This window comes from Robbsia sp. KACC 23696, from assembly GCF_039852015.1.
Classification (GTDB): domain Bacteria; phylum Pseudomonadota; class Gammaproteobacteria; order Burkholderiales; family Burkholderiaceae; genus Robbsia.
In genome coordinates this window covers 1,959,799-2,017,341 of the sequence record NZ_CP156626.1, presented here as the reverse complement: position 1 = coordinate 2,017,341, position 57,543 = coordinate 1,959,799, and the positions used below count along the sequence as shown (strand labels likewise).

Here is a 57,543-nt window from a genome sequence, read left to right as displayed (position 1 = left end):
CGTTTAGCGCGAGCGGGAAGAAAGTGATCTACCCGCTCACGCGCCGCGCACTTACGGATTGCCGAACGTTTCCGGATCCGGGCCGAGTCGGCCTGTTTGCGGCATCGATGCGATCGCTTTCATATCGGCATCGTCGAGCGTGAAATCGAAGATATCGAAGTTCGATTTGATGCGCTCGGGGTTCTTCGAGCGCGGGATCACGACGTGGCCTGCCTGGATATGCCAGCGAAGGATCACCTGCACCGGTTCCTTGCCATGCTTCTGCGCCAATTGCTTGAAGAGCGGCGCCTTCAGCAATTCGCCACCCTGGCCCAGCGGGCTCCACGCTTCCGTACGGATCTTGCGCGACTGACAGAATTCCAGCAGCGTTTGCTGGTTGAAGTCCGGATGAATCTCGATCTGATTCACCGACGGTGCAACGCCGCTATCCGCGATGATGTCGTCCAGATGCGACTGGTTGAAATTGCAAACGCCGATCGAGCGGACGCGGCCTTCTTCCTTCAGCCGCACGAAAGCGCGCCACGTGTCTTTGTACTTCAGCTGCTTCGGTGCGGCCCAATGGATTAGATAGAGATCCAGCTTTTCCAGACCGAGTCGCTTCATGCTGGCGTCGAACGCCTTCAAGGTCGAATCGTAACCCTGATCCGCATTGGCCAGCTTGGTCGTGATGAAGATCTCGTCGCGCGGCACCGATGTACGCTTCAGCGCGCGGCCGACCGCTTCTTCGTTGTTGTACATCTTCGCCGTATCGATATGCCGATAGCCGGCGTCAAAGGCGGCCAGGCAGGCAGCCTCGGTCTGCGCATCGTCGAGTTGCCAGACGCCCAGGCCGACTTGCGGAATCTGGATACCATCGTTCAACGTGAGGATGGGGGATTGCGACATGGAAAACGCTCCTTTTCGACAAACGGCTAGCGCCGGTCTCGCGGACCGGCACTAGCGGGGTGTGGATACAGGGGTATTTCCTAGCACAAAGCATGCCGCGGCCAAGCGAGACGCGGGAAGGTCGGCGGACTCTGCCAGCGCCGTGTTTGTCGCCATTTCCGCCTCGATCTTCAGGCCTGCCGGATCGAAACCCGGGAGCGCCGTGATCGCCGCGGTTTTGCGCAGGGCGACCAGCAAGGCGTCCACCGCCGGTGCCCGTTGCGCGGGCCCATTACCGGCTTCGGTACGACGGAACAGGACGCCCAGTTGCCGACTCGCGACGGGCGCGATCAGCGGGCGCCAGGTGAGGGTGGTTTGATGGATCAGCGGCATGCAGAGCTGCGGCAGCAAGCCCAGCGCGAAGCCGCTTTCGACGAAGGCTGCCAATGTCGCGATTTCACGGCAGCGTATCGCCGGTTCCGCCTGGATGCCGGCGGTCCAAAGCGCCGAAGTCTGATAGCGGCAATGACTGGTGCCCGAAACGTGCGAGGCGAAGGCACGTTCGCCAAGCGTCTGCCATTCGCAGGCCGCCGCGTGCGCTAGCGGATCGTCGGTGCGCATCACCAGGCCGAATCGGTCGGTCAGCAGCGGCTCCCACTCGAACAACGCTTCGTCGGCCGGCTTCACCGTCAAGCCGATATCGACAGTCCCTTTCAGGACGCTCGACTCCACCTCTTCTGCGGCGGCCTCGTCGATGCCGAACTGCAAGTCGGGATGCGCTGTCGCCACGCTGGTGATCGCCCCTGGCAGCAAGGCGCTGGACAGCGACGGCAGCGTGGCGATGCCGATGCGGCCCTGTTCGCCATTTAAAAAGCGCTGGAAGTGCGTCCATTCCACCTGATTGCGTTCGATCAGACGTCGCGCCACATTGACCAGCTCGCGTCCCGCGGGCGTCAGCACCGTGCCGCGCGCGTCGCGGTCGAACAGGCGGGTGCCCAACTCGTCTTCGAGCATCCGGATGGTCCGGCTCAATGTGGGCTGGGACATGTTGGCGCGAATCGCGCCCAGGATGAATCCACCGCTTTGCGCGACGTGGAGAAAGGCTTTCAGATGCTTGATATTCGGCGACATGGCTGGGCCATTCGAGATCGTTCGGCAGCGGGTAGGCGCCGGGCAGGGATCGCTTGCGTTCGATACGGAGCCTCCCCCTCGATCCACTGCGGCGCGGCGTGCGCTGTACCACATTGGAACCGGTTTTGCCGGTTCGACATATTACCGCGTGCGCAAAAAGTCCGCTCTTTCGCGGGTTCGCGCGACCCGTCCGCGCGCGCTGTGTCTATCGGTCGCAGCAGTACATCGAGGGCGCGACCGGTCCTTCATTCATTTTGTGAATCGTCGGCGACAGAAATCGCATTGGACCCTGAAAGCTTGCCCTAGCCATAATTGGCCCGTTTCGTAAGAAGCATAAGAACAAGGGGTCCCAAAAATGCAATCAGGTTTACCCAGGACGACGCAGGCGCCAGCACCGGACGCCGCCGCCTCACGCGCCGTCGCGCACGCGGCCGATGTCTCGACCGCCCGTCATTCCCCGCCCATCGATACCGCCCGCCGCTTTTTTATTGGTGGGGCATTGGCATTGGGCACGGCGCCCTGGCTGCCGATGCTGCTCGGCGGACTGTGGCAGCACAAGGCCTGGGCCGCCGATGGCGTTCCCGCCGCGTCCACGGCGCCCGCTGCCGTCATCAGCGCGGAAGCACGGGCGGCGTTTTTGCGCGTCTCCCATGCCCTCAGCGGCGACATTCCGCTGGATGCCACGCAAGCCGAGGTGTTGCTGGCGGCGCTGCAACAGCAGGACGCCGGATTCGGCGACGCCTGCGTGGCGCTCGACACCTTCCTCAAGGGCCAGCCCGCGGATCCGCTGCAGTGGCAGGCCGCGCTGGATGCGGCAAAGGCGCCGTTCGCCGCGCTGCCGCGCCGGATCCTGGGTGCCTGGTTCATCGGCGTGGTCGGCAGCGGCACGAAGGCGCGGGCGCTGACCTATGTCAGCAGCCTGATGTATCGGGTGACGGCGGATCGTTTGCGCCCGCCGAGCTACGCGTATGGCAGCTACGGCACCTGGCGCGTCGATCCGTCGACGCTCACCTTGCCGCCGATGGTCTAACCGAGGATCCCGCCGCGCGTCGGTTCCGCCTTGCGTTGCAACGCATCGCGCACCGTCCGCCGCAGGGCCCGGTGGCCTCTATCCGCATCACCAACGTACCGAAATCGAACAATAAGCAGGGCCGGCCGTCCGCGCGCTCCCTGCCTGTCCACACAGACCATGTCAAGCTCATCAAACGATACTGCCGGCCCCCGCGGTCCGGTGCCAACGAATGCCGATGTCGTCGTCATCGGCTCGGGCATTATCGGCTCGCTGTCGGCGCATAAGTTCGCCCAGGCGGGCGCGTCGGTGCTGATCCTCGAATCGGGACCGCGTATCGACCGCGCGCATATCGTCGCGAACTTCCGCAATTCGCCGCGCAAGAACGACTTCATGTCGCCTTATCCCTTCTCCGAGTGGTCGCCGCATCCGTTGTATAAGCCGGAGAAGAACAACTACATCGTGCAAAAAGGGCCCTATCCGTACGAGCCCGAATATATTCGTATCGTCGGCGGCACGACCTGGCACTGGGCGGCGCAAGCGTGGCGCGTGTTGCCGAACGATATGAAGATCAAGTCGCTCTATGGTATCGGTCGCGACTGGCCGATCGATTATGCGGCGCTCGAACCGTTTTATTACGAAGCCGAAGTCAAGATGGGCGTCTCCGGTCCGGTGGATAACGGTTCGCCGCGCAGCAAGCCGTTTCCGATGCAGCCGGTAACCGAATCCTATCTGGAGCAGCGCTTTCGCGAACGGTTGGCACCGGCCGGCATTCCGGTGGTGACCAATACCACCGCGCGCAACAGCCGGAGCTATGACGGTCGTCCGGCCTGTTGCGGCAATAACAACTGCATGCCGATCTGTCCGATCGATGCGCAATATCACGGTGGCCTGGCCGCCGATGCGGCAGAGGCGGCCGGTGCGCGTCTGGTCGAGAACGCAGTCGTTTATCGGATCGAACACGATGCCCGCGGCAAGATCGTCGCCGTGCATTACTACGATCGCAACAAGGTCTCGCATCGCGTGACCGGCAAGACGTTTATCGTCGCCGCGAATGGCATCGAAAGTCCGCGCCTGCTGCTGATGTCGGCCAGCGACAAGTTCAAGGACGGCTTGGCCAACAGCTCGGGTACGGTCGGGCGCAACTTGATGGATCACCCGAGCAATTCGCTGACCTTCGAGGCGGAGGACGAGGTCTGGGCCGGGCGCGGGCCGATGAGCCCGTCATCGATCCAGATGATGCGCGACGGCGACTTCCGCGGCGAACACGCGGCGTTCCGCGTGGATATCAGCAATTCCTCGCAAGTGCTGTCGGTGACGCAGAACCTGATCGACCAAGGCGTCTATGGTCCCGAATTGGCAAAGCAGATCCGCCATCGTGCGGCACGCCAGACCAGCTTGAAGAACGTGCTGGAAATCCTGCCGGATCCTCGCAACCGTATCTTCCTCAGTGACCAGAAGGATGCGATGGGTCTGCCGCGGCCGGCCGTCGAGTATCGGATGAGCGACTACGTCGAGAAAGGCATGCAGGCGTCGATGGACTTCTATCTGAAGATCGCGGCGCTGATGGGCGGCACCAATCTGCGCAAGTCGCCGGACGGCGTCTACAGCAATAACCAACATATCACCGGCACTTTATCGATGGGCCATGACCCGAGCGACTCGGTGTGCGATGCGTTCGGGCGCACGCACGATCACGAGAATCTGTTCCTGGCGAGCACCGGCGTCATGCCGACGGCGGCGACGGTCAACTCGACACTGACGGGCGCCGCGCTGGCGCTGCGCACCGTCGATCACATCCTGAAGGGGGCATGATGATGCGCTTCCTGATGGCCCCTTTGCGTCGCCTGGTGCCGCGCGCGCCGCTGCTGCTGGCCGCCACCTGCCTGCTCCCCGCAAGCATGGCCTTTGCGCAAACGCCGGCGGCGCCGGAAAGCGAGTCCGCGCTGATCGCGCGCGGCAGCTATCTCGCGCAGGCCGGCGACTGCATCGCCTGCCACACCGCGAAGGGCGGTACGCCGTTCGCCGGCGGATTGCCGATCGCGACGCCGCTCGGCACGATCTATTCGACGAATATCACGCCGTCGCAGCAGGATGGCATCGGTCGCTACACCGAGGCGCAGTTTGCCGCGGCCTTGCGTGAAGGCAAGCGTGCCGACGGCGCGCAGTTGTATCCGGCCATGCCCTACACCTCGTATGCGAAAGTCAGCGACGAGGACGTCCACGCGCTCTACACCTACTTCATGAAGGGGGTGCCGGCCGCCGATCATGCCGCGCCGCCGACGGCCTTGCCGTTCCCGTTCAACATTCGACTGTCGATGGCCGCGTGGAATCTGCTCTTCCTCGACGGGCATCGCTTCCAGCCGGATAGCGCGAAGAGCGCCGAATGGAATCGTGGCGCCTATCTGGTGGAAGGCCTCGCGCATTGCAGCACCTGCCATACGCCGCGGAATGCATTGATGGCGGAAAACGACAAGCTGGCGCTGGCAGGCGGGACGGTGGGCACGTGGTACGCGCCGAACATCACTTCCGATGCGCACAGCGGCATCGGCGGCTGGAGCGAAGCCGAGATCGTCTCCTACCTGAAGACCGGTGTGGCGGCGGGCAAGGCGCAGGCTGCCGGCCCGATGGCCGAAGCGATCGAACACAGTTTCCAGCACATGAGCGATGCGGACCTGCGGGCGATGGCCGTGTATCTGCAATCGGTGCCCGCCGTGCACGACGCGGCCGACACGTCGGCGCCGTATGCCTGGGGTGCGCCGACGCAGCAGCCGGACGCCGTGCGCCTGCAGCCCTGGCCAGACGACGCCAACAAGGCCAGCGGCGCGCAGCTGTATGACGCGAATTGCGCGAGCTGCCACCAGGCCAATGGCCAGGGCAGTGCCGATGGCGGCCTGCCATCGTTGTTCCACAACACGGCGCTGGGGCATGCGAGGACCGACAATCTGGTGATGGCGATCCTGCAAGGCGTGTCGCATCCCAGCAAGGAGGCGGCCACGGCGAATGGGGCGAGTGCCGCGGCGGCCGACCGTTTGATCACGACCGCCGAAGCGGCCGAGCAGGACAGCAAGGGCCTGCTGCCGGTGGACATGCCGGCCTTCGCGGATAAGCTGTCGGACACGCAAGTGGCGACGCTGACGAACTATCTGATGGCGAACTACGGGCACCCGGCCGAGCCCGTCAGTGCCGCCGATGTTGCCGTGTTGCGTTCGGGCGGCGCGCCGTCGCCGCTGCTGTCGCTGGCGCATTGGGGGTTGGGTATCGGCATCGCCATCGTGTTGCTGGTGATCCTGCTATGCGTGCTGATCGGCGTGAATCGGGGGCGCAAGCGAGGCACGCCGAAGTACTGATTCGCGCGCGCGCGTCTTGTCGAAACGAGTCGGCGTCAGACCATGACAAGGCAGGTAAAAGCCGAGCCGTTTAGCCACGGTTCGGCTTTTTTATTGCTTCTCAGGGATCAGGTTTACCCGCAGGCCGGGCCTTATTGCATGACAGCGATGCCTGCAAAAATTTAAGATAGAGGCATCGGAAGCAATTGATTTCGATGCAATTTTTTGCATCTCTCGAATCGTGCTGACCGCAGTGACGCGCTATTTCCGCCTTGCCGGGGCAGTTGACACGTTAACGTACTAGTTCGTACATTTTGCGTCATGCAGGCAATGCGGCGGGATGTCGCATCGCCTGGTCCCCACGAAAGGGCCCGATTTCAATAGCCGGGATCTTGCGTGTTCAGCAAACAGCCGATGCCCGCGCCGCGATCAAAAAGACGGCGCGCGGAAAAATTCGGCGGATTCAGCGCCGGGAACGGCCTCAGGAGAGAGCAATGCGACACCTCACCGGTGACAACCCGCAACGGGGAAGCGGGGAACCAGGGACCGATGCACAGGCCGATACGCGTGCCGTTCGACGCACGCGCGTGCGCTTCGTCGTCCTCGCCTTGCTGGCGATTGCCACGATGATCAACTACATGGACCGCACGGTCCTCGGCATTGCCGCACCGACGATGACGAAAGAGCTGGGCATCGATGCGGCGATCATGGGCCTCGTGTTCTCGGCATTCTCCTGGACCTATGCATTCTTCCAGATTCCCGGCGGCCTGTTCCTCGACCGTTTCGGTAGCCGCTTGACGTATGCGCTGTCGCTCGCGTTCTGGTCGGCTTTCACGCTAGTGCAGGGCTTCGCCTTCGGCTTGAAGTCCTTGCTGCTGGCGCGCTTTCTGTTGGGTGCCAGCGAAGCCCCGTGCTTTCCGACCAATAGCCGCGTCGTCGCGACGTGGTTCCCGCAGCAGGAGCGCGCGCGTGCCACCGGGATCTACACGGTGGGTGAATACCTGGGTCTGGCCTGTTTCGCACCGGCCTTGTTCTGGTTGATGGGCACGTGGGGCTGGCGTGCGCTGTTCATCGTCGTCGGCGCGATCGGCATCCTGTTCGCGCTGGTGTGGTGGGTAATCTATCGCGAACCGGGCGACTCGAAGACCGTCAACCGTGCCGAGCTGGATTACATCGCCGAAGGCGGTGGCCTGGAATCGAAGAGCGAGCAGCCGATGGGCTTCTCCTGGGGCCGCGTGCGTGCCTTGTTGGGCAAGCGGCAGATCGCCGGTGCCTGCCTGGGCCAGTTCGCCGGTAACACGACGCTGGTGTTCTTCCTGACTTGGTTCCCGACCTATCTGGCCACCGAGCGCCATATGGGTTGGTTGAAAGTCGGCTTCTTCGCTGTGATGCCGTTCCTGGCGGCCGCTATCGGCGTGATGCTGGGCGGGTGGATCTCCGATGCATTGCTGAAGCGCACGGGCTCGGCAAGCATCGCACGCAAGGCCCCGATCATCTTCGGCCTGCTGGCGGCCTCGACGATCATCTCGGCCAATTTCGTCAACAACGACGCCGTCGTCATCGCCATCCTGTCGTTCGCTTTCTTCGGGCAAGGCATGGTGGGACTGGGCTGGACGCTGATCTCGGACATCGCGCCGAAGAAGCTGATGGGTCTGACTGGCGGCATCTTCAATTTCTGCGCCAACCTGGCCGGCATCATCACGCCGCTGGTGATTGGCCTGATCGTGGCGAAGACCGGTTCGTTCTTTTACGCGTTGACGTATGTGGGCGCGGCAGCACTGCTGGGCGCCTTGTCGTATATTTTTATTATCGGCGATGTGCGCCGTGTCGATATCCCCTTGGACTGAGGCATCGGCCGGATCGCCGGCGCATGACATTGAAGGGGTGGAGCATTTTATGATTTCCGGAAAGACGACGTTGATCGCGCACCTCGGTTATCCGACCGAGGGTTTCAAGGCACCGCTGATCTACAATCCTTGGTTCGACAAGCAGGGCATCGACGCGGTGGTGGTGCCGATGGGCGTGGTGCCCGACGACTATCGCAGCTTCATACCGACGTTGTTCAAGTTGACCAACATCACCGGCGCGCTGGTGACGATGCCGCATAAGATCGTCACCAGCGAATTGATGGACGAGGTCACGCCTACAGCGGCGATCGCCGGTGCCTGCAACGCGATTCTCAAGCGCCCGGACGGGAGCCTGCTGGGCGACCAGTTCGACGGCGCGGGCTTCGTGCGCGGCGTGTTGCGCAAAGGCAAGGTCCTGCAGGGCGCGCGCGTGCTGGTGCTAGGCAGCGGGGGTGTCGGCTCCGCCATTGCCGCGTCGCTGGCCGGCGCGGGCGTCGCCGAGATGATGCTCTTCGATACCCAGACCCAGAGCGTCGATGCGCTGGCGGGGCGGCTGAAGCAGCACTATCCCGCTTTGCGCGTCGATGTCGGCTCACGCGATCCGCACGGCTATGACCTGATCGTCAATGCGACGCCGCTGGGCATGAAGGAAGGCGATCCGATCCCGTTCGATGTCGATCGCATCGCGCCGGAAACCTTCGTGGGTGAAGTCGTGATGACGAAGGTCTATACGCCGCTACTGCAGGCGGCGCGGGAAAAGGGCTGTCAGGTCCAGGTCGGTACCGATATGTTGTACGAGATGATCCCGGCCTATCTCGAATTCTTCGGTTTCGGCACGGCAACGCCCGAAGCGCTGCGCGAAGTGTCGCTTATCCCAAAAACCTGAGCGCCCATCTATCCGACGCGCGCACGTCGTCTTCGGCACCGCGGAGCGCGTGGCATCCGCGGCATCTGCGGCGTCGGCGATACCCGTTCCCGCAGTGCCGCGTGCGCCGAGCGTCACGCTGGCGGCGGACGGCCAGACGATCCACGTGCCCGACGGCGCGACGCTGACCGATCACGCTCGACCGGCCGACCATCGCGAATCTGCGCGCGTTGGTCAGCGAGCATGTCCATCGCGTGGCCGTGATGAATTTGCCCGCAAGCAACGTCGATATCCAGGAGGCGCCCCTTCTCACGACATCGGTGATGGCGCATTGGCTCGATGCGCCGGAGCACTGCATGACCTACCTGCGCGGGCAGGTGCGTAACAGCGCCGGCTGCACGGCCATCTACCTGACGCATGTCGCGCTGAGCAAGGCGATGAAACGCCATGCCCCGGCCTTCTTGGATTGGGACAACACCGATCAGGACAACCGCGATTACGAGGCGTAGCCGCCGCAAAGCTATCGCGCCGACTACCTGACGTTTTTCGGGGCGTTTCCAAGCGAGTCGCCCACGCGCGAACGCCTGGAAAAAGCACGCGATCATGCGCACGACGCGATGATCGATTATCGCCGCGACATCATCGCCAAGCGGGAATTGCTGCGCAGCCGATCGACCAGCCCGTCGTCGGTCGGCAAGGCACGACGCGGGGAAGGACAAGCCACCTTGCCACATAGTGGGACGGTGTCGCGCGACATAAAAGGTGCTCGCCCGAGATGCCGGGCACAAACGGCACACTGCATCGCAGCACGGAAAATCGACATGATTTATACTGCGGCACGCATGCGATCAATGGCGCGCCGCGTGCCGCACTTTACTACGCATTACTACAGTTAAGCGTGCTGGAGAACGCGCGCTTATCGCGTTTTCGACGTTTTCGGAGAATACGCCCGTGATCACCGAGAATCGATGCCACGACGTCTTACCCTCCGCCGCACCGGTGGATGGATTGGGCTGCGCACTGGATCGCCTGACCTTGAGTCGGCAACGCGACGCGGGTGCCCTTCGTTTTCATCGTAAATACGCGGGGCAGGATGTCGCCATCGAGGTCGAAACGCCGGCGGCGGATCGCGGCTTTCTGCTGGGCGTCTCCCTGCGCGGCGGCCATCGACGCCGACTCCTGCGCGGCCGGAGTGCCGCGACCCATGATTTCTCGGAAAACGCGATCTATATCCGCGATTTCGCGGATCCCTATCGCGCGGCGCTGTCGGGCGCCTTCGATTTCATGCTGGTGGAATTCAGTCACGACTGGCTGGCGCGGCTCGGCGCCGATGTCACGCGGCGCCCCGTCGGCGGTTTGCGCAATCGCACCGGCTGTCGCGACGATACGCTCGGGCATCTGATGCGCGCCATGCTGCCGGCTTTTGCCTTGCCGGACGACTCGCAGGCGCTTTTTTTGGAACAGATCGGCTTGGCGGTAGGCTGCCATCTCGTCTCGCAATACGCGGGCAGCCCTGTCACGACCCAGCCGCGCCGTGCCGTTCTGTCGGCGCCGCAGGTGGCGCGTGCGAAAGAGTTGCTGAGCGCCACCGGTGCCGGCGTCGGGGTATCGATCGAGTCGATCGCCGCCGAATGTCGGCTATCCCCGAGCTATTTCATTCGGGCGTTTCGGGGATCGATGGGGCAGACGCCGTACCAATGGCAACTGACCCAACGTATTGCGCGTGCGCAGGTGTGGCTGGCGCAGGGTGCGATGACGCTGGTCGATGTGGCCAGTGCCTGCGGATTTTCCGATCAAGCGCATTTCACGCGCGTCTTCTCCAAGGTCGTCGGCGTCTCGCCGGGCCAGTGGCGACGTCGCCATGGGATCATGTCGGAAAGTCGGCGGTGAGGGCGCGCGGATCGACGCGTCGCACGTGCGGCATCCGACGGCCATGATGCCCGCTTCGGCGCAATTTTCGACAAAACGGGTCAGTATTCGCCAAGACGGATCCATCGTGCCGGGCTAGGATGCCCCACGCGCCCGATACGCATTGCGTCCGGGCGGTGGTTATATCCGGATCATTCGAGCTTGGAGCGCTGTTTATTGAGCGAGAACATCATGCACCGATTCGATCGGCTGGACGTGTCGCTGGCACGACGCGAAGTCTATCTTGATGGCATCCCGCAGCCTATCAGCATGCGGGCGTTCGACATCCTCGAGCTGCTGATCGCGGCCGACGGAGGCATCGTGTCCAAGGATGCCATCCTGGCCGCCGTCTGGCCGCATGCGGTGGTCATCGATAACAATATTCAGGTCCATGTCTCCGCGCTGCGCAAGTTGTTGGGCAAAGCATGGATCAAAACGATTGCCGGCCGGGGTTATCGGCTGGCGGCGCCCGACAGCGTGCCCGTCGCAGTGACGGAGGCGAACCATGCCGCCGAGGCGATGCAGGGCATCGGCGCAACCGTTGGCGAGGTCGGCGCCGTGACGGTGATGGCGACGCCGATGGCGCCCGTGCCGCAGCATCCGCTGTCGCCTACCTTGCAACGCGTGGTACGGGGTCCGCTTCTGATCGGCCGCGAATCGATGCTGGCGGACCTGATGGAGCGGTTTTCGGCGGAGCCCTTCGTGACGCTGCTCGGTCCAGGGGGCGTCGGGAAGACGGCATTGGCGTTTGCATTCGCTCGGAGCTGGTGCGAGCGGACCGGGGCGCGCCTGGAGTGCCTCGACCTTGCCGACGTCGCCGACCCCGACGATGCGCGCAAGGGGGATGATCGCGACGCGCCCCACGGCGCAAACAGTATTCGGGGCAATCACCCTCGGCATTGGCCCGACACGGCAGGCCGTTCCGGGCCGGTCCTGCTGGTGCTCGAGAGTTGCGAGCGCGATATCGATGCCGCCATCGCCCTGTGTCAGCACGCGATGGCCGCCTGTCCGGAGATGCGCGTGATGGCGACGAGTCGCGAGCCGCTGGGCATGGCGGGCGAGTGTTTATGGCGTGTCGGTCCGCTTGCCGTGCCGGGCGTCCACGCTAGCGATACCGAAGCGCGACGCAGTCCCGCGGTCCAGTTGTTCATGAAACGCGGGCGCGTGCTGAGCGCACATGAAAACGATGCGGCGTTTCCGATTCAGATGGTGGCGAGCGTCTGCCGTCTGATGGATGGCTTGCCGCTGGCCATCGAACTGGCGGCGCAACGCGCCGAATTGATCGGGCTGGGTGCGCTGATGACGCAGCTCGATGCCAGCATGTTGACGTTGTCCAATGGCGTGCGCGGCGCGCCGCGCCGGCATCGTACGCTGCAGTCGATGCTGCAGTGGAGCTATGACATGCTCAGCGACTTCGAACAGGCGGTCTTTCGGCGACTATCGCTTTTCGAGCAAGCGTTCACCTTGGGGGCGGCCTGCAATGCCGTTTCCTGCAATCGGTTGAACGGCGAAGACGTGTTCCACGCACTCTACGGATTGGTCGCCAAATCCTTGGTTCGCACCGAATCGGCGCTGCCGGGCGAGGCGAGCGGTGGAGGCGTCGGCAACCGTTATGGCATGCTGCGATCGACTCGGCATTTCGCCCTCGACAAATTGATCGAGGCCGGCGAAGCCAACTGGTTGCTTCATACCAAAAACGTGCGGCTGCAAGCCAAGTTCGAATCGATCGAGCGGGCCGAGGGCGAGGCGCCGGGCACGCTGGCCGATTGGAGCGGTAGGCGCGGCACCCCGTGGGGTACGAAGCCGAGACCGGTCTCGAAGTCGGCGCGCGACGCCGGTATGTCGGCGGCATCGACGGACGCCGCATCGGGTGCGGCGCGTTTCAGCCATGACGGCGATATGCCGCTCTGGTACGCCGCGTAATGCGTATCCGCGTCCGACGCAGGGCGCACATCTTTCAGAACATTTCAGATTTTCGTCAGGACCGGGGATTCTGCACTGGTTAGGCTGTCGCTTCGGATCCCAACGATGCGATGACGTGCGCGTCGCGCGTATCGGGAGGGATCGGCCGACTTTCCTGAAGGATGGATGATGAGCGCAGTCGAACAAGTGAACCGCATAGCCGATCTGGTGGTGTACAACGGCAAGATCGCCACCCAGGACGCGCGACGTTCCTTCGTCACCGCGCTCGCCATCGCCGACGGCAAGATCGTCGCCAGCGGTAGCGAGGCGCAGGTGATGGCGTGGGCGCGTGACGATGCCCGACGGATCGATTTGAACGGCCGAACGGTCATCCCCGGCCTCAATGATTCCCATCTGCACGTCATCCGCGGCGGGCTGAATTTCAATATGGAGCTGCGCTGGGACGGCGTGCCGTCGCTGCATGACGCGCTGGCGATGTTGCGTGCGCAGGTGGCGCGCACGCCGGCGCCGCAGTGGGTGCGGGTCGTCGGTGGCTGGAACGAGTTTCAGTTTGCCGAGAAGCGCGGTCCGACGCTCGACGAGATCAATGCGATCGCGCCCGATACGCCGGTCTTTATCCTGCATCTATACGACAGCGCCTTGCTCAACGCCGCCGCCCTGCGCGCGGTCGGCTATACCAGCGAGACGCCGAATCCGCCTGGCGGCGAGATTCAACGCGACAAGCGGGGTAATCCCACCGGCATGCTGATCGCGCGTCCCAACGCCGGATTGCTCTACGCCACGCTGGCCAAGGGCCCGAAATTGCCACTCGCCGATCAGGCGAATTCGACGCGGCATTTCATGCGTGAGTTGAATCGCCTCGGCGTGACCAGCGCGATCGACGCGGGCGGCGGCTATCAGGCCTATCCGGACGACTATGCCGTCATCATGGATCTGGCGAAACGCGGCGAACTGACGATGCGCATCGCCTACAACCTCTTCACGCAAAACGCGAAGCGTGAAATCGAGGACTTCACGAAGTGGGTCAAGGCGACGCGCCCGGGCGATGGCGATGATTTTCTGAAGGTCAATGGCGCCGGGGAAATGCTGGTATTTTCCGCGGCCGATTTCGAGGACTTCCTGGAGCCTCGCCCGGATCTTCCCGACGGGATGGAGGACGAGCTGGAATCGGTGGTGCGTCTGCTGGTACAAAACCGCTGGCCTTTCCGGCTGCACGCGACCTACGACGAATCGATCGCGCGCTTCCTGGACGTATTCGAACGCGTCGACGCCGATACGCCCTTCAATGGCCTGCGCTGGTTTTTCGATCATTGCGAGACGATCACCGAACGCAATATCGATCGAATCGCCGCGCTTGGCGGCGGCATCGCCGTGCAGCATCGGATGGCCTATCAAGGCGAGTATTTCATTTCCCGTTACGGCGCCGAAGCCGCCGCACATACGCCCCCCATTCGCAAGATGCTGGCGGCCGGTCTGCCGGTGGGCGCCGGGACCGATGCGACGCGTGTGGCGAGCTTCAATCCCTTCGTTTCGCTGTTCTGGATGGTGTCGGGCCGCACGGTCGGCGGCACGCAGATGTATGCGGTACGCGATCGTCTGGACCGGATGGAAGCGTTGCGGCGCTACACGGTCGGCAGCGCCTGGTTTTCAAACGATGAAACCAAGAAGGGGGCCTTGGTGGTCGGGCAGTACGCCGACTTCGCGGTATTGAGCGACGACTATTTTTCGATCGACGAAGACGACATCAAACACCTGACGTCGAACTTGACCGTGGTCAATGGACGGATCGTCTATGCCGACGGCGATTTCGAGACATTGGCGCCGCCGGCTTTGCCGGTGAGTCCGTCCTGGTCGCCGGTGGCGGAATTCGGCGGCTATGCGCGGTATCGGCCGCTCGCCTCGCAAGCACGTGCGGCGACGGATCCGTCCTGCAGCGATGCCTGCGTGAAGCTTTGCGGCGTGCACCAGCACGCGCACGCCTTTGCATGGCGCAGCAATGTTCCCATCGGCGACGCCAATGGATTCTGGGGTGCGTTGGGCTGCAGTTGCTTTGCATTCTGAGATGAGCGAACCCCAGGCCGCGGCGGCATAAAGGAGTGACGGTGGGCACGAATCACCATAGTCTCGAAATAGCACGTTTGCGTGCCGCCGCGAGTGCGAATATCGACGATGCACGTCTGTGGCGTTGGTACGCGGATTTGATGGAGGATGGCCGCATCCGCAGCACGCGCATCGGTACCGTGTGGCGCATCACCATCGATGACGGCTGTCTGGTCGAAGACGTGTCTTTCGACTGCGCGGTGCGTCGCGCGGTGGAGGCGTGGAGCGGGATCGCGCAGGCCCCCGTGACGCTGCGTCGACGCAAGCGGCGTGGACGCGACAGCGAGCTTGCGCTGCAGGCTGTCGCACTCTGAGCCAGGCATTGGATCGTGGCGCCGCCGCGATGCGAGGTTTTGGGGTGTTGTGGGGTGGGGTGCCTTGCCGGACGAGGTCGGCGAGGTGTGCTCAGGCCGTCGTGTCCGTTCCGAGATCCGGTCCTTCGGCGCTATCGAAGCCATGGACGCGGAGAAGATCGTGATACTGGCGCAGGCCACGCGTGGCACCCGGGCCGAGCTTTTGCGCCAGACAGACCATCAGCGCTTCTATTACCACGAGATGCGCGAGATAGGCCTCCGTGCCTACGCGCATGACCGCATCCTCCGGCACCGAGACCAACAACGGCAAATCCGCGATCTTTGCCAAGGGGGTGCCGGGCTGCGTCAGCGCGACGACGATCGCGCCTTGCGCGCGCGCGAATTTGGCCGCTTCCAAGGTATGCGGCATGCGCCCGACGTGTGAAATCACGAACGCCACGCCGCCGGGCCCGAGGTCGTTCGCGGAAACCAGTTGCTGATGGAAGTCGAATATCGCATTCGCCGGGCGTCCCAGTCGGAACAGGCGACTTTGCAATTCCTGCGCCATGAAGGTGGAGGTGGCGCCGACGGAGTAGCAATCGATGCGATGCGCCGTCGCCAGATGCTCGACCACGCGTTCGATCATGGCGATATCGATCAGGCGATTCAGGTCCGTCAGCGACGATACCGCCGCATGAATGATCTTGCTGACGACCTGCCGCGTGCCGTCTTCGGGCAGCACGCTACGATGCAGGTAGGAGCCGGTGACCGCCAGATCCTGCGCCAGTGCCAGCATGAACTCCCTGACCGAGGCATACCCGAAGACGCGGCATGTGCGAACGACGGTCGGCATCGACACGCCGGCTTGCAGCGCCAGTTGCTCTACCGTCGCACCGACGGCGGCGCGAGGCGCGTCCAGAACACATCGGGCGACTCGTTGTTGCGCATCGGGCAGATCGGACAGGCGGTCATGCAGCTTTTTGAGTAGATCGGTCATCAAAAACACAGTTGCGCGGCACGGCCTCGGCGCTTGTCGGCGACGCGGTCGTGCCTTGCCGTTTCTCAAAAAACAGCGACGGCGGAGGCCTATTTTATCGCGTGGTCCGGCCGCAGTGAGGCAAAGATCGTCGCCAGCACACTGACCGCGGCAATCACCGAGACGTAGATCAAGACCGGCCACACCGCACCGCCCGCCGAGGCGACCAGGGCCACGCAGATCATCGGGGCGAAGCCGCCACCGAAGACGTTGGACAGTTGATACCCGAGCCCCACGCCTGTCGTGCGCGCCGCGACGTCGAACATCTCCGTCAGCATCGTCTGGAACGTTGCCTGCATCGCCACGCCCGGTATGACGAAACCGATGACCATGCCGAGCCAGATCAGCATGGGCTCTTTGGTTTGGTAGAGCAGCAGGACCGGATAGACGAAGACGGCGAGGGCGATGGCCGCGGCGATATACAGCGTGCGCCGGCCGATGCGATCGGACAGCGCGCCCCAGGCCGGTGCCATGAAGATCTGCAGTATGCCGACGATGAAGGTGCCGATGAAACCGACTTGCGGCGACACGCCTTGCTTGACGACGAGCGACAGGCCGAAGGTCAGGATGACGTAGCCGGCAATGCTTTGTACGAGGCCCATCAGAATCCCGAGCACGACGTTCTTCGGGTGCTTGACGATCGCCTCGAACAGCGGCGCACGGCGCTTCTGCTGTCCACGCTGCGTCTCGCGCTGTCGTTGTTTGAACTCGTCCGATTCCTCGATACGCGACCGAAGCACCGTGGCGATGAGCACCAGCACGAGCGAGAACAGAAACGGCAGCCGCCATCCCCAATCCAGGAACCACGTTTGATTGCGTGCGAGCAAGGCCATCAGGCCGGCCGAGAGGACATTCGCGATGCCGGCGCCGACGATCAGCAGGGAGCCGTAGAAGCCGCGCTTGCCGGGCGGCGCATGCTCGACGATCAGTGTCGCGGCGCCGCCCATCTCGCCACCGACGAATAGGCCTTGAAAGCTGCGACATACGATCAGTAGCAACGGCGACAGGGCGCCCCAGTGTTGCGCGGACGGGATCAGGCCGATCGCGGCGGTTGCAAGCCCCATGCCGATCACGGTGATCATCAGCGCGGCTTTACGGCCGACACGGTCGCCGATATGCCCGAACACGATGCCGCCCAACGGGCGCAGCAAAAAGCCGACGGCAAACGAGGCGAACGACGCCAGCTGCGCCATCGTCACGTCATGGCCCGGGAAAAACACTTTCGGGAAAATCGTGGCCGCCGCCAGGCCATACAGGTAGTAATCGTAATATTCGATCAGCGTTCCGACCGATGCGCCGTAGGCGGCGCGCTTGCGCGCAAGCGATTCCGTCCCGTTATTCACTGCCGTTGCATGAGATTGCATCACCTCTCCCTAGGTAATAACATTACATCGCATGCGGCATTCTAGGCGGACAAAAAAGACGCAAGCGGCGTATTTCGGGATGAGAGTGTAAATTTATTACATGCCGGGCGGGATGCGTGTTTATGCGTCGTGCCCGACATCGGCATCGTCGAAGGCCGTCCGAATCGCCTCGATGATCGCCTCGCCAAGGCCGGCCGATTCGATGATCGGGAATTCCTTGCTCAGCTTATGCGAGACACGCCATTGATTATCGCGGACGCCGCGAATGATGCGATCGATATCGGTATTCGGGCCATCGAGGATGTCCTTTACCGCCGTTCGCGCGTTATCCCAGTCACGCATCAGCTTGGCTTCCTGACGCATTTCGGTACGGATCGTGCGATCGATCAAATCGGCAAGGTATTCGGTATGTGCGCTGAGGTCCGGATAACGCCAGGCAAAGCGGGCGTCCGCATAGGCGGTGAAATCCAGACTCGACAGGACGCCGTCGGGATAACGTTGGTGCGCGCCGAACGAGGCGAATTGCCCGTAGCGCTGCATCAGCGGTTTCGACAATGTTTCCAATACTTGATCGTAAGCGGCAACGTATTGCGCACGGCTGGTGATCGCCGCCGAGACCGGCAATACGAAAGGACGCGGTACCGCGCCGTCGCGGCGCAGGATATCGTTGATCAAGAAGCGATGAATCCGGCCGTTGCCGTCGACAAATGGGTGAATATAGACAAAAGCGAAGGCCAGCACCGCGGCGCGTGCGATCGCCGAGGCGCCTATCGTCGTCGCCAGAAACGCTTCCAAGCCATCCAGCATGCCGTCGACGTCGTCCCAGTGCGGCGCGATGTAATGAATGACATCGCGGAAATGCTCGGTGGCGCCGACGAAGACCGGCGACTGGCGTATGCCGAAGCGGGTGATCGTCGTCCGATCGCCGATAACCTCGCGTTGCAGTTCGGCCAGCGTCTCGCGGTCGAGCGGCCGATCATAGAGGCCGATCCGTGTCTCCATCACCTCGGCGAAGCGTTTGATGCGGTCGCGACGATCCTGTTCGTGCTCGATCTGGAAGCTGGCGCGGCTTTCCTTCAACGTCAGCCAGACGGCACTGCGCCGAAGAATGTCCACGCCATATTCGGCCTGCAGCGCATCGAGCTGCGCCGCGATATCGTACGTTTCGGCTGCGATGACGGCCTTCGTGCGCCGGACCGTCGCGCAAAATGCACGCGTGCCGGGCACATTGTCGCGGATATGCCAACGTTTATTGTTCGTCGGGGTCGTGCCGACGATATAGTGTTTAGGATCGAGTGCCTCGACATAGGCGCCGCCCGTCACCGGCGGCACACCTTCCAGGGTGGTTCCGGTGAGCCATTCGTAGAGAAAGCCGGCGCGGCGGGCATATTGACCGGTACGCTCGGCCATGACCCAGTCGATTAGTTCGGCGACCGGCAGGACGTCGAAAAGCCGCGCGAGCAATTCGAGAAACACCCCTTCATGCTTCAGCGCGAAGGTGAGGTGTCCGGCCAGCGTATCGGCCGGCTTCATGGCGGCGGTGTAGGTTTCGCGAACGGTCCCGTCGTGCAGCGTCGTCCGACGCGTCGGTCCGATGTCGCTCTCGATGGGGTAGGGCTGGATGGCATCCACGCCGTAGTGGCGACTCAACCATCGATAGCCGATCATATTTTCCATCGAGGCACCGAAATTTCGTTAATACGGGTGTAAAAACGTTCTGATTTTACCCCTTTCCGTAAAAAACGTTAATGCGGTGCCGCAATCTCGACCGGATTATCGCGAAGTGCTGGCGTTCAGGCCGGCTGCATGCCGTGTGCCGCCTTCAGTTCGGCGAGCGCCGGCGAGGCCAGAAAAGCCAGGAATGCGCTTGCCGATGTCCGGTCGGTCGCCGTGGTCGCGATCCCGGCGCAGAACGTCGTCACTGCTTGAATCGGGGCGGGCAGCAGGCCGACGATGGTGATGCCTTCGACAGACTGAAGCTCGCTCAACTGCTGGAAGCCGAGGTCCACCTCGCCGTCGGCGATCAGCGATCCGACGGGAATGCCTGGCCGTGCTTGCACGATGCGCGGTCGATTCGGCGCGGGCGCGACGTCGTCTTCGGTCAGCCCCCACTCTGCCAGCACGCGGCGTATATGGACGCCGCTGGGGCCCGTCGAATAGCCGACGCTCCGGGCCTGCAGCACGGCGCTGCGGACGTCCGCGGCCGTGGCGATGCGCGGAACATCGCGCCCTGACTTGACGGCCAGAGCGATCGACGAATGCACCACGTCGACAACGCTGTCCGGGACGATCTTCTTTGCGTCGACAAGACGGGCGATCGCATCCGAGGCCAGAACGACGATATCGAACGCTTCGTCGGCATCGACGCGCTTTGCCGCATCGACGCCGCCGATGGACGCGATCGATACCGTCGTCTGCGTCTCGCGTTCGTATTGCGCGGTGACCGCCGACAACAGTGCGCGCGTCGCCATCGAGGAGATGCCTGTCAGCGCACGGCCGTGTCGCGGTTCAGTCGACATAGCGCAGTCCGGCTTTGGCGAGCGGTTCGCGCATGCTGTACATATCGAGACCGAGTACGCCCGAGGCGAGCTTACGACGTTTCTCTTCCTCGTTCGCCTCGCGTGCCGTGGCCTTGTCCAGCACCGATGCCGCGAGGGCGGCCGGTACGACGACCACGCCGTCGTCGTCCGCTACGACGACATCGCCCGGATGGACAAGGGCGCCGGCGCACACCACGGGGATGTTCACCGAGCCCAATGTGGCCTTGACGGTGCCCTTGGACGAAACGGCTTTGCTCCAGACCGGAAAGCCCATCTCGGTTAGCGTGGCGATGTCGCGCACGCCGCCGTCGATGACCAGTCCGCGTGCACCGCGCGCCTGGAAGCTGGTGGCCAACAGATCGCCGAAGAAGCCATCGGTCGACGCCGCCGTGCAAGCGGCGATCACCAGGTCACCGGGCTGAATCTGTTCGGCGGCGACGTGCAGCATCCAGTTGTCGCCCGGCTGCAGCAGCACCGTGACGGCGGTGCCCGAGACGCTGGCGCCGCGGTAGATGGGCCGCATATAGGGCTGCAGCAAGCCGACGCGGCCCATTGCTTCATGGACCGTGGCGCTGCCGAGCTTGCCCAATTGGTCCGCCGTTGCGCGATCGGTACGCACGATGTTGCGATAGACCACTCCGAGTTCATACATATCAGTGCCCCTTGCTTTCCAAAATGGCATTCAGGCGCGGATAGACGCGACGCGCATTGCCTTCGTAGATCTTGTGACGGGTCGCGGCATCGATATTTAATGCCTCGATATAGCGCTTCGTATCGTCGTAGTAATGGCCGGTTTCCGGATCGATGCCGCGCACGGCGCCGATCATCTCGCTTGCAAACAGGATGTTGTCGGTCGGGATGACGGTGGTCAGCAAATCGATGCCTGGCTGGTGATAGACGCAGGTATCGAAAAAGATGTTCTTCAGCAAATGATCCTTCAGCAAAGGCTTTTTCATTTCCTGCGCCAGCCCGCGGAAGCGGCCCCAGTGATAGGGAACGGCGCCGCCGCCATGCGGGATGACGAACTTCAAGGACGGGAAGTCCTTGAACAGGTCCGACGTCAGGCATTGCATGAAGGCCGTCGTGTCGGCATTGAGATAGTGCGCGCCGGTGGTGTGGAAGCAGTGGTTGCAACTGGTGCTGACGTGAATCATCGCCGGGATGTCGTGCTCGACCATCTTCTCGTAGATCGGATACCAGTAGCGATCCGACAGCGGAGGGGAGGTCCAATGACCGCCGGACGGGTCCGGATTCAGATTGATCGCGACATTGCCGAACTGCGTCACGCACTTGTCGATTTCAGCGATACAACTGGCCGTGTCCACGCCCGGGCTTTGCGGCAGCATTGCGGCGGGCACGAAGTTATCCGGAAACAACTGACTCACGCGATAGCACAACTCGTTGCAGATCGCCGCCCAGGTGCTGGAGACGTTGACGTCGCCGATGTGGTGGGCCATGAAGCTCGCGCGTGGGCTGAAGATGGTCAGATCCAGTCCGCGTTCCTTCATGATCCGCAGTTGATTCGTTTCGATCGACTCGCGTAGCTCGTCGTCGCTGATCTTCAGCTCGGAAGGCTTGGGCATCTCGGAAGGGCTGTTGATACCGGCGATCTGCCGGTTGCGCCACGTTTCGAGCGCTTTCGGCGCCGTCGTATAGTGGCCATGGATATCGATGATCATGGTGTTTCCTTTGCCGAAATGCGATCTCTAAGGGTTTGTCATCCCGATGCTGCAACGGTGATCGGCTGGCTGGCGCCGAGCCCGATCCTCTGTGACGCACGTTACGGGATTCAGGCGAAGGAGGGGAAGTAAGGGTTAACCATGTTCGCATGGACATAAGCGCAATTGAAGCAGCGGAGAGCGGCGGACAACAGGCCCATTCGATGCGTACAGCCCAGTAAATACGGCATTCTGAGATGACATGACCGTTTTCGGGATGAGAATTCGAGCGCTCGGGCCACCGCATCGGCGATAAGTAAAAAGTATGGGACGCTAAGAAGATCGCAAAGCGACGGCAATCTCATAAATTGGCGTGGTTTATTCTTTTATGCAACTAACAGACGGATACCGAACCAAACCAGATCAACCCCAATGCTAAGATCACACCACAGGGCGCAATCAGCCTGCATAGGATGGGAGTCAAGATGGGTAAAACCAAAACGATCGGATGCATCGCCGCATTTGCCACGGTCGCGATATTGTCGAGCGGCGCGTCCGCCGCCGAGCGAAATACCAAAGTAACGGGACGCTATCAGATCATCGCCGTCTCGACCGGCGGCGCCTTCAGTAGCGAGTGCCTGGACGACGGGGCGAGGGCGCTGACGGACAAAGTGAACGATGCGTTGAGCAAAGGTGCCAACCCAATTGGCGGGGTGAGTATCGCCGTCAATCCCACTACGAACACTTGCATGCACGCGCAGGCCGTTTTGTGGCCGGAGAATCGCGAATAAGTATCGCCGGCGTCAGCGGCGGAACGGCTATCGGCGCGTTTCCGTCGCGCGTTAGAAACATGACGTAACAGATCAAGACCCACGGACGCCGTCAAAGCCCTACACTGCGTACATCGACGCGGAAGGGGCGGGTGTGGCATTTAGCCGTCCAAAACGCCTGTCATACCGCTTCTCTGGCATCTTCCCGCGCGAAAGGCGGAGAAATATCGGGAAATATCAGAATCCCTTAATATTTCTGCCGAATTGACGTTATACGATAGAACGTTGATAAGCGTGTCCGCGTTACGAAATGGTCCAATTTCCCATACATTTATGGTACGTGGACCCGTATAAAACAGTATGTGCAGTCGACAACGTGGGTAGACGCTGTGAAGCAATTTTGGTTTTCCGTGAGCGTTTTTGTGCTCCGTCTGACAGCCGCCTTACCTTACCGCTTGGTCGGCCAGTTTGGTTGTCTCCTCGGCGCCTTGCTGTACCGCATTCCGAGTAGGCGCAAGCGGATCGTATTGATCAATCTCCAGCTCTGTTTTCCGACGCAGACACTGCTCGAGCGCGATCGCCTGGGTAGCCTGCATTTTCAGCAAGTGATTCGAAGCTATCTGGAACGGGGCGTGCAGTGGTTCGGCAGCGCCGCCAAGCTCGATCGGCTGATGCAAGTGGAAAGTCGCATCGATCTGGCGACTATCGCCGACACGCCGACTATTTTCATGGGGTTTCACTTCGTCGGCATCGAGGCGGGCTGCATCTATTACTCGACGAAATTTCCCGTGGCCTCGCTTTACACGCATATGTCCGATAAGGAGATGTGCGAATTGGCGCGGCAAAAGCGTGGGCGATTCGGTGCAAAGATGATCGAGCGCAGCGTCAGCGCCAAAGACAGTCTGCGGATGCTGAAGCGTGGCGTGCCGGTGATGCTGGCAGCCGATATGGACCATGGCGTGCAAGGATCCGTATTCGCACCGTTTTTCGGCGTACCGGCTTGTACGCTCACGTCGGTGTCACGCATGGCGAAGCTGGGCAAGGCGCAAGTCGTGCCGTTCGTCACCGAAGTGCTGCCGGATTTTCAGGGCTACAAACTGACGGTTTTCGAGCCGCTGGCCAATTATCCGTCGAATGACGAAGCAGAAGACGCCGCGGTCATGAATCGCTTTCTGGAAACGCAGGTGTCGCGGCTGCCTGATCAATATTATTGGGTTCACCGTCGTTTCAAACATCGTCCGGTCGGCGAGGCGATGGTGTATTGATCGAGGCGGATCAGCGCCCCAGCCAGTGCTTGATCGAATCGACCATCGCCTTCGTCGAGATGCCATAGCGATCATGCAGGGTCGGCAACGCCCCTGCATCGAGAAAGGCGTCTGGAAGCGCTATCTGTTTATAGACACAGGACACGCCGGCTGTCAGCAGGGCCATCGCCACGCCTTCTCCCAGGCCGCCGATTACAGTGTGGTTCTCCGCAACCACGACGATCCTGCCGCCGCGCTTCGCTTCGCGGATGATCTTTTCTGTATCGAGAGGCTTGATCGTCGGAACATGCAATACGGCGACGCCGACATTGTCCGCTTCGAGCGCCTTCGCCGTTTCCAACGCCCGCATCGTCATGATGCCTGAGGCGATCACCAGTACGTCCGCGCCGTCTCGCAATAATTTGGCCTTGCCCAACTCGAACTGGTAGTCGTATTCGTCCAATACGGCGGGGACGTTGCCGCGCAGCAGCCGCGCGTAGACAGGCCCCTTGTGCGCGGCAATGGCGGGCACCATTTGCGCAATGTCGAGCGCATCGCATGGATCGATGACCGTCATGTTCGGCATTGCGCGCATCATGGCCAGATCCTCCGCAGCCTGGTGGCTTGGCCCATAGCCGGTGGTCAGCCCCGGCAGCGCGCAGACGATTTTTACGTCGAGATGGTCCTCGGCAATCGCCTGGTGAATGAAGTCATAAGCGCGTCGCGTCGCAAAAACCGCGTAGGTCGTGACGAACGGTTGTGCGCCTTCATGCGCCAGTCCCGCCGCGGCCCCCATTAGTAATTGCTCTGCCATCCCCATCTGGTAGAAACGATCGGGAAACGCTTTGGCAAAAATATGCAGATCGGTGTATTTTCCCAGGTCCGCCGTCATCCCGATGACATCGGACGTCTTTCTGGCAAGCTCCACCAGCGCATGACCGAACGGCGCGGAACGTGTCGCCTGCCCGTCACCGGCGATCGAGGCGATCATCGCCGAGGTTTTCAGGCGTGGTTTTTTTTCCATGATCGAACTCATGCTTTGCTCCCCGCGTACGTTTCATCGAGTGCGTCCAAGGCAAGCTGCCACTCGTCTGCCTCGACGCGAATAAAGTGGTTCTTTTCCCGCGCTTCCAAGAAAGGGACGCCACACCCCATCTTTGTGTCGCAAATAATGATGCGCGGCTTGGCCTCTTTCGTGCTGCGTGCGTTGTCGAATGCCTCCTGCACCGCGTCGATGTCGTTGCCGTCTATCCGTTGCACGTGCCAGCCAAAGGCTTCGAGTTTGGGTAGCAAGGGTTCAAAAGCCATGATCTGCGTCGACGGCCCGTCCGCCTGCTGATTATTGACGTCGATGATCGCGATCAGATTGTCGAGTTTCCAATGCGCCGCCGACATCAATCCTTCCCAGATCGCGCCTTCGTCGAGTTCGCCGTCCGAGAAAAGCGTGTACACGAAAGACCGGGATCCTTTCCGCTTGAGGCCGAGACAGCGACCGACTGCAATCGTCAGCCCTTGTCCGAGCGAGCCGCCGGACATCTCCATGCCGGGCGTATAACTGGCCATGCCGGACATCGGCAGCCGACTGTCATCGCTGCCATAGGTTTCGAGCTCCTCCGGCGGGAGGACACCGGCTTCGAATAAGGCGGCGTACAGCGCGATCGCATAATGGCCATTGGATAAAAGGAAACGATCGCGGCCCTCCCAGTCGGGATCGGCGGGTCGGTAGCGCATCGCACCGAAATACGCGACCGCTAGGACGTCGGCAATGTCGAGCGCTTGGCCGATATAGCCTTGACCTTGGACCTCTCCCATCAGCAGGGCATTGCGCCGGATGCGATAAGCGCGTTCGGCAAGCGTCAGATCTTCGATGACGGGCGTGCTCATAAAACTATCTCCAAAAAAACCGGGCTTAACGATTGACCGACTTGGCGGGCACAAAAAACACCAGGACCGCGCCGATCACGACGGCGGCAGCGATGAAAACGAGGCCCGCCGTCGGATTTCCGGTCACGTCGTTGAGCCAACCCACGATAGCGGGAGAAAAGAAACCGGCTAAGTTAGCGATGCAATTGACGGCGGCGATCCCGGCTGCCGCAGATACGCCACCAAGCAGGGCGGTGGGCAATGCCCAGAACAGCGACGAGGACGACAGGATGCCGGCAGCGGCAATGCTTAGAAAAGCAATCGATGCGCCGACGCTGCTCAATAAGGGTAGGCTTGCGAAACCGACCGCCGATATAAACATCGGTATTGCCAGGTGCAGCCGGCGTTCCTTCATGCGGTCGGCACTCCCACCCACGAGGGGCAAGGCGACGATCGCGCAGAGGTAGGGAATTGCGGTTAGGATGCCGACCCAGAGCGGGTCCATTACACCTGTGCGTCGCACGATCGTAGGCAGCCAGAACGTCAACCCATACTGTCCCAGCACCACGCAGAAGTAGATTGTCGCCATTAGCCACAGTCGTCGGTCTGCGGCGAATTGCCGGATCGAGGCATGCTCCGTCGTCTGTGTGCGATCCTTTTCGACATTGCGCGCGAGAAAGGTCTTTTCCTCGTCGTCGAGCCATTTCGCACTAGTGATACCGTTATCGAGATACAGCACGATTGCGATCCCGAGCACCAGTGAGGGGATCGCTTCGAGCATGAAAAGCCATTTCCAGCCAGCCAGGCCATGCGCCTGATGGAGGGTGTGCATGATCGCACCCGACAGCGGGCCGCCGATGATGCCCGCGAGCGGAATCGCCATAAAGAACAGTGACAGGGCTTTCGCACGTCGGGCGGCCGGAAACCAATATGTCAGATAGAGAATGATGCCCGGCGCGAAGCCGGCTTCGGCAACGCCAAGTAGGAAGCGCAGTGCATAAAAAACGATAGGGGACTTCACAAAGACGAAGCTCGCCGACAGGACTGCCCAGGTCAGCATGATCCGAGCAAGCCAGTTACGTGCGCCTACCTTATGCAGAATCAGATTGCTGGGAACCTCGAACAGGAAGTAACCGAGAAAAAAGATCCCGGCACCCATGCCATACACGGTTTCGGAAAATTTCAGGTCGCTCAGCATCTGCAGCTTGGCAAACCCGACATTGACGCGGTCGAGGTACGCGCCGAGATAGCACAGCATCAAAAATGGGATGAGTCTGCGCGCCACCTTGCGGTAAGTCTTGGCTTCGAACGCCATCGCATCGCAATGGATGGGCGCTTCGGCGCCGAACGGCGGCGCCGTGATTTTTGATCGCATGGCTGTCTCCTGCCGACGCGCCGAGCATGGCGCAAAGCGCGTCATTTTTTTCCGGGTCATCGAATCGGGCGTCGAGTGTCGCTTGTTTCCGTTACGCCCAATCGTGTTGTCGTCTTGGTTTCTCGCGACATCCGACCTTAATGAATAAGCATGCCGCCGTTGACGTCGAGTGTGATGCCTGTCAGATAGGTCGACAGGTCGCTTGCGAGAAACAGGCAGGCATTGGCGATGTCGTTCGCTTCGCCGAGGCGTCCGAGCGGAATGCCCTTGACGATGTCCGCGCGCATTTCCGGTGTCAGTTTGCCGCCGGTGATATCCGTTTGAATCAGGCCCGGCGTGATGCTATTGACGCGGATATGATCGGGGCCCAATTCGCGCGCCATCGCTTTGGCAAGGCCAAGGACACCTGCCTTCGCTGCACTGTAATGTGGGCCGCCGAAAATGCCGCCACCGCGCTGGGCGGAGACCGACGACATGCAGACGATACTGCCATGCTGTTGTCGCTTCATCTGCGGGATAACCGCTTGTGACATATAAAGCGTGCCGAGCAGACTCACGCCGACGACTGCGTCAAAGTTTTCTCGTGCAATCTCCATCGTCTTGATCGGTTGCGTGATGCCGGCATTGTTGACGAGTACGTCGATGCGCCCATAACGATCGATTACGGCGTTGGCCGCGGTGAAGCATGCCGCCTGATCGGTGACATCGCATGCCATCCCATAATGCCCATCGCCGAGATCGAGGGCGGCACGCTCGGCGTCCTGCTGGTTCAGATCGAGGATGGCGATGCGTGCGCCCTGCGCCGCCATGGCCTTTGCTGTCGCCTTGCCGATGCCGCGTGCCGACGCTGCTCCGGTGATAACGACCACCTGATTGTCGAGCAACATGATGCCGCCTCCATGAGTGTTTTTGGTATGGGCAGTGTCGCTGTGTCGGAAGGGCGAATCAACCGCGTTTCTTTCAGGCGTGGCTGATAAATTTTCAGAAGTTCGGGCTTACCCTAGTGCGTTCGCGCGGCTTTTCTCCAGCTCCCGATCGATCCACGATAGAAACCTCGAGACCCGCGACAGTTCGGCGTTTGGACTCGGGTATACCAGATGATGGGCGCCCACTTCCACCGCGTAGCGGGTATCGAAAACGGGCACGAGCAAACCTTCCGCGATCTTGGAAGAGGCGACCATCAGGCTTTCCAGTGCGATGCCGAGCCCGAGCGCTGCCGTTTCGATGGAAAGGTAGGAGCGATCGAAGGAAAAATCGAATGTCTTCTGCGCTGCCGAGACGCCGACCCGTCCGAACCATTGGCGCCACTGCACGAGTGGCGTCTCAGAATTGATCAGACGATGTGTCAGCAGATCCTCGGGGTTCGTCACAGGATGACGCGCGAGATAGGCGGGCGAGGCGAGAGGCGCGATGGTTTCACCGCGGATCGTTTTTACGTCGACGTTGCTCCACTCGCCATAACCATGGCGAATATCGATGTCATACATCCCATTCGTGAAAGACACATTTTCGTAAGAGCAGGCGAGATTGAGTTGGATGTCGCCGTTGATTTCCTGGAACGACGTGAGACGCGGAACCAGCCACATCAGGCCGAACGTCGGGCTGGAGTGCACGCGCAGGATGTCGACTTCGTCGCGACGCGATGCGCGTTCGGTGGCGCGGCTCAAGTCCGCCAGCGATCCGCTGACGTCCGACAGATATCGCTCGCCAGTGAGCGTCAGAATCAGGCCGCGGCCGGTGCGCTGAAACAGCGGCTGTCCGATGATCGATTCGAGATTGCTCAGCTGGTGGCTGACGGCCGATGCCGTCAAGCCCATTTCTTCAGCGGCCCGGTTGACGCTCTTCGTGCGAGCGATACATTCGAAAGCCATGATCGCTTTTAACGGTGGAATGCGCATAGTCCTTTGTGTTATCCGTTCACCGCTTCGGCAGCAAACCCGTCGAAATCCAGGGTACGATGGCGACGATCGATAATCCCGCCGCCAAGGCGCCCATGTAAGGCCAGATGCGCCGCAGACCGTGATTCGGATCGACCTTGCCGAACGAGCACGCAGCATAGTATCCCACGCCGAAAGACGGTGCGAACAGGCTTGTCAAAGCCAAGTTCAAATGTCCGCCGCACCCCCAAACCAGACATTACTAAAAAGCCTTTACAGTTTTTGTCAAAGTTAAGTTGAAATGTCGTACCTAGAAATAAGTTGAAATGTCGTACTTCAGTGTTTTATCGTCGGTTTCGTTGTTGCTCTTTTCATCGACTTTAAGACGATTTGCTCAGCAACTTTTGTTTGACTTTCCTTGCTCTGCGCAACGTTTTCGATCGCCTTATTGAAGTCGTCACGGTTGATCTCCCGTTGTTTCTTCAGGCCCGGCAAAGTGTGCTTTGGGTTTACTAGCTCACCTCGATGCGTCCTTGATGGTGATGCAATGATGCGTCGATTATCACGCTGCGCTTGCAGGGTCTGAGCGATTTGCAGCACATGTCCAAGCCGTTTGTTCTCCACAATGGCTCCCTGATCGACGTTCGATAAACGGTCGTAACGCGTGTGCGTAAGAGGGCGTCCATGGGACTGTATTTCGACCTCGCCATCCGGGAATTCAAAAACATCAATGTAGGTATGAATCAGCGTCCGATTCGCTGGCGTGTCTTCCAATAAATACATCACGCGATCGTACTGCACAGTCAGTGTTTGCGTCACTTTGCGCAATACGCGCACCGTCAAAATCGATGACAATATTTCATCGTTTCGCACCGAACGATGTGCGTCGTGATCACTTTTGGGCGGCTTGCCGAATCGTCGGTTATAGTCTGCGATGAAGGAGGGCGCATACGCGTTGGCTGCCTCCTTTGTGCTGATTTCTCGCAACCTGAGTTCCTTGACCAATCGATCCTGCAAGGTCAAGTTTGCGCGTTCTACTCGGCCTTTTGCCTGGCTACTATTCGCGCACCATGTGTCGATATTAAGCTCGAAGCAAGCACGACCAAACTGCGTTATGCCTTTGCCAAAGCTCTTTTCCTCATTGCTATTGCCATTGATGCGAAACACCGAAAATTTATCACTGTACAGCGCCATCGGTTTGCCATGGTTGTCCAGGTATTGGCGCAACGCCTCGAAATAGCTAAACGTCGACTCTGTCTGCGTGAAGTGCAAGGTCATCAATCGGCTTGTCGCATCATCGATAAATACGAGTAATACGCACGACGCCGCGCGTTCCTCAAACCACCGATGATCGCTGCCATCAATTTGGATTAACTCGCCCACACACGCGCGTCGATTGCGCGGCTGATGAATCTTCGGTGGACGGAGCTTGCGAGGAACCCAGAAGCCGGCAGCAGTCATTAACCGACGAACGGTAGCCACCGACAGATCAAAGCCGTGCGCCTCGCGTAGCTTCTCACAAGCGAAGGTCGGGCCGAAGTCAAGATAGCGTTTGGCAACCAAACCCAAAACACGTTCCGCCAGGCCCGGTGGCAATTGATGATTACTCGCGTGGGCACGCTTGCGAGAGATTAAACCCGCCGGACCTTCATCGCGATAACGTCGACACAGACGTTCCACCTGGCGCACGCTGAGCTTGAGTTGCTCAGCCGCTCGCCATGGCATCAACAAGCCGTCTATGACGGCTTGGATGATCTTGATTCGTCCAAGTTCGCGCATGCTCATGGTAATAGATCCAGAGTTATCCATGGCGCGCTCGCAACTAAGGTCGGTGGACGCTTAGCTTGCGCCCAAAACGAGCTCAGTGCGACATTTCAATTGATCGCAAGCACGACATTACTATTGAACGCTAACAAATTTTTTGGTGGATAATTTGTGTTATGTTAAATTGTATTTGTGTGCGGTTTTCTCTGCCTTTGTGTTGCGCCATCGTGTAGCGCGATCGCGATATGACATCAGGCCGACGTCTTTCGTTGCATGACGCGCGCAAGACTTTCTTTCGATGTATCCGAGCGAAACAACGGCCCGAGTCGCGCCTGTGTGCTAAAGGCCTCGGCCTATTGTCCATCCGCGAGAAGATGCGGTTCCACATCGATGGGATGACCATGCGGGGTTGCTAAGGCGGCCCGTCGCCATGCTTCTTGACGACTCGCCAACTCCGTTCCTGTTACAAGATTTCTCTCATTGACGATGCCTTCGAGCGCGGCGAGCCACCGTTCGAAATACGCTTTGCCCTGCTCTTCCGGCTCACAGGCAAAACGCGCCACCCATTCCGGCCAGCTGAAATAGCCGGCTTCACTCAAACTCACCGCCATTGAAAATACCTGTGCCTGCCAAGGCTCCGCGAACACGGCGTCCGCGTGGTCATCGCTTGCGAGCAGGTCACGTAAGGCATGCTTGGATTGCTCAGTGTTTTTCAAGATAAGACTCCCAAGCGTCGATGGAAACGGTAGACGACGGATCGGCCGCCGCGCCCCATAGCTCGCTTCCAGTGAGCGTCACCGTGTAAAGCCACTGCGGACTGTCGCCTTCCTTCGCCGCGGCGGCGTCCGGGAAGACAAAGAAACCGATGACGCGTTCGATCACACCGCGCCGGGCGCGTGCATACCGCGGCAAACGGGTGTGCCCCAGAGGATGATCATTGCGCGTCAGCACCGTATCACCCACTTTGAAATCGGCTGCTTTGCTAGGCGGGCGATCATAGGGTGTGCCCGTTGCCAGCATCTTCACGATGCGCTCGGGCGATACTGCGACGATCGGCAAACGTGGGTCGATACTCGCGCCGGCCGCTATCTCCGCTTCCGTCACCAAACCCTCTTGCAGCATGAGCTTGGTCAAGGCTTTGAGCCAAATGTCGTAATAGGGAGATTGTAGATAGTCGACAGGATGGAGCGTTTCCCTCGCATGGCGGGCTTCATCGATGCTCCAGCGCCCAAGGCCGCCCATTGCCAGCGTCAAGGCAAACGCTTTCTTTTCCCAGTCTGCATGGAAAACCGGTAATTCGGCCTCGGGTTTCACCGCTCCGAAACCCATCATCCCGCCGAGGTCCTGTGCGCCGTTCATGCGACGCTCTCCGTATCGAGCGGCAACTGCACGAGGGCCGTTCCGATCATGGAGTCCCGACTGACCAGGGCCGCCAATCGCGTTTCATCCCAACCCTCGGTACCGGCGGGTCGGGACGGAATGACCAGATAGCGCGCTTCCGCGGTTGAATCCCATATGCGAATACGCACGTCGGGCGGCAACGTAACGCCAAAATCTGCAAGCACGCCACGCGGGTCGATCACCGCTTTGGCCCGATACGCCGGCGCTTTGTACCAGGCCGGCGGCAAACCTAAAACGGGCCAGGGATAGCATGAACACAAGGTGCACACGACGAGGTTATGCACGGTATCGGTATTCTCGACGACGGCCATGTGCTCGCCTTGGCGACCGGAGAAACCGAGTGAATGGATGGCTGCAGTCGCATCTCTTCTGGCCCAATCGCGAAACGCTGCATCGGTCCAGAATTTTGCGACGACATGCGCACCATTACGCGGCCCGACGCGTGTTTCATAGGTATCCACCAACACGTCCAAGGTTTGTCGATCGACATACCCTTTTTCAATCAGCAGTGATTCCAGCGCGCGCACGCGGATATCCACTTCCTCAAGGGCACTGTGCTCGTGTTCGTGAGCATGGTCATGGTCATGCGCTTCGTGGTCGTCGTGACCGGGAGTGTGAGTCGAAGACACGTTGCTTGCTCCTTGCTGGTCCCGCAGACTTTCTCAAAATAGGAGGCGTTGTGTGCCGAAACGAACGGCTCGGCGAGTGGTGATATAGCGGATCATTTGTGTTGTGTCCACCCATGCCGCGATCGCCAGGCTCATTGTGCAAATGACGCCGGATCCGCGTTGCCGCCACAGATGACGACGGCGACGCGTTCACCGGGAGACCGGACATACGCGCCTGAAATCAATGCCGCCAGTGCCGTTGCCCCGCCCGGCTCCGAAACGATTCGGAGCTTTTCCCATAATACCGTTTGCGCAGTGCGAATCTGTTCATCCGATACCAGCACGCTGTTGTGGACGGCCGACAATAGCACTGAGAATGGCACATTACCGACACGTCTGCATCCTAGCGAGTCCGCCGCGATCCCGCTCGTCGCGACGTCGACCGGCGTACGCGCTTGCAAGGCGCGGTTGAACGTCGGGCATTGCTCGGGTTCGACGGCAACGATTTTCACCCGATCGGAAAACCAGGCTGCAATTCCGCCGATAAACCCGCCGCCGCCCACCGAGACCAGTAAGGTATCGACGTTCGGTAATTGCGCTTCGAGTTCGACCGCGATGGTGCCCTGCCCGGCCACTGTCGACGCGTCGTCGAACGCATGCACCTGCAGCGCGCCCGTTTCGGCGGAGCGCGCTTCGCTTGCGGCAAGGGCCTCGACATAGTTATGTCCCGCTACCACCACCTCCGCACCAAGATCGGCCAACATTTTGCGCTTCAGCGCGGTAGCAAGGTCCGGCACATAAATCTCCGCGCGGGCACCGAGTTTTTGCGCGGCATACGCCACGGCGATACCGTGATTGCCGCCCGAGGCCGCGATGACGCCTGCGGCGGGAATCGGGCCGCGGAGAAGACGATTGAATGCACCGCGCGGCTTGAAGGAACCGGTGACCTGAAGGGATTCTAGCTTCAGGAAGGTATCGCCGGGAATGTCGAACCAATCGGCCTCCAGCGGCAGGACGGGCGTGGTTCGGATATAGGGCGCGATACGCTGCGCGGCAGCGCGGATATCTTCTTTTGTGACCATTTATCACAATCCTCGTTACGGGCTTTGGGTCGACGCGCCCTCACCTCGAATCAGCATCGGTTTCGACATTTCCACGTTTGACACGGTTGGCGCATCCAACTTGTGTATCAGTAGTGAACATGTTAGTATCAATATCGAACATACTACCCGCTTGCTCGATCCGGAACAAGGGGCATATTTGCCATCGCCTATCGTTCAGGAGCAGCGTCATGGGTGAAATTACAACCGTCAATAGCGTGGAGCACGCGATCCGTCTCGTCGAATTACTGGCTGTCTCAGAAAATGGACTGGGCGTCAGCCAGATGGCGCAATCGCTTGATCTACCGCGTGCGACGGTCTATCGCTTGCTCAAAACGCTGGCGCAGCGCGAATGGGTCATTCAGGAAGACAAGACCTACCGGCTCAGTTTCCGGCTTGCCGGCCTTTTTCATGGTGTGGGTGCCGGCGCAGGGGCCGCGCTGGCTGCGCGCATGACGCCGCTATTGCATCGCCTCGTAGACAAAACAGGCGAGACGGCGCACTTCGCCGCGCTCGATGGGGATCGCGTCGTGTACCTGGCGAAAGTAGATTCTCCGCATCCCATTCGGATGTTTTCCGAGATAGGCTGGCGCGGTCCGCTGCATGCGTCAGGCGCAGGGAAGGTGTTGTTGGCCGGGACGGACGCGGCCTTCCTTTCTCGCATCTGCGATCAAGGACTGGAACGGTTCACGCGGCAAACCATCGTCGAAAAAGAAAAGCTGGAAGAGGCGCTTGCGCGAATCCGCGAGCAAGGATACGCGCTGGATGCAGAAGAACTGATCGATGGCCTCACCTGCGTGGCGGTGCCGGTGATGAGCGGAAAGCACATTCGCGGCGCTTTATCCGTCTCGGGGCCCTCCGCACGTTTGGGCGATCCGGAAGCGCTGGCGAAGATCTTGCAGGATGTCGTTAAGGCTTTGCCGCTATCCTAGTTACTGGCCCTCCGCTGCCGCTTTCCGTTGCGCCGCTTCTACTTCCCATACATACAAGGCTTTACATGACACGCTTGCTGCTCGCTTCCCTTCTTTGTGCTGCGACCTCCACGTCGTTGGTGTCGACCTCTGGACATGCCGAAACGCTGAACTTACCTACCAAGCCCATCTTGACGTTGGCGGCGGCACGTATCGTGGTCGATGCGGCAGAACGCGATGCCACGCGTCGCGGCACGCCTGGCGTGATCGCCGTGGTCGATGACGGCGGCAATATGCTGATCACCGAACGGATGGATGGCGCGACGATTGCCAGTACTCTGGTCGCCCCGGGGAAGGCGCGGACGGCAGCTCTATTTCGCGCACCCAGCAAGAATTATGAAAACACCATCGCCGGAGGGCGCCAGGCGATCATGACTGCTGGACTGAATATGATGAGTGGTGGCGAGCCGATCGTTGTCAATGGCCAGGTGGTCGGCGCCGTGGGCGTAAGCACCGCGACGGCGCCGAACGACGATCTGATCGCCACCACTGCCGCGCACGCGTTGGACGAGTCCAAGTAAAGCGTATGGCGCCAGAATGGCGCAATGATGTTGGCCGCTAGCCTGGGCATCGCACCCACGGGCAATATCGATCCGAAGCGGACACGCTTCGCCGACGCGACTAAAGCGGCCAGGCAACGACGGCCGACGTCACCGAAGTCGTATGCGCATTTCTTACGCGCAACGGGGAGACCGCGGGCGCGCCCGGCGACCATTACGGAGCGCCATAGTCACTGCGCCTCGATCGCCTTACTGACGAAAACGGCCTTCCATTCTTTCAGTTCATAATGTTCGAATACGCCTTCGTAGAAGAAGGGATCGCCTTTCGCCAGTTCATGCGCCGCGTCGATGCTGTCCGCTTCGTAGACGATCGTCGCGCCGGAGCCATCGACGTAGGGACCCGCCAAGAGCAGCTTGCCTTCGGCGAAGATCTTTGCCAGATATTCCCGGTGGGCGGGGCGGACGCTGTTGATTTTGTCCGTATCCTTGATGTAACGCGCGTTATTGACGAATTTCACAAGCTTTTCCTTTTTTGGAATAAACGTTCACGAAGTCAGATGCATGGATCGCGAAACCGAATTTATCAGATTCCGCGTCAGGCCGACAGCAACGTCGTCAACGTGCGGATATCGTGTAACGATTCCAGGTGATTGACCGTCGCGATAATCCGATCGGTCTTGGCCTGGCCGAGCACCGGCGCCATCAAGTCGCGCACCTTGTCGTTGACGCGTTCCACGGTCAGCGGGTTTTCTTTGGTCCCCGGCGGGAATCGCGTCGTGTGCGTGACGGTTCGACCGTCGTTCAACGTCACGTCGACGCGCGCGCCGCGTGGTGCCGCCGGATCGTCGAGCGCCTTGTCCGCCGTGACCGTCACTTTCTGCGCGATCGCGACGTATTTCGCATCATGCATCAGCGAGACGTCGTGACTGTCTTCGAACGATACTTTGCCCTTGATCAAGGCAACCGCCACCATGTGCGCGCAATTGACATCCGGCATGGCGCTATCGCCGACGATGCCGACCGCGTCGCTCGGAACATGTACGGCGATCTGACGTACTTGTTCCGGTGTAAGTCCGTACTGCGCGCGGAGCGCGAGAAACGCGTCCAGCGGCGACTGGATCGGATAGCCGACGGAATAGGTCTTAATCGCCGTATCGCTGACATAGAAGTGCGTGCCCAAGCCGTCGAGCATTGCCTGCGGATTCGGCCTGCTGGACAGCGCGATCAGGAGATTGTGCGTGCCGTCGAGGACATCATCGACGCCCGTCATCCCCGACTGGACCATGGTCACCGCTTGTACGCCATTGCGCGCACCCATCCCGGCGAAATCGAATGCCTTCTCGATATGGTCCTTGTCCTTGACCCAACTCCAGAGACCGGATTCCTGTTGCGCTGCATAGGACAGGGCGAAACGCGTTCCTCGCTCGTCGAGTCCGCCGAGCGCGGCCCCCGCGCCAACGGCGCCAAACGTCGATGCCGTGCCCTCGGCACTGCGATGCGAGGCACGAACCAGATCGGGACCCAAGGCCATCAACAAACGACATGCGGTGTCGTAGCCTAGCGCCACGCTTCGGATAAAGGACTCACCGCTACAGTGGCTGGACTCCCCCAAGGCGAGCGCTGCCGGGATCACCGAACTACCGGGATGGGCCTTGGTGACGGGTTCGAAATCGTCGGTCTCGTCGGAATGGGCGCACATGGCATTCGCCAACGCGGCGTTGACGCACGTGGTGCGAAACGTCGTCCCGACGACAGACGCTTGCGGCGTGCCGCCCAAGCTGCGGACATACCGTGTCGCCATTTCGCCCGGACGCATCCGGGAGCCCGAGACCATCGCCCCTAGCGTATCGAGAATATGGTTCTTGCAGGCAGTGGCGACTTCCGCGGGTAGCGCTTGGTCGCGCGATCGCACGATATAGCGTGCCAGTTGAGCGGTCACATCCGGTGGCGTGGCGCCCTCCCCGGTTCCAGGCGCCGATTCGGATGCCGCAAAGACGTGCTGGGTGAAAGAAGTCGAACCGGCCGCCAATGCTGCCGCAAGCTGGATGACACGCCGCCGTTTGATATTGAGACGATTCAAAATTTTCCGCTCCGCTATAGGGTCGAAACCAAAACCATTCTATGCGGGATTGCGCGGAGCGACAGGCCGGTATTTTCACTGACGATATTCACCCGGTCCGTGGGCGGCTCAAGGAAAGGCCATCGATGGCGCGCCAAGTCGCTGCGGATTACCCAGGCGCATGCTCTCCTTCGCCACGGCATCGGTCTTGAAGCTGACCACGGTCGCACGCAGGTTTTCCGCCTGTGCTTCCAACGATGCGGCCGCGGCGGCAGCCTGCTCGACCAGAGCAGCGTTCTGCTGCGTGACGCTATCCATCTGAGACACCGCTTGATTGACCTGCTCGATGCCGCGACTTTGTTCCTCCGACGCCGCGGCGATCTCCTCGACGATGTCATAAACACGCTGTATCGAGCTGCTGATCTCCGCCATCGCCGAGCCGGTCTTGACCACCAGCGCACTGCCGTTACGGACATGGTCGACCGATGTGCCGATCAAACCCTTGATTTCTTTTGCCGCCACGCTGGAGCGGTGCGCCAGCGTGCGGACCTCGGAGGCGACAACGGCAAACCCACGACCGTGTTCCCCAGCGCGCGCCGCTTCCACCGCCGCATTCAGCGCGAGGATATTGGTTTGGAACGCGATGCCCTCGATGATGCTGGTGATGTCGGCGATGTGCGTGGCACTTCCGCTGATCTCGGTCATCGTGTGGACCACGTCTTTTACCAAGGCACCGCCGGATACGGTGACATCGCGCGCAGTGGACGCGAGTTGACGCGCCAGCGCGGCATTATCGGTATTGTGCTTCACCGTCGCCGTCAGTTCTTCCATGCTCGCAGCCGTCTCCTGCAGCGATGCCGCCTGTTCTTCAGTGCGCGCCGAAAGGTCTTGATTGCCGGCCGCCACTTCCGTGGTGGCCAGCGCGATGGCCTCGCTACCCTGACGCACGTCGCGCACCGTTTGCAAGAGCCGTGCTTGCATATCGGCAATCCCGCGCATCAATTGCCCCATCTCGTCTTCGGAGCTGACCGTGACGCGTTGTGTCAGGTCCCCTTCCGCGATACGCGCGAAATGCGACAGCGATTCGGCGAGCGGACGGGCAATGGCACGTCGCAGACTGAGAAAACTCCAGACTGCCGTGATCAGCCCGACGATCAGCGACGCGACCGTGACCAGGCGAAGCACCCGATACCAACGTTGTTGCGCGTCGAATGCGATGCCCGCATCGTGAACTTGCAGCTTGCGCAAGGTATCGCTGGCATCATGGTAGGCGCCGTATAAGGTATTGTTCTCGAGCGCCGCGTGCATGATTTGCGGGCCGTCCCTCGCCATCAGCGCCTGCGCGAAGACATCGAGGCCCTGATCCATGTCCGCGCGTCGTGCCATCAACGCTTTCGCCAATACCGCCTCGTCCGCCGACTGCGGCAGTTTCATATAACCGTCCAAGGCGTTCCGCGCCATCCGGCGGAACGCTTTTTCATGTTCGACGGTATCTTGAATATTCTTCGCGGAGGACGTATCCAATGCGCCGCGCAATAAGGCCGTGCGTTCGCGCTGCAAGCTGAGTTCGGCCTCACCGATAAAGTTCGCGCTGGGCAGCTTGTTCGTATAGGTATCGAGATTGGCGTCGTTGCTATAGGTCATGCCGACGATGCCGAACACGCCCACCGAGAGCAGTAATACCGACAACAACCCCATCGCCAGCGCAAGCCGCGATTGAATGGACACACGCATCGTAAGTCTCCTCCGTTGAATCGTTTTTTTCTCGAGTACCTCCTTTACGACATTCGATCGCTCGTCTGAACATACGTTTTCTGATATTGGGGATTCGTTTTTGTTAAGCCGGCCGCTTCTGGATCGCACCCGTCGCACAGTCCCACCGTCGCGCGCGCCGCGACGCTGCACCATTTCCAAGGCTGTTTCATACTGGAAAGGATGTCTGTGCCAATGCCGAGGCGGCTCCGCCGCCCTGGCATGGCCCGTCCGGCGCTGAGTCGCCCTTCTTTTGACCGTTTTGAATGCGTAATCTGGATTTCAGTTCATGGCAAGCCATGCTGTCGACGTTGCTCGGGCTTGCGATCATCACCCTGCTTGGCGTCGGTATCCGGCTGCTGGTGATGCAGGTGGTGCAGCAGCGACGGGAGCGGCAGAACCGACAGATCAATGAAAGGTTGCGCACGCTGATCGCCGCCTACAAGACGCTGGGGGGATCGTTTACCGGCAATCTCGACGTCGATCCGACCCATCTTCGCGACCTCAAGCGCGCGTCGATGGCGGTCCCCCCAGCCGCCGAAGCGGCACTGGACCGTGCCGAAGGCGCGGCGCCTCTACATGGACCGATCGACGAGGCCAGGGAGCCAGGCGGGTCCGACCGCTCGCGCCGTATCCGTGACGCGGTCGAAGGCGCCCTCGCCGATATTATTCTGCTGGGTACCGAGGAGCAGGTGCGCCTTGCCGCCGAGGCGGCGCAGCAAATGATCCAAGGCCATACCGTGCATACGGCGGCGCTGGTCGTCTCGCTGCGCGACTTCATCCGCAAGGTGCTCGATTTGGATCGCATGCCTGGCGATATCACGATTCCGCCACAGGGTCCGGCGCGACCCGCGGGCGGCAAAGGGAAAGAAGGCGGTGGTGGCGATGGGAGCGGCAAGAACGCTGGCGGCGGCGGTGGAGGCGGAGGCGGAGGAAGCGGATCGATGCCGGCCCACGCAAGCGGTGCCGGGCATCATTCAGGCATCGACGATACGACGCAGGCCGAGCCTTGACGGCGGTCTGGCACCCCGCTCAAAGCGTCATGCCCCCCGATACTTCGATTACGGCGCCATTAATATAACTGGCCTCGTCGCTGGCCAGAAACGCGTAAACATTGGCGATTTCCTCCGGCTTTCCGAGACGTCGCAGCGGCACCTGTCCCCGCATCTTTTCGATGACCTCATGCGGTACCGTCGACAGGATCGGTGTCTCGATAAACCCGGGTGCGACGGCATTCACACGGATGCCTTTCGGCCCGAGTTCACGGCTCCAGGTCTTCGTGAATCCGATCACGCCAAACTTTGCGGCCGCGTAGTTGGTCTGGCCAAAATTGCCATAAATGCCGACGACCGAACTCGCGTTCAGAATGACCCCGGCCTGTTGTCGCACCATGTACTCGCTGACGGCCTGTGTCGCGTGAAATACCCCACGCAGATTCACGTCGATGACCTGATCGAACTGCGCAAGCGTCATCTTCTCCAGGCGGGCGTCACGGGTGATGCCGGCATTGTTGACTAGGATGTCGACGCGTCCGAAACGCTCGGCCACGGTGTGCACCATATCGTCGATCGCCGCACGGTTCGCGACATCGAGCGTGATGCCGATCGCGTGGCTACCGTTTTCCAGGCAAGCCGCAGCAATGGACTGCACCGCGTCCGTGTTTGTATCGCAGGCAACGACGATGGCCCCTTCTCTCGCAAATTTCCGCGCCGTGGCGGCGCCGATGCCTTGCCCGGCACCGGTGATGATCGCGACCTTACCTTCCAATTTCATCTGACGGCCTTGTCATAGATATTCGACATTGCCATCGACGCTAATGGCTTGTCCTGAAATGTTGCGCCCTGCCGGCGAAGCGAGAAACAGTGCGGTTGCCGCGATATCGTCCACGGTGACCATGCGACGGAGCGAGATCTTGTTCAGATATTCGGCTTTCATTTCATCGAAAGGCAGTGCCTTCGCCTCCGCACGCGCGGCGATGACCTTGTCCATTCTCTCCCCCTCGACGATGCCTGGCAGGATCGCGTTCACGCGGATATTGCTGGGGCCCAGTTCGATGGCGAGCGATTTGACCATGCCGACGATCGCCCATTTGCTCGCGGCGTACGGCGTGCGAAACGCGTATCCCAAGCGGCCCGCCACCGACGACATGGCGATGATGCCAGCCTGTTGCGAGCTGGCTTTAAGCACCGGCACCGCTTTGTGCAGGAAGTAATACTGGCTGTTGAGATTGGTCGATATCGTGCGTTCCCACGCGTCGGGCGCGATCTTTTCGACCTCGCCGGTCGGACCGGCAATGCCCGCATTGTTGATCAGCAGATCGATGCCGCCTAACTTGGCGCATGCGTCGTCGATGACCTTGTCCACCGCTTCCCGACTGCCGACATCGGCAACGCCGGCGTACAGCGTTGGTTTGCGATCGCGGGCGGCCTCGACCGCTGCGGCATCGACGTCGCAGATATAGACTTGCGCCTCCACTTCGAGGAAGGCATCGGCGATGGCGGCACCGATGCCGGACGCGGCGCCCGAGATCAATACGCGCAAGCCGGGCTGCGGTTTCAGAAGCGCATAGGTATTCATAGGTTCATATCGCTGCGAAATGGCTAGATGACATTCGTCATGGCGGCCGCTTCGAACGGCGCCCGACGAAACTGAAAGTCGTTCAGCTTTTTGAGATGTGCAAGTCGCTCGCGCCGCCGGCCAGGTAAGACGGCCGCTCGGCAGTATGAATCGCTTTGGCCAAAAGCGGCACGAGGATCAGCCCCAGTACGGACGCCGCCACGACGATATTGAAGCCGGCGTCGCTTCTTCCCGTCATTGCTTCTGCCAGCCCGAAGAGATAAGGGCCGACAAATCCGCCCAATAAGCCGACGGTATTGATGAAGGCCAGGCCGGCCGCGGCCTGCACGCCCTGAAGCCGTTTCATCGCGATGGACCAGTACGACGGAAGGATGCCGCCGGCGAAAAAGCCGGTGATGCCGAGTAGCGTGATCTGCGCGGCCTGATTGCGCGTGGCGATAAACGTGCAGGCACTGATGACCACGCCCGCGGTCAGAATGCCGAGGAAACGACATTCGTTCTTGACCCGACGGTGTATGCGTGGAAGCGTCAGCACCCCAACGAGGAAACCGATCCCGACGCTACTCGATAACACGCCGACGAGAAGCGGCGACGCAACATGCATCTGCGCAACGATCGACGGCGTGAAGAAATAGAGGCCGACGAAGGCGACTTGATTCAGGAAATAGATCAAGGCGATCAGGATCGTAGTCGGGCGCTTGATCGCCGCGATCCAATGCGCCGAGCTGAGGTCCGCGCGTCCGTGGGTATCGATCACCGCGTGCGTTTCGAGTGCCTGCGCTTCCTGGGACGACAACCAGCGAACGTCGGTGGGACGGTCAGGCAGCGTGAAATACAGGACGATACCCAATAGCACCGTCGGTACCCCCTCCAGAAGAAACATCCATTGCCAGCCATGCAAGCCGCCCCGCCCACCTAACTGCATCAATGCGGCGCCCAGCGGGCTGCCGACGATCAAGGCGACGGACGGCGCGGTATAGATCCAACCGACCGCGACCGGGCGATCCTTCGGGGCGAACCACAGCGTGACCATATACATCAGCGCGGGAAACAAGCCGGCTTCGGCGATGCCGAGCAGCACGCGCAACACATAGAACGACGTGGTCCCCTGCACGAACATCATCGCCGTCGAGAGCACCCCCCACGTCACGGCGATACGCGCGATCCACTTGCGCGGGCCATAGCGATGGGCGGCGAGATTGCTTGGAACCTCCAGCAGTGCATAGCCGATAAAGAAAATGCCGGCGCCCAGGCCGTACGCCGAGGCACTGATACCGAGGTCGGCAGCCAGCGCCGTCTTGGCCAGCGCCACATTCGTGCGATCGATGAAGGACATGAAGTAGATCGCGCACATCATCGGCAGCAGGCGCGCCATGGCTTTGGCGGTGGCGCGTCGATGCGGCGCGTCTACTTCGGGGTCATACGTCGTGGCAGTCATCGTTGTCTCCGTAAAGGGCCCCGCTTCGCCCCTTTATTGGCCCTGTCGTATCGAAGGTCGATGTGCAGGATGCGGGAAATAATGTCACTTCACACGGCGTGCAAGCGCGCGGCGCCCACGCCGCTACAGCGAGACCTTGTCGCGTCCCTTCAGGCCGAGCATGGCACGGGCGTCGGACGGCGTCGCGATCTCGAATGAAAGGGCCTCAAGAATCTGTCGGATCTTTCTCACCTGCTCCGCATTCGATTTGGCCTTCACGCCTTTTGCAAGATAGACGCTGTCCTCCAATCCGACCCGAACGTTGCCGCCCAGGATCGCGCCCATGGTGACGAGCGACATCTGATGTCGACCTGCGCCCAGTACCGAGAAGTGATAGTTCTCGCGTCCGAACAAGCGGTCCGCCGTCGCACGCATGACGCCGAGATTCTCCGGATCCGGACCGATGCCGCCGAGGATGCCGATGACAGCCTGGATAAAGAACGGTGGCTTGACCAAGCCGGCATCGACGAAATACGCCAGGTTATAGAGATGTCCCACGTCGTAGCATTCGAACTCGAAACGCGTACCGTATTCGTGAAACTCGGTCAGGATGCGTTTGATATCGAGAAAGGTGTTGCGGAAGATCATGTCTTCCATTCCCTCGATATATTCTTTCTCCCAGTCGAAGCGCCAGGACGTTATCTTGGCCGCCACCGGATGCAGGGAAAAGTTCATCGATCCCATGTTCAATGAACACATTTCGGGTTTGGCGAGGCGCGCATACGCCAGGCGTTCGTCGAGCGTCATCCGCGTGCTGCCGCCTGTCGAGATATTGATCACCGCATCCGTTTGCGCGGCGATCGCCGGAACGAACTGCCGGAACACCTCCGGTGCCGGCGTCGGTCGGCCATCTTCGGGATGACGCGCATGCAGATGCAGGATCGCGGCGCCCGCTTCCGCGGCTTCCAGGGCCTGGGTCCGGATGTCGTCCGGCGTCAACGGCAAATAGTCCGACATCGATGGCACATGGGCCGATCCCGTCACGGCACATGTGATGATGACTTTGCTGTTCGGATGGCTCATTCGGATTGTCTCCCGTATTCTTGTCTCGCTCATCGTAGTGAGATACGATCCGACGTGAAAGGTCATTTTCGGACAATCTGATGTCCCTTCAGGACATCGATCAGGGGCTGTGGTGTCTACGCGATTTCCGGTATCGAACGAACGTATCTACGCGCCCTACAAGATTGCGGCCTTGGTGGAAGTCCTCGCGGCGCAAGGTATCGATCCGGCGGACAGCCTCAAAGGCACAGGGGTCACACCGGACGAGATCTACGATGCATCGGTGATGACGTCGGTTCGTCAATATGCGCTGGTATGTCGAAATGCGATCAGCCTGTCGTCGGATCCCGGCACGCCATTCCGGACGGGAGCAAGACTCCATCTCGCTGCGTATGGCATGTACGGGTATGCCCTGATGTCCTGTCTTTCTTTGAGAGACTATTTCCGTCTCGGCGTGAAATACCATCCACTCGCGACCCCGACGACGACCATCGAATGGCACGAATATCCGGAGACGTCGGAATGGACCTTTCCCGAGGCCTTTTCGACGAATCTCCCGCATGAGGTGCAGCAGTTTCTGCTTGAGCAGCAGTACACGCAACACGTGACGCATTTGGAGGATGTCGCGGGCCGACGTTGTCCGCCGCTGCTGGCGCGCTTCTCTTACCCCGAGCCGCCTCATGCGCCGCTCTATACGGAATATCTCGGCTGCCCGTGCGAGTTCGGTGCCGAGCACTGCCAATTGATTTACGACAGCGCGATATTGGACATGCAGCCGCATCTGGCGCACCGCCATTCCGCCGCGATGTTGCAAGAGACGTGCGATCGCCTGATCGGCGAAGCCAAGACCTCGACGGGCGTGTCCGGCGAAGTGTATCAAGTCCTGATGCGCAAGCCTGGCGCGTTTCCCAGTATGGAAACGGTGGCGGACGCCTTGAAAATGACGAGCAGGACGTTACGGCGGCGCCTGGAAGCGGAAGGCACGTCTTTCGTGACGCTCGTGGACGATGTGCGCTGCTCGCTCGCCACGGAATATCTTAAAACGACGAAGCTCAGCACCGACGACGTCGCGATGCTTGTCGGCTTTACCGACACGGCCAACTTCCGCCGTGCGCTCAAGCGATGGACCGGAAAAGGCCCGAAAGAAATTCGCGATTTCGGATGAATCGCGCCACGCGCAATGGTAATGCACTACGGGAATACTGACTCGTACCGAAGCTGGCTATCTCAAAAAGTATTTGTTCCTTTCGCCGATGTAATGGTACATTACAGATCTTAATATTCCTTTCAGGGTTGAGAAATGGGGTTATCCGTAACAGTGCAGCGCGTCGGCTTGCTCGTGGCAGTGGCTGCCCTATCCGCTTGCGGCAGCGCACAATTGAATATGACGGAAATGCAGACGACGACCGCGAAGACGCTCGGGCTGGCATCGTCGGATGAAATCACCGTGACGAATGTCATTTACGAACAGAAGAACAGCTTGGGTGGCAGACAGATCTCGTACGACGCGACTACCGCTCGCGGCCGGCGCTTCACCTGCACTGCGTTCGTGATCCCGGGCCTTACGCCCTTGGATAAAGCGGCCTATTCGAACGGCGAATGCCACCCGAAGAAATAAAGATCTGTTTTATTGCAAGATAGAGAATGAATGCGGCCGAAACAGCGTGTGTTTCGGCCGCTGCGCTTTTACGTCTGCACCACCTTATCGGCACATTCCAGAAAGCCGCGGATGAGGCGTCCACGCGGCGAGGTTCGATGCCACAACACGCCGAAGCGGCGCGGTGGCGTAGCAATCGGTAGCGGCAGTTTCGCGACGTTCAAAGAGCGTGTCACCGGCGAGACGATGTCGGGTACCAACGAGACCCCCAAGCCCCGCTCCACCATCATCATGATGGCGACCAGGGAATTCAGTTCGAACAATTCCTGCGGCACGATCTTCACGCTGCGGAGATAGTCGTCTGCTTGCTTGCCGCCGCCAAGCGACCGGTCGTATCGGATGAAGGGCTCGCGGCGCAATAGATCGTGTGGGTCCTGATCCGCCAGGGCGCCGGGCGCCATGACGACGATCGCTTCCTCGCGCAGCAAATGCCAGTCATACGCCTTCGGTAGAGCGAAATCGGGGTGCAGGCAGACGGCGACATCCAAATCCCCGCGCTGTAGATCCTCATAGAGTTCCATCGACGTACCGGCGCGAATCAACACCTTCGCCTTCGGGAATGCGCCGGAGAAGCCGGCAAGCACGTCCGGCATCAGGCTCAGGAGCGCCGTCATGATCGTGCCGATTCGCAGCTCTCCTACCGGCTCGCCCTCCTGCGCGAATGCTTTTAGTGCAGCGAAGTCGCGCACCAAGTCGCGCGCACGCGCAATGACGCGATACCCGGCTTCCGTCGGCATCACCGTGCGACCTGAACGCACCAGCAAGTCCACGCCCATTTCCCGCTCCAAGGCCTGGACTTGCTGCGCAACCGCGGCGGGCGTCACGCCGATCCGTCTGGCCGCCTCCGCCATCGATCCGCAATCGACGACCAGCAACAGATTGGCTAGAAACGATACGTCCATGAAGATAGTTTTGCTTAATGTAAAAGGTAGAGGTGAATAGTTTATCTTATTAAGCGCAACATCTAGACTGTCTCTCATTAAAAACAAGAATGGATGCGGAGACATGAGAAGCAAGCTGTTCGTTCCTGCTTCGCGACCGGAGTTGTTCGCGAAAGCACGCGCCGGCGCGGCCGACGCGCTGTCCTTCGATCTCGAAGATGCGGTAAGCCCCGAACGCAAGCCGGAGGCGCGCGACAACTTACGCGCACTGCTCTCCCCCGATTCCGTTGCGACGAAAACGCAGACATGGATCGTGCGCGTCAATGCATTGGATACCGTGCATTTCGCAGCCGATATCGCGGCCGTCGTACGTCCCGGATTGGATCTGATCAATCTTCCCAAGGCAGAATCCGTCGACGATGTATTGCGCGTCATCGGTGCGCTGGAAGACGCTGAAGCACGCCACGATGTGCCCTCTCCGATTGGACTTCTGCTGAATATCGAGACGCCGCGATCGTTGCGCCTTGCTGCCCATTTGGCCGCCGCGCATCCGCGGGTCAAGGGCTTACAACTCGGGCTTGGCGATTTGTTCGAGCCGCTCGGTATCCGACGCGGCGTGACGGTGGCGATCCAGCAGGCGATGTTTGCCGTGCGTCTCGCTGCGGGCGAAGCCGGCATTTATGCCTACGACGGTGCCTTCGCCAATATCAAGGACACGGACGGCTATCGGGAAGAAGCACAACTCGCTCACGGTCTGGGCTTTCTCGGCAAGACCTGCATCCACCCCAGTCAGATTGCCATCGCGAACGATGTGTTCCGACCGTCCGACGACGACATCGCGCATGCGGTACGCGTGGTCGAGGCGGCGCATACCGCAGAAAAAAACGGCGTGGGCGCTTATGTGGTGGATGGCAGGATGATCGACCCGCCCTTCTTCAATCGGGCTCTGGCACTCGTTCGAGAAGCCGAAAGGCTTGGGCTGATCGATGCAAAGTAGCACGGCAGTTTTTCAGGATCGCGCGACGCGATGCCTGCAGCACCGACGTTTTTTATCAAGATTTTGAGGGAACAACAGATGGATACCACGCCGCAGGTCGACAACCGAGACACCGCCGGGCCGCTTTCCGGCGTGCGCGTGCTGGATCTGAGCGCCTATATCGCCGGGCCTTATGGTTGCACGCTACTCGCCGACCAGGGTGCCGAGGTCATCAAGATCGAACCGCCTACCGGCGATAATCTGCGCAAATATCCGTCGACGTTGGAAGCGGAAAGCCGTGCCTTTCTCGGCGTCAATCGCGGCAAACGCGGTCTGGTTCTCGATCTCAAACAAGCAGCCGCCTTGCAGGTGTTGATGGCGCTGGTCAAGACAGCCGACGTGCTGGTGCACAATTTCCGGCCCAGCGTCCCCGCTCGATTGGGTATCGCCTATGAACAGTTACGTGCGATCAACCCTCGGCTCGTCTACTGCGCGGTGACCGGCTATGGGGAAACCGGGCCGAATAAAGACAAGGCCGGTTACGATCAGGTCTTGCAAACGATGACCGGCATGTGCACCTTGCAAGGCAAGCAAGACGGTCCGCCGGAAGTCTTGTACGGCTCCGTCGTCGACTACTACGCCGCGTCATTGGTCGCGGCCGGCGTGTCGTCGGCGTTGTTCGCGCGTGAACGCAACGGCGTGGGTCAATACGTCGGCGTTTCCCTGCTGCGCAGTGCGCTGACAATGCAGTCGGCGCGGATGATCTGGGCCGAGAGCGAGGGCAAGGATGTCGGTCGCGACATGCGCTCCGGCGGCATCACCGGCATTCATCCGACGCGCGATGGCTATCTCTATATTTCGGCCAATACGCCCCACTTCTGGCAGGCGCTGTGCGAAAAGACCGGCCTCGATGTGCTTGCGAACGATGCGCGATACGACAGCGTGCGAAAACGCGCGCAGCACCGCGACGAAATCGTTCCGCTGCTGCATGAGGCGCTGTCCGCACGCAGTGCGCTCGAATGGGAACACTGCTTCGGTGAGGCCGTGCCCTGCGCCGCTGCCCGCAGTGTCGAAGACATGTTCGACGATGCGCAAGTGCTGGCCGAGGAAATGGTCACCACCTACGATTATCCCGGCGTGGGGCGGTATCGCGGCTTCCGGCAGCCGATCCGCTTCGGCGATATGCCCTCCGGGCAACCGCTCGCCGCACCGGCTTTCGGTCAGCACTCGACGGCGGTATTGCGAGAAGCCGGCTGGAGCGAAGACGACATTGCCGCCTTGCGCGAAACGCGGGCGGTCTTGTAGTCGCGCCGTTGCGATGGAAATACGATAACAGCGCCCAAGATGCGCGACCTAAAAAGGGAGACGACGGTGGACCCGCACCGGACTGAAAACGATGCGCCGACGCGGCCTGCCGCCATGCTCAACAGGGCGTGCGATGCGCATATGCATATCTATGATTCCCGCTTTCTACCGGACGGTATCGCGATGGCCGCGCACGGCAGCGCGGCGTCCGTATCGGACTACCGGCGGGTCCAGCGTGATCTAGGCACGCAGCGCACGGTGGTGGTGACACCGCGCGACTACGGCACCGATAACCGCGTCACGTTGGACGCCATCCAACAACTGGGCGTCGATCGGGCGCGCGGCGTTGCCGTGGTGCATCCCGATATCAGCAATGCGGCACTCGCGGCACTTCATGCAGGCGGCATTCGCGGTATCCGCTTCACCTTGTACACGCCGGCAAACGCGGCAGTGTCCTTCGATATGGTGGAACCGCTGTCGCATCGGATGGCCGATCTGGGCTGGCATGTGCAGTTGCATTGGCGAGCCGATCAGATCGTCGCGCATCGCGTGATGTTGAAGCGCCTGCCGTGCACGATCGTATTCGATCATATGGCGCGATTGCCGCAGCCTGCGGGCATTAAGCATCCGGCATTCGACATCGTCCGCGATCTGGCTGAAACCGGCCGCGTCTGGGTCAAGCTTTCGGGGCCGTATCTCGATTCGCTGACGGGCGCGGCCGATTCTTACGCCGATCGATGTGCGGTTGCAAAGGCCTGGATCGGCACGCTTCCCGAACGCGTCGTGTGGGGCAGCGACTGGCCGCACACGACCGAAACACAGAAGCCGGACGATGGCCGATTGCGCGCCCTCCTCGATACATGGGCGGACGACACGGCGCTTCGCGAACGCATTCTGGTACGGAATCCCGGCGTTCTGTACGACTTCCCTTTCTGAACAAATCCGGCATTCCACACAGAAAAAAAAGCGGCATAAACGGACGAGCGCGCGTAGAACGCGCCGCCCTCACTCGCATCTCAGGAGACAAAAAAATGAAGCAAGCGGCCGTTGCCCCGTCCGATCCTAAGACACGTTTCACCGAAGCGATCATCGGATTCTTCGAGCGTTGGATGCCCGATCCCTTTGTGCTGGCGATCCTGATCACCGCGATCGTCGCCGTGCTGTCGCTGGCGATCGCGCCGCATGCCACCTTGCCGCGTCTTTTCGGCGGTTGGTACAAGGGGTTTTTCGATATCCTGACGTTCGCGATCCAGATCACCTTGATCCTTGTGACCGGCCATGCGTTCGCGCATGCACCACCGGTGCAGCGCGTGTTCAAGGCGATCGTATCGATCGCCCGCACGCCGATTCAAGCCGCCGCATTGACCTTTGTCCTCGTGGCTGTCGCCTCCTTCTTCAACTGGGGTTTCGGCCTGGTGATCAGTGCGTTGTTGGCGCGTGAAGTGGCGAAGCGCATGCGCGTCGATTTCGCCTGGATCGTTGCCGCCGGTTTTTCAGGATGGGTAGTCTGGGCAAGCGGTATGTCGAGTTCGATCGCTCTTGCCCAAGCCACCGCGGGCAGTCCGATGAACGTCGTACAGAAGTTGACCGGCCAGGTGCTGCCACTCGGGAGCACCGTGTTCACGGTATTCAATCTCGTTCCGACGCTGCTTACGCTGGCAGTGATGCCTTTCGTGCTTGCCTGGCTCAAACCGTCGGACGAGAACGCCGTCGTACTGGACACGCAGAAACACCCGGAGCCGCCCCCTTGTCAGCGCCCGGTCGGCAAGCTCAGCTTTGCCCATTGGATCGAACACTCATGGATCGGCAGTGCGTTCATCGGCGTAGGCGGCATCGGCGTTTTTGTGATGGCGCAGTTTCAGCACTTGAATGTCTCCGGCGTCAACGCCGTGATATTTACGATGTTCATTGCCGGCGTGATCCTGCACGGTTCGCCGCTGGCCTATGGTGAAGCGGTCAAGAACGCCACAAAGCAGAGCGGTTCGATGTTGCTCCAGTATCCGCTTTACGGCGGCATCATGGGCATGATGGACGCGACCGGCTTGCCGGATGTCGTCTCGCATTTCTTCATCGCGATCTCGAACGCGCACACGCTGCCGTTCTGGAGCTATATCTGTTCGTTGATCGTGACGTTCTTCATTCCGAGCGGTGGCGGCCATTGGGCGGTACAAGGCCCCTTCGTGGTGCCGGCGGCGGTATCGCTGCATGCGTCCGTCCCCGCCACGACGATGGCGGTTGCGATGGGCGAGCAAGTCTCGAATATGTTGCAGCCCTTTTGGGCCGCGCCCGTCGTCGCCATGGCCGGCGTGGGTGTCCAACGCGTGCTCGGTTTCACGATGATGACGTTTCTTGTCAGCGCCGTCATTTACGGCGTCGCGTTGTTTGTGCTGGTCTAGAACGACAAACGGAGACGGTGCGATGAAACCCCTTGCAACAGATCATGCTGGTACGGAAGCCGCGCGCCTGCACGCAACATCCGCGGGCCGCCCCGCTGAGGCGACACGCTGGCGCCATCGGTGGTGGCGCCTGTTCGATATACGCATCGGCTCGCTACCGCTGCCGATCTATCTGCTATTGATCGGCATCCTGGCCGCGATGACGCTGCATGGCAAGCTGGCATCCGATCTCCCTACCGGCATTGCCTTGGTGGCCGTAGGCGGCTTTACCTGCGCCGAACTCGCGAAGCGGATTCCGTGGATTCGGCATATCGGTGCGACTTCGATTTTCGCCGCCTTCCTGCCGTCGATGCTGGTCTATTATCACTGGATGCCGGCGCCATTGACGAAGGCGATCACCGACTTCACGAAGTCGTCGAATTTTCTCTACCTGTTCATCGCAGCCATCATCGTCGGCAGTGTATTGAGTATGGACCGTCGTACGCTGATCAGCGGCTTCGCGCGTATTTTCATTCCGATCGCCGTCGGTTCCGTTGCCGCCGCCTGCGTCGGTACCGCAGTGGGCGTGGCGCTGGGCCTGGATCTCCGGCACGCCCTGTTCATGGTGGTCATTCCGATCATGGCCGGCGGCGTCGGCGAAGGCGCCTTGCCGCTGTCGGCCGGTTATGCGCACATCATGGGCGTCGAACAAGGGCCGATTTTTGCGCAGGCCTTGTCCGCGGTCATGCTCGGAAATATCGTGGCCATCTGCTGCGCCGGCGTGCTGAGCTATCTCGGAACGCACAAGCGGGCCTGGACGGGAAACGGACGCCTGACGATCGCATCGGCGCAGGATGAGGCACGTGAGGAATCGCCCTTCGAGGAGGCGTCCGCCGGCATCGATGTCACCGCACTTGCAGCGGCCGGCGCCACCGCGATCGCACTGTATCTGGCCGGCATGCTGTTGCAGCAGACGCTGGGCTGGCCGGCGCCGGTGATGATGTTGCTGTTCGTCGTCGCGGCGCAGATTTTCCATCTGGTTTCCCCGAGCGTTCGCGGCGGCGCGCGCGTCATGTATCGCTTTTTCTCGACCTCGGTAACCTACCCCTTGATGTTCGCCATCAGTGTGGCGATGACGCCGTGGGGCGAAATCGCCACGGCGTTTCATTGGACCAATATTCTGACTGCCGTGTCCACCGTGCTGACCTTGGTCGTCACCGGTTTCGTCGTTGCGCGATGGATCGGGATGTATCCGATCGAAGCGGCGATCGTCAACGCCACGCATAGCGGCTTGGGCGGGACGGGCGATGTCGCCATCTTGACCGCTGCGAATCGGATGGCGCTGATGCCGTTCGCTCAGATCGCAACGCGGATCGGCGGTGCGATAACGGTCATGCTTGCGCTCGCTGCGTTCGCATGGGTGCATTAGTACGCCGGAAACGGTAACGCCGTCCCGCCGCGATGGTGCGGCTAAGCCGACATTTGCGTCCGTACGACCTCGCTCAACCAATCGCCGAACAGACGGACTCTCGGCGGGAGGTTGCGACGGTGCGGGTAAAGCAGATAAATCGGCATGGGCTGGGCCCGATAGCCGGGGAGAATTTCTACCAGTACGCCGGATTTCAAATCCGCCGCGGCCGAAATGTAGGGTGTCTGCGTGATGCCATACCCGGCCCGACACGCCGCGTTGTAGGCGGCGCTATTGTCGACGGTCACGCGATGCCGCATTGGCACGCGGACGGTGCGTTCCGCATCTTGATAAACGAACTCGTCGGGGGGATCGGTCGGATTAGGCCGGTAGTTCACCAGGCTATGATGCGCCAGCGCGTCGACGTCATCCGGCTTGCCGTGTCGCGCGATATACCCGCTGCTCGCGACATTGATCAGCGCCAATTGCCCCAGCGGTCGACAAGCAACCGATTCGTCGACGATGCGCCCTACTCTGACCACGCAGTCATAGCCGTCGGCCACGACATCGACCCGCCGATCGGCGCTGTGTATGTCGATCTCCAAAGCCGGGTGCGACGCGGTGAAGGTGGGGAGCGCCGTCATGATGATGCCGGTTGCCATACCGAGTGGCAGCGCCACACTGAGCCGACCGCTCAACCCAGTGGTGCCGGTGTGAAACATCGTCGCGAGCTCCCCGAAGTCCTCGAGCAGTCGCTCGCTACGCTCAAGCAGTGCCTGGCCCTCATGCGTGAGCACGACGCGCCGGGTGGTTCTCTGCAGCAGCCGCACACCCAGCTGATCTTCCAGGCGTTTCACGGCGGTCGATGCGGTCGAACGCGGCACCGACAACTGCAGTGCCGCTGCAGTGAAACTGGATAAGCGGCTCACCAACGCGAAGATCCGCAAGTCGTCGATGCCAGGCTGGTGGTCGTTCATTGTATTGGTCGCGTTTTTCGACCAGTGATGTCGTGAATGCCCTCTTTATCACGGATATTTCGAATAGTAAAGTGCGTCGGAACCTACCCCACCATTGACGAGGAATCCGCCATGTCTGCTACTTCTACGACATCCCAGAAAATTGCCCTGATCACCGGTGGAAGCCGTGGCATCGGCCGCGACACGGTGTTGCGTCTCGCGCAACGCGGCATCGGCGTCATCTTGACGTACAACACCAACCGCGAAGAGGCCGAGAAAGTGTGCGCGTTGGCGCAGGCGGCCGGCGTCGATGCATTGGCGTTGCCGCTGGACGTGGCGAAAAGCGACACCTTCGGCGCCTTCGCCGCGCAGGTGCGCGAAGCATTGCAGACGATGAAGGCGGATCGCTTCGACTATCTCGTCAACAATGCCGGCACCTCCTCCACCGCGACGTTGTCGAACGGTACGGCGACGGAATTGGACCTGCAATTCGCCGTGCATTTCAAAGCGCCATTCTTGTTGACGCAGACCTTGCTGCCGCTGATCAACGACGGCGGCCGTATCGTCAACATTTCGTCGGGCTTGGCCCGTTTCGCGATGAATGGCCGCGCCATCTACGGACCGATGAAAGCGGCGGTGGAAGCGTTGACGCGTTATATGGCATTGGAACTCGGCCCGCGCCGGATCGCGGTCAACGTCGTGGCGCCCGGCGCGATCGCGACCGATTTCAGCGGGGGCGTGGTCCGCGACAACCCCGAAGTCAACAAAGCGGTTGCGGGCCACACGGCCCTCGGCCGCGCCGGCTTGCCCGGCGATGTGGGCCCGGTCATCGCCGCGCTGCTCTCGGATGACCTCGGATGGGTGAATGCACAGCGGATCGAAGTCGCCGGCGGCATGCTGATCTAAGCACGCATACCGGGAATGATCGCTGGCACGTGCGAGCGAGGCGACGTGATCGCCTTGCTTCAAGCCGTCTTGAACGGATCCGACGTCACACGCTGTGCAAACTTCTGCGCATTCAGGCCGTCGGAAAACACGCCGATGCTCTTCAAGTCTTGCGCATAGGCAGCGATCTGTCCCTGGAATACCGTGCCGATCTGCTGATCGTGATGCGCGTGCTCGCGAAGCATGGCCGTCAAATCGGCAACCGGGACCTTGGGCGCGTATTGCGAGAAGATCGCCGCGGCCTCGGCCGGTTGCTCTCCTACCACGCGACCGCCTTCGAGAATGCTTCGCACCAGCGCGTTTGCAATATAGGGTTCCTTACGCAGCAATTGACCCCGGATCCCTACGACGCAACAGGTGCGATGGGCGTATTGCCCCTGCATATTGTTCGCCACCTCGTGCAGATTATGCTGTTTGCGAAACTCCCAGGCGAGCGGATCGCCGCCACATATCGCACCGACTTCACCGCGCTGCAAGGCAACCGGCAACAGGTCGCCGGGGAAGGCGCGCCATGTGACATCGGCGTCGGGATTCAAACCCGCCTGCTGCAACAGGATCGAGAAAAAAGCCTTGTCCGGACTAGCGAGATCCGATGTACCGATGGTCTTCCCTTTCAGGTCGGATAGCGATTTCACGCCGCCGTTCTGCGCAGACAGCAGGCGCATGCAGCCGCCATGCAGGCCGGCCACCAACTTCACGTCGAAACCTTGATCCAAGGGCTTCAACCAGCGCAATGCCATGCCGACCGCACCGTCGGCTTTGCCGGTAGCGATCGATTCCAATAGCTGATCGGTCGAACCCGAGTAGTTCACGAAATCCACGTCGAGTCCGTAGCGCGCAAAGATCCCTTTCTTGATCGCGACCGGAATGGCCGCCGTGCAAATGGCGTTTTCATTCCAGGCCAGCGTTACCTTTCTTAAAGACGCGGGTCGCGGCGGCAAAGGGCCCAATTCGGGAAACGGTGCACCGGACATATCCATCCCCGCCATCTCGTTTGCGGCGAATACTCTGCCCGCCGTGACACTGAGTGCACCGGCCATTAGGGAAGCCAAGGTGCGACGGCGTGACAATAGCTTGTCGGTTTGAGTGGCCATGCCATCCCCTTCTTGTTCGCTTGGAGGTGAGTGAGATACGGCGCCCCCGCTGTCCCGATATAAGCGGCAAGGTCGACGCGCATCGCATTCTAAGATGCGGCTCCGCGACGCAACAACGAAGGAAATTGACTTACCTTATATAGGCGACAACATGCGGGGTGCGGCGACACGATTCTCCGACCGAGATTCACGACCGATCTTGATATGTCTCTTTTCTGCATGCGCGTGAAGAAATACCCGATCTTTCTGACGGATTTCGGCGTTATCGATACTGCCCATTCATCCCAATATTCATTAAAAAATCCAATTTAGGGTAAACCCTTATTCTTCAGCGTCTCGATGCCGTAACGTCAGCCGTCGATAAAAAGGTCGCTGAAGCGGCGATCATACAATCGCTTGATTCGAGGGCACTTCACTCTCGCCTGGCGTTTTGCAGCGGGACACTTAGGGGCGCGAGCATGCGGCCAGTCGATAAACAGAAGGCATAACAGGCATTGCATTTTGAATGACCAGGCGTTCTCTCATCGGCGTATTCCGACGTTCTATTGCCACAGCGATCACGTTTCAAAAAGCGCGGGGCAAGGAACAATAATGCAAGCGCCGATCGTCTAAGTGTAAACACTGACATGAAAGCGCGCGCCGCTATTTGATTATCCCATCCTGAAACTTTCCGTGTATTCGATACATTTCGCCCGCAGGGCGTAATGGAGACCTTCTCAATGTTCCGCCTTTCGTTCCGACAACGTTTATGGATGCCGCTCGTGCTCGGCATGCTGGCCTTGGTGATCCTCTCGGTTGCCAATGCGTTTCAGGTGCGCTCTGTTCGCCTGCATGAGCGCGAGTCGGCCTTGCGTCAGGACGTGGAAGTCGCCCGCGCCGCGGTGGATGCGGTGTACCAGCAAGTCAAAACGAATCAAATCGACGAAGCCGAAGCGCAGCGTCGGGCAAAAGACGTCATACGCACGCTTCACTACGGTGAAAACGGCTATTTCTCGGCGGTCGACGATAAGCTGATCATCGTCGCAAACGGCGCGTCGCGTAAGGTTGAGAATTCGGATGGCAGCACGATCCATGATCCGGACGGTGTCTATCTATGGCGCGCGGCAGCGCAAGTCGCGCAAGCGCAAGGGATTGGATTCGTCCACTACCGTTGGCCGCGTCCGGGCCAGAACGAACCGTTGCCGAAGCTGAGCGTCGCCGCCCAATTCGAACCGTGGCATTGGACCTTGATCACCGGCGTCTATATCGATGATCTGGATGCCGCCTTCCGACAATCGCTTTGGACATCACTGGGCGTGTTGGTTCTGATCGCCGCCTGCCTTTCCTCGGTCGTCTTCTTCATCAACCGCAGCTTGCTGCGCTCGCTCGGCGGTGATCCGCGCTACGCGGCATCCGTCGCGGCGATGATCGCGGACAATGATCTTTCCGGGACGGTGAACGTCGATGCCGGTGCGGACGATAGTCTGCTGGCATCGATCCGTACGATGAAGAGCCAGCTTACGCACTCGATGAGCCAGGTAAAACAGTCGGCACAGTCGATAGCAGTAGCGACCCGAGAAATCGCGGCGGGCAATCAGGATCTGTCGCAACGGACCGAGGAGCAGGCGGCTGCGTTGCAGGAATCCGTTGCGAGCATCGGCGAATTGATGGGGACCGTGGCCCGAAATGTGGAACACACGCGGCAAGCCGAAACCATCGCGGTGGAAGCGGCGAGAATCGCGCAGGAAGGCAATGTGGCG

The 57,543-nt window shown here is 60.7% G+C and carries 53 protein-coding genes (1 of these 53 only partly in view); 24 read left to right on the top strand and 29 right to left on the bottom strand.

Annotated features, from left to right (window positions below):
* Positions 1-51 precede the first annotated feature (51 nt).
* Both ABEG21_RS08490 and ABEG21_RS08485 read right to left on the bottom strand, forming a co-directional pair.
* On the bottom strand, positions 52-885 hold the full coding sequence (locus ABEG21_RS08490) for an aldo/keto reductase (RefSeq protein WP_347554236.1): 834 nt from the start codon (positions 883-885) through the stop codon (positions 52-54).
* Positions 886-936: 51 nt separating this feature from the next.
* Positions 937-1,995: a LysR family transcriptional regulator gene (locus tag ABEG21_RS08485; protein WP_347554235.1), complete on the bottom strand. Its 1,059-nt coding sequence runs from the start codon at positions 1,993-1,995 to the stop codon at positions 937-939.
* A gap of 355 nt (positions 1,996-2,350) precedes the next feature.
* On the opposite strand from ABEG21_RS08485, the gene ABEG21_RS08480 reads away from it, so the two are divergent.
* The 10 genes from ABEG21_RS08480 (at position 2,351) to ABEG21_RS08435 (ending at position 15,290) form a co-directional block, all read left to right on the top strand.
* Positions 2,351-3,025, top strand: a complete 675-nt coding sequence (locus ABEG21_RS08480; RefSeq protein ID WP_347554234.1) for a sugar dehydrogenase complex small subunit — start codon at positions 2,351-2,353, stop codon at positions 3,023-3,025.
* Between the two features lie 201 nt (positions 3,026-3,226).
* Positions 3,227-4,819 carry a GMC family oxidoreductase gene (locus ABEG21_RS08475; protein WP_347554233.1) on the top strand — a complete coding sequence of 531 codons (1,593 nt, stop codon included), beginning with the start codon at positions 3,227-3,229 and terminating at the stop codon, positions 4,817-4,819.
* Positions 4,816-6,354 (top strand): cytochrome c, encoded by a 1,539-nt coding sequence (locus ABEG21_RS08470; protein ID WP_347554232.1) that lies wholly within the window; start codon positions 4,816-4,818, stop codon positions 6,352-6,354. The genes ABEG21_RS08475 and ABEG21_RS08470 overlap by 4 nt, the downstream gene beginning before the upstream one ends.
* A gap of 473 nt (positions 6,355-6,827) precedes the next feature.
* Positions 6,828-8,180 (top strand): MFS transporter, encoded by a 1,353-nt coding sequence (locus ABEG21_RS08465; RefSeq protein ID WP_347554230.1) that lies wholly within the window; start codon positions 6,828-6,830, stop codon positions 8,178-8,180.
* 49 nt (positions 8,181-8,229) lie between these two features.
* Entirely contained in the window at positions 8,230-9,066 is an 837-nt protein-coding gene (locus tag ABEG21_RS08460; protein ID WP_347554229.1) for a shikimate dehydrogenase, read from the top strand.
* 242 nt (positions 9,067-9,308) lie between these two features.
* On the top strand, positions 9,309-9,554 hold the full coding sequence (locus ABEG21_RS08455) for a hypothetical protein (RefSeq protein WP_347554228.1): 246 nt from the start codon (positions 9,309-9,311) through the stop codon (positions 9,552-9,554).
* A gap of 442 nt (positions 9,555-9,996) precedes the next feature.
* A complete protein-coding gene (locus tag ABEG21_RS08450) occupies positions 9,997-10,935 on the top strand; it encodes a helix-turn-helix transcriptional regulator (protein WP_347554227.1) in 939 nt (312 codons plus the stop codon).
* A 210-nt stretch (positions 10,936-11,145) separates the two neighbouring features.
* On the top strand, positions 11,146-12,876 hold the full coding sequence (locus ABEG21_RS08445) for a winged helix-turn-helix domain-containing protein (RefSeq protein WP_347554226.1): 1,731 nt from the start codon (positions 11,146-11,148) through the stop codon (positions 12,874-12,876).
* Between the two features lie 168 nt (positions 12,877-13,044).
* The gene (locus ABEG21_RS08440) at positions 13,045-14,937 is read left to right on the top strand and encodes an amidohydrolase (RefSeq protein WP_347556679.1); all 1,893 of its coding nucleotides are present in this window, start codon (positions 13,045-13,047) and stop codon (positions 14,935-14,937) included.
* A gap of 41 nt (positions 14,938-14,978) precedes the next feature.
* On the top strand, positions 14,979-15,290 hold the full coding sequence (locus ABEG21_RS08435; RefSeq protein ID WP_347554225.1) for a hypothetical protein: 312 nt from the start codon (positions 14,979-14,981) through the stop codon (positions 15,288-15,290).
* Positions 15,291-15,381: 91 nt separating this feature from the next.
* Here the strand turns inward: ABEG21_RS08435 and ABEG21_RS08430 are convergent, their stop codons facing one another.
* The 6 genes from ABEG21_RS08430 to ABEG21_RS08405 all read right to left on the bottom strand — a co-directional run bounded on the left by ABEG21_RS08430 (position 15,382) and on the right by ABEG21_RS08405 (position 21,888).
* Complete coding sequence (locus tag ABEG21_RS08430; RefSeq protein WP_347554224.1) at positions 15,382-16,266, bottom strand: MurR/RpiR family transcriptional regulator; 885 nt, start codon at positions 16,264-16,266, stop codon at positions 15,382-15,384.
* Between the two features lie 89 nt (positions 16,267-16,355).
* The gene (locus ABEG21_RS08425; protein ID WP_347554223.1) at positions 16,356-17,669 is read right to left on the bottom strand and encodes an MFS transporter; all 1,314 of its coding nucleotides are present in this window, start codon (positions 17,667-17,669) and stop codon (positions 16,356-16,358) included.
* A 120-nt stretch (positions 17,670-17,789) separates the two neighbouring features.
* The gene (locus ABEG21_RS08420; protein WP_347554222.1) at positions 17,790-19,346 is read right to left on the bottom strand and encodes a Fic family protein; all 1,557 of its coding nucleotides are present in this window, start codon (positions 19,344-19,346) and stop codon (positions 17,790-17,792) included.
* Between the two features lie 116 nt (positions 19,347-19,462).
* Complete coding sequence (locus tag ABEG21_RS08415; protein ID WP_347554221.1) at positions 19,463-20,188, bottom strand: substrate-binding domain-containing protein; 726 nt, start codon at positions 20,186-20,188, stop codon at positions 19,463-19,465.
* Positions 20,178-20,861, bottom strand: coding sequence for a 4-carboxy-4-hydroxy-2-oxoadipate aldolase/oxaloacetate decarboxylase (gene ligK, locus ABEG21_RS08410; RefSeq protein WP_347554220.1), 684 nt, complete (start codon positions 20,859-20,861; stop codon positions 20,178-20,180). The genes ABEG21_RS08415 and ligK overlap by 11 nt, the downstream gene beginning before the upstream one ends.
* A 1-nt stretch (position 20,862) precedes the next feature.
* The gene (locus ABEG21_RS08405; protein ID WP_347554219.1) at positions 20,863-21,888 is read right to left on the bottom strand and encodes an amidohydrolase family protein; all 1,026 of its coding nucleotides are present in this window, start codon (positions 21,886-21,888) and stop codon (positions 20,863-20,865) included.
* A gap of 464 nt (positions 21,889-22,352) precedes the next feature.
* Here ABEG21_RS08405 and ABEG21_RS08400 point away from each other — a divergent pair, with 464 nt between their 5' ends.
* Entirely contained in the window at positions 22,353-22,658 is a 306-nt protein-coding gene (locus tag ABEG21_RS08400; RefSeq protein ID WP_347554218.1) for a DUF1737 domain-containing protein, read from the top strand.
* 368 nt (positions 22,659-23,026) lie between these two features.
* Positions 23,027-23,902, top strand: a complete 876-nt coding sequence (locus ABEG21_RS08395) for a lipid A biosynthesis lauroyl acyltransferase (protein ID WP_347554217.1) — start codon at positions 23,027-23,029, stop codon at positions 23,900-23,902.
* A 10-nt stretch (positions 23,903-23,912) separates the two neighbouring features.
* Here ABEG21_RS08395 and ABEG21_RS08390 read toward each other — a convergent pair whose 3' ends face one another.
* The 11 genes from ABEG21_RS08390 to ABEG21_RS08340 all read right to left on the bottom strand — a co-directional run bounded on the left by ABEG21_RS08390 (position 23,913) and on the right by ABEG21_RS08340 (position 33,851).
* Positions 23,913-24,917, bottom strand: coding sequence for a transketolase family protein (locus ABEG21_RS08390; protein ID WP_347554216.1), 1,005 nt, complete (start codon positions 24,915-24,917; stop codon positions 23,913-23,915).
* Entirely contained in the window at positions 24,914-25,765 is an 852-nt protein-coding gene (locus ABEG21_RS08385; protein ID WP_347554215.1) for a transketolase, read from the bottom strand. Before ABEG21_RS08385 ends, ABEG21_RS08390 begins: the two co-directional genes overlap by 4 nt.
* Positions 25,766-25,790: 25 nt before the next feature.
* Positions 25,791-27,119, bottom strand: a complete 1,329-nt coding sequence (locus ABEG21_RS08380; RefSeq protein ID WP_347554214.1) for an MFS transporter — start codon at positions 27,117-27,119, stop codon at positions 25,791-25,793.
* A 137-nt stretch (positions 27,120-27,256) separates the two neighbouring features.
* The gene (locus tag ABEG21_RS08375) at positions 27,257-28,006 is read right to left on the bottom strand and encodes an SDR family NAD(P)-dependent oxidoreductase (RefSeq protein ID WP_347554213.1); all 750 of its coding nucleotides are present in this window, start codon (positions 28,004-28,006) and stop codon (positions 27,257-27,259) included.
* Between the two features lie 108 nt (positions 28,007-28,114).
* A complete protein-coding gene (locus ABEG21_RS08370) occupies positions 28,115-29,017 on the bottom strand; it encodes a LysR substrate-binding domain-containing protein (protein ID WP_347554211.1) in 903 nt (300 codons plus the stop codon).
* Between the two features lie 19 nt (positions 29,018-29,036).
* Entirely contained in the window at positions 29,037-29,222 is a 186-nt protein-coding gene (locus ABEG21_RS08365) for a hypothetical protein (protein WP_347554210.1), read from the bottom strand.
* A gap of 110 nt (positions 29,223-29,332) precedes the next feature.
* On the bottom strand, positions 29,333-30,805 hold the full coding sequence (locus ABEG21_RS08360) for an ISNCY family transposase (RefSeq protein WP_347554209.1): 1,473 nt from the start codon (positions 30,803-30,805) through the stop codon (positions 29,333-29,335).
* Between the two features lie 308 nt (positions 30,806-31,113).
* Entirely contained in the window at positions 31,114-31,476 is a 363-nt protein-coding gene (locus tag ABEG21_RS08355) for a nitrile hydratase accessory protein (RefSeq protein WP_347554208.1), read from the bottom strand.
* Complete coding sequence (gene nthB, locus ABEG21_RS08350; protein ID WP_347554207.1) at positions 31,463-32,119, bottom strand: nitrile hydratase subunit beta; 657 nt, start codon at positions 32,117-32,119, stop codon at positions 31,463-31,465. Before nthB ends, ABEG21_RS08355 begins: the two co-directional genes overlap by 14 nt.
* A complete protein-coding gene (gene nthA / locus ABEG21_RS08345; RefSeq protein ID WP_347554206.1) occupies positions 32,116-32,790 on the bottom strand; it encodes a nitrile hydratase subunit alpha in 675 nt (224 codons plus the stop codon). Before nthA ends, nthB begins: the two co-directional genes overlap by 4 nt.
* 131 nt (positions 32,791-32,921) lie before the next feature.
* Positions 32,922-33,851, bottom strand: a complete 930-nt coding sequence (locus ABEG21_RS08340; RefSeq protein WP_347554205.1) for a threonine/serine dehydratase — start codon at positions 33,849-33,851, stop codon at positions 32,922-32,924.
* Between the two features lie 209 nt (positions 33,852-34,060).
* On the opposite strand from ABEG21_RS08340, the gene ABEG21_RS08335 reads away from it, so the two are divergent.
* Positions 34,061-34,801, top strand: a complete 741-nt coding sequence (locus ABEG21_RS08335; protein WP_347554204.1) for an IclR family transcriptional regulator — start codon at positions 34,061-34,063, stop codon at positions 34,799-34,801.
* A gap of 65 nt (positions 34,802-34,866) precedes the next feature.
* Positions 34,867-35,361 carry a heme-binding protein gene (locus ABEG21_RS08330; protein ID WP_347554203.1) on the top strand — a complete coding sequence of 165 codons (495 nt, stop codon included), beginning with the start codon at positions 34,867-34,869 and terminating at the stop codon, positions 35,359-35,361.
* A 209-nt stretch (positions 35,362-35,570) separates the two neighbouring features.
* On the opposite strand, the gene ABEG21_RS08325 is transcribed toward ABEG21_RS08330, so the two are convergent.
* The 3 genes from ABEG21_RS08325 to ABEG21_RS08315 form a co-directional block, all read right to left on the bottom strand.
* The gene (locus ABEG21_RS08325) at positions 35,571-35,858 is read right to left on the bottom strand and encodes a YciI family protein (RefSeq protein WP_347554202.1); all 288 of its coding nucleotides are present in this window, start codon (positions 35,856-35,858) and stop codon (positions 35,571-35,573) included.
* Positions 35,859-35,935: 77 nt separating this feature from the next.
* Positions 35,936-37,420, bottom strand: coding sequence for an MmgE/PrpD family protein (locus ABEG21_RS08320; RefSeq protein WP_347554201.1), 1,485 nt, complete (start codon positions 37,418-37,420; stop codon positions 35,936-35,938).
* A 108-nt stretch (positions 37,421-37,528) separates the two neighbouring features.
* Complete coding sequence (locus tag ABEG21_RS08315; protein ID WP_347554200.1) at positions 37,529-39,133, bottom strand: methyl-accepting chemotaxis protein; 1,605 nt, start codon at positions 39,131-39,133, stop codon at positions 37,529-37,531.
* A 284-nt stretch (positions 39,134-39,417) separates the two neighbouring features.
* Here ABEG21_RS08315 and ABEG21_RS08310 point away from each other — a divergent pair, with 284 nt between their 5' ends.
* Entirely contained in the window at positions 39,418-40,164 is a 747-nt protein-coding gene (locus ABEG21_RS08310; RefSeq protein ID WP_347554199.1) for a hypothetical protein, read from the top strand.
* 19 nt (positions 40,165-40,183) lie between these two features.
* On the opposite strand, the gene fabG is transcribed toward ABEG21_RS08310, so the two are convergent.
* The 4 genes from fabG to ABEG21_RS08290 form a co-directional block, all read right to left on the bottom strand.
* Positions 40,184-40,924, bottom strand: a complete 741-nt coding sequence (gene fabG / locus ABEG21_RS08305; protein ID WP_347554198.1) for a 3-oxoacyl-ACP reductase FabG — start codon at positions 40,922-40,924, stop codon at positions 40,184-40,186.
* 12 nt (positions 40,925-40,936) lie between these two features.
* Positions 40,937-41,728 (bottom strand): SDR family oxidoreductase, encoded by a 792-nt coding sequence (locus tag ABEG21_RS08300; RefSeq protein WP_347554196.1) that lies wholly within the window; start codon positions 41,726-41,728, stop codon positions 40,937-40,939.
* An 82-nt stretch (positions 41,729-41,810) separates the two neighbouring features.
* On the bottom strand, positions 41,811-43,166 hold the full coding sequence (locus ABEG21_RS08295; RefSeq protein WP_347554194.1) for an MFS transporter: 1,356 nt from the start codon (positions 43,164-43,166) through the stop codon (positions 41,811-41,813).
* Between the two features lie 123 nt (positions 43,167-43,289).
* The gene (locus ABEG21_RS08290; RefSeq protein ID WP_347554192.1) at positions 43,290-44,228 is read right to left on the bottom strand and encodes a 3-keto-5-aminohexanoate cleavage protein; all 939 of its coding nucleotides are present in this window, start codon (positions 44,226-44,228) and stop codon (positions 43,290-43,292) included.
* 112 nt (positions 44,229-44,340) lie between these two features.
* Between ABEG21_RS08290 and ABEG21_RS08285 the strand changes: the two genes are divergently transcribed.
* Together ABEG21_RS08285 and ABEG21_RS08280 are read left to right on the top strand one after the other, a co-directional pair.
* Positions 44,341-45,372, top strand: coding sequence for an AraC family transcriptional regulator (locus ABEG21_RS08285; protein WP_347554191.1), 1,032 nt, complete (start codon positions 44,341-44,343; stop codon positions 45,370-45,372).
* A gap of 135 nt (positions 45,373-45,507) precedes the next feature.
* Complete coding sequence (locus ABEG21_RS08280) at positions 45,508-45,825, top strand: hypothetical protein (protein ID WP_347554190.1); 318 nt, start codon at positions 45,508-45,510, stop codon at positions 45,823-45,825.
* Between the two features lie 68 nt (positions 45,826-45,893).
* Here ABEG21_RS08280 and ABEG21_RS08275 read toward each other — a convergent pair whose 3' ends face one another.
* The gene (locus ABEG21_RS08275; RefSeq protein ID WP_347554189.1) at positions 45,894-46,766 is read right to left on the bottom strand and encodes a LysR family transcriptional regulator; all 873 of its coding nucleotides are present in this window, start codon (positions 46,764-46,766) and stop codon (positions 45,894-45,896) included.
* 103 nt (positions 46,767-46,869) lie between these two features.
* Here ABEG21_RS08275 and ABEG21_RS08270 point away from each other — a divergent pair, with 103 nt between their 5' ends.
* From ABEG21_RS08270 to ABEG21_RS08250, 5 genes are all read left to right on the top strand, one after another.
* Positions 46,870-47,742: a CoA ester lyase gene (locus tag ABEG21_RS08270; protein ID WP_347554188.1), complete on the top strand. Its 873-nt coding sequence runs from the start codon at positions 46,870-46,872 to the stop codon at positions 47,740-47,742.
* Between the two features lie 78 nt (positions 47,743-47,820).
* Complete coding sequence (locus ABEG21_RS08265) at positions 47,821-49,026, top strand: CoA transferase (RefSeq protein WP_347554187.1); 1,206 nt, start codon at positions 47,821-47,823, stop codon at positions 49,024-49,026.
* A gap of 114 nt (positions 49,027-49,140) precedes the next feature.
* Positions 49,141-49,962 carry an amidohydrolase family protein gene (locus ABEG21_RS08260; protein WP_347556678.1) on the top strand — a complete coding sequence of 274 codons (822 nt, stop codon included), beginning with the start codon at positions 49,141-49,143 and terminating at the stop codon, positions 49,960-49,962.
* 95 nt (positions 49,963-50,057) lie between these two features.
* Positions 50,058-51,422, top strand: coding sequence for a TIGR00366 family protein (locus ABEG21_RS08255; RefSeq protein ID WP_347554186.1), 1,365 nt, complete (start codon positions 50,058-50,060; stop codon positions 51,420-51,422).
* 22 nt (positions 51,423-51,444) lie between these two features.
* Complete coding sequence (locus tag ABEG21_RS08250; protein ID WP_347554185.1) at positions 51,445-52,830, top strand: 2-hydroxycarboxylate transporter family protein; 1,386 nt, start codon at positions 51,445-51,447, stop codon at positions 52,828-52,830.
* 41 nt (positions 52,831-52,871) lie between these two features.
* Here the strand turns inward: ABEG21_RS08250 and ABEG21_RS08245 are convergent, their stop codons facing one another.
* The gene (locus tag ABEG21_RS08245) at positions 52,872-53,786 is read right to left on the bottom strand and encodes a LysR family transcriptional regulator (RefSeq protein ID WP_347554184.1); all 915 of its coding nucleotides are present in this window, start codon (positions 53,784-53,786) and stop codon (positions 52,872-52,874) included.
* A gap of 111 nt (positions 53,787-53,897) precedes the next feature.
* Between ABEG21_RS08245 and ABEG21_RS08240 the strand changes: the two genes are divergently transcribed.
* A complete protein-coding gene (locus ABEG21_RS08240) occupies positions 53,898-54,671 on the top strand; it encodes an SDR family oxidoreductase (RefSeq protein WP_347554183.1) in 774 nt (257 codons plus the stop codon).
* A 59-nt stretch (positions 54,672-54,730) separates the two neighbouring features.
* Here the strand turns inward: ABEG21_RS08240 and ABEG21_RS08235 are convergent, their stop codons facing one another.
* Positions 54,731-55,804, bottom strand: coding sequence for an ABC transporter substrate-binding protein (locus ABEG21_RS08235; protein ID WP_347554182.1), 1,074 nt, complete (start codon positions 55,802-55,804; stop codon positions 54,731-54,733).
* Between the two features lie 719 nt (positions 55,805-56,523).
* Between ABEG21_RS08235 and ABEG21_RS08230 the strand changes: the two genes are divergently transcribed.
* Positions 56,524-57,543 carry the 5' portion of a methyl-accepting chemotaxis protein gene (locus tag ABEG21_RS08230; protein WP_347554181.1) on the top strand. 525 nt of this gene lie beyond the right edge of the window, so only the first 1,020 of its 1,545 coding nucleotides appear in the window; the start codon lies at positions 56,524-56,526; the stop codon falls past the right edge of the window.

Bases quoted from the DNA above. Each gene is read 5' to 3' on its own strand.
- ABEG21_RS08295 (WP_347554194.1), bottom strand. From the start codon at position 43,166: ATGACTGCCACGACGTATGACCCCGAAGTAGACGCGCCGCATCGACGC.
- ABEG21_RS08260 (WP_347556678.1), top strand. From the start codon at position 49,141: ATGCTCAACAGGGCGTGCGATGCGCATATGCATATCTATGATTCCCGC.
- ABEG21_RS08385 (WP_347554215.1), bottom strand. From the start codon at position 25,765: ATGAGCACGCCCGTCATCGAAGATCTGACGCTTGCCGAACGCGCTTAT.
- ABEG21_RS08275 (WP_347554189.1), bottom strand. From the start codon at position 46,766: ATGGACGTATCGTTTCTAGCCAATCTGTTGCTGGTCGTCGATTGCGGA.
- ABEG21_RS08360 (WP_347554209.1), bottom strand. From the start codon at position 30,805: ATGGATAACTCTGGATCTATTACCATGAGCATGCGCGAACTTGGACGA.
- ABEG21_RS08445 (WP_347554226.1), top strand. From the start codon at position 11,146: ATGCACCGATTCGATCGGCTGGACGTGTCGCTGGCACGACGCGAAGTC.
- ABEG21_RS08315 (WP_347554200.1), bottom strand. From the start codon at position 39,133: ATGCGTGTGTCCATTCAATCGCGGCTTGCGCTGGCGATGGGGTTGTTG.
- ABEG21_RS08480 (WP_347554234.1), top strand. From the start codon at position 2,351: ATGCAATCAGGTTTACCCAGGACGACGCAGGCGCCAGCACCGGACGCC.
- ABEG21_RS08485 (WP_347554235.1), bottom strand. From the start codon at position 1,995: ATGTCGCCGAATATCAAGCATCTGAAAGCCTTTCTCCACGTCGCGCAA.
- ABEG21_RS08255 (WP_347554186.1), top strand. From the start codon at position 50,058: ATGAAGCAAGCGGCCGTTGCCCCGTCCGATCCTAAGACACGTTTCACC.
- fabG (WP_347554198.1), bottom strand. From the start codon at position 40,924: ATGAAATTGGAAGGTAAGGTCGCGATCATCACCGGTGCCGGGCAAGGC.
- ABEG21_RS08425 (WP_347554223.1), bottom strand. From the start codon at position 17,669: ATGCAATCTCATGCAACGGCAGTGAATAACGGGACGGAATCGCTTGCG.
- ABEG21_RS08370 (WP_347554211.1), bottom strand. From the start codon at position 29,017: ATGCGCATTCCACCGTTAAAAGCGATCATGGCTTTCGAATGTATCGCT.
- ABEG21_RS08280 (WP_347554190.1), top strand. From the start codon at position 45,508: ATGGGGTTATCCGTAACAGTGCAGCGCGTCGGCTTGCTCGTGGCAGTG.
- ABEG21_RS08380 (WP_347554214.1), bottom strand. From the start codon at position 27,119: ATGCGATCAAAAATCACGGCGCCGCCGTTCGGCGCCGAAGCGCCCATC.
- ABEG21_RS08335 (WP_347554204.1), top strand. From the start codon at position 34,061: ATGGGTGAAATTACAACCGTCAATAGCGTGGAGCACGCGATCCGTCTC.
- ABEG21_RS08265 (WP_347554187.1), top strand. From the start codon at position 47,821: ATGGATACCACGCCGCAGGTCGACAACCGAGACACCGCCGGGCCGCTT.
- ABEG21_RS08430 (WP_347554224.1), bottom strand. From the start codon at position 16,266: ATGACCGATCTACTCAAAAAGCTGCATGACCGCCTGTCCGATCTGCCC.
- ABEG21_RS08240 (WP_347554183.1), top strand. From the start codon at position 53,898: ATGTCTGCTACTTCTACGACATCCCAGAAAATTGCCCTGATCACCGGT.
- ABEG21_RS08340 (WP_347554205.1), bottom strand. From the start codon at position 33,851: ATGGTCACAAAAGAAGATATCCGCGCTGCCGCGCAGCGTATCGCGCCC.
- ABEG21_RS08455 (WP_347554228.1), top strand. From the start codon at position 9,309: ATGAATTTGCCCGCAAGCAACGTCGATATCCAGGAGGCGCCCCTTCTC.
- ABEG21_RS08310 (WP_347554199.1), top strand. From the start codon at position 39,418: ATGCGTAATCTGGATTTCAGTTCATGGCAAGCCATGCTGTCGACGTTG.
- ABEG21_RS08465 (WP_347554230.1), top strand. From the start codon at position 6,828: ATGCGACACCTCACCGGTGACAACCCGCAACGGGGAAGCGGGGAACCA.
- ABEG21_RS08420 (WP_347554222.1), bottom strand. From the start codon at position 19,346: ATGGAAAATATGATCGGCTATCGATGGTTGAGTCGCCACTACGGCGTG.
- ABEG21_RS08330 (WP_347554203.1), top strand. From the start codon at position 34,867: ATGACACGCTTGCTGCTCGCTTCCCTTCTTTGTGCTGCGACCTCCACG.
- ABEG21_RS08400 (WP_347554218.1), top strand. From the start codon at position 22,353: ATGGGTAAAACCAAAACGATCGGATGCATCGCCGCATTTGCCACGGTC.
- ABEG21_RS08270 (WP_347554188.1), top strand. From the start codon at position 46,870: ATGAGAAGCAAGCTGTTCGTTCCTGCTTCGCGACCGGAGTTGTTCGCG.
- ABEG21_RS08250 (WP_347554185.1), top strand. From the start codon at position 51,445: ATGAAACCCCTTGCAACAGATCATGCTGGTACGGAAGCCGCGCGCCTG.
- ABEG21_RS08470 (WP_347554232.1), top strand. From the start codon at position 4,816: ATGATGATGCGCTTCCTGATGGCCCCTTTGCGTCGCCTGGTGCCGCGC.
- ABEG21_RS08415 (WP_347554221.1), bottom strand. From the start codon at position 20,188: ATGTCGACTGAACCGCGACACGGCCGTGCGCTGACAGGCATCTCCTCG.
- ABEG21_RS08290 (WP_347554192.1), bottom strand. From the start codon at position 44,228: ATGAGCCATCCGAACAGCAAAGTCATCATCACATGTGCCGTGACGGGA.
- ABEG21_RS08440 (WP_347556679.1), top strand. From the start codon at position 13,045: ATGAGCGCAGTCGAACAAGTGAACCGCATAGCCGATCTGGTGGTGTAC.
- ABEG21_RS08245 (WP_347554184.1), bottom strand. From the start codon at position 53,786: ATGAACGACCACCAGCCTGGCATCGACGACTTGCGGATCTTCGCGTTG.
- ABEG21_RS08300 (WP_347554196.1), bottom strand. From the start codon at position 41,728: ATGAATACCTATGCGCTTCTGAAACCGCAGCCCGGCTTGCGCGTATTG.
- ABEG21_RS08390 (WP_347554216.1), bottom strand. From the start codon at position 24,917: ATGAGTTCGATCATGGAAAAAAAACCACGCCTGAAAACCTCGGCGATG.
- ABEG21_RS08235 (WP_347554182.1), bottom strand. From the start codon at position 55,804: ATGGCCACTCAAACCGACAAGCTATTGTCACGCCGTCGCACCTTGGCT.
- ligK (WP_347554220.1), bottom strand. From the start codon at position 20,861: ATGTATGAACTCGGAGTGGTCTATCGCAACATCGTGCGTACCGATCGC.
- nthB (WP_347554207.1), bottom strand. From the start codon at position 32,119: ATGAACGGCGCACAGGACCTCGGCGGGATGATGGGTTTCGGAGCGGTG.
- ABEG21_RS08405 (WP_347554219.1), bottom strand. From the start codon at position 21,888: ATGATCATCGATATCCATGGCCACTATACGACGGCGCCGAAAGCGCTC.
- ABEG21_RS08460 (WP_347554229.1), top strand. From the start codon at position 8,230: ATGATTTCCGGAAAGACGACGTTGATCGCGCACCTCGGTTATCCGACC.
- ABEG21_RS08375 (WP_347554213.1), bottom strand. From the start codon at position 28,006: ATGTTGCTCGACAATCAGGTGGTCGTTATCACCGGAGCAGCGTCGGCA.
- ABEG21_RS08490 (WP_347554236.1), bottom strand. From the start codon at position 885: ATGTCGCAATCCCCCATCCTCACGTTGAACGATGGTATCCAGATTCCG.